The organism is Acinetobacter sp. Ag2 (assembly GCF_001005515.1).
Taxonomy (GTDB): domain Bacteria; phylum Pseudomonadota; class Gammaproteobacteria; order Pseudomonadales; family Moraxellaceae; genus Acinetobacter; species Acinetobacter bereziniae.
The window spans coordinates 57,672-115,342 of sequence record NZ_LBNA01000049.1 but is presented as its reverse complement, the minus strand read 5'-3'; the positions used below and the strand labels follow the sequence as shown (position 1 = coordinate 115,342).

Below are 57,671 nucleotides of genomic sequence, written 5' to 3'. Positions count from 1 at the left end.
AAACCAGCAAGACCGAGATCTTTAAGTAGTTGTGAAGCGGCTAAGGGCATGTTGCCATGCACTTGATTTCGGCTACGAAGCCAACCGAAGAGTAGACCTGAAAGCAGAGCACCACCACCTGCGCCAAGCGTTAAAGGTACATCCCCAATTCGGATAACAAATAAACCAATGACCAAACCAACGACTAAGCCAGCGCCGTGAAAAATCCAATCTGTTTTTAAACTCTCAGGTAAGGCTTTTCCTGCTTCTTTGACTAAACGATCAAGATCACTTTTTGTTCCATAGACAGTCACGACATCACCTTGGTGAAGTACAGTATCATCACTCAACCTTTGAGCTTCACTGTTACGTTTAATCGCAAGGATATAAATGCCATGTTTTAAATAATCTGGCGTATTGGTCTTAATATCACCAAGTGTGCGGTTGGCATATTTTGAATTTCTCAAAATAACATCGGTCGTATCCATGATCATTTCCATACCTTGTGAGGACTGTAATTCAGATCCGATAGACGCAGCGATGGAAACAATACTTGCTCGTCGACCCACTACGAGCACAACATCATCTTTTTGTAAGCTGATGTCAGGGCTAACATCTATAAACTGATCTTTACGTTTCAATCGTTCAATGGTCACACTTGGGGCAATGGTTTCAAGTTCTGCAATAGTTTGTCCCGCGGCTTGTTTGACTTTGTAGATTCGTCCAACAATTTCAGGCATTGCCAGTTCTTGACCTGGTGCAAGTTCAAAAGCACCTTTTAACTGTTCTGCTTGTGCCTTCAAGGCATCATCATGTATTTCTCGACCCATGAATTTTGGTAGAAGATTTACACAGACAATAATGGCACCCAATGAGCCAAAAATATAAGTTACAGCATATCCAATCGCAACATTGGCTTGGAGCTTTTGGATTTCTGCAAGTGGTAAATCTAAACGAGAAATTGCATCTCCTGCTGTACCGATGATTGCGGATTGAGTCATTCCACCTGCTGCAAGCCCAGCGGCTAAACCTTTATCCAGATTAAAGATTTTTGCCATTGCTAAAACAGTGATCAGACCACATACTGCCATAAAGATCGCCAACAGAATTTCTTTAATAGATTGTGGACCGAGTGATTTAAAAAACTGTGGACCACTTTCAAAGCCAACTGCATAAATAAATAGAGCAAAAAGAATGGCTTTTACGCCATTGTCTATGGGAACACCAATCAAGCTCAGAATTACTGCGACAAGCAATGATCCTGCAACCCCCCCAAATTGAAACTTACCGAATTGAAATTGACCGATCCAAAAACCTATTGCTAAAGATAAGAATAATAGGATTTCTGGACTATGTTTTAACTCGCCTTGTAGCCATTCAATCATTTTACGGCCCACCTTTATTATTTAATCTATATTTGATAATGAAATAAGATATTTAAATTTTTGCCTTCAATGAAAATACTATTTAGTTAAAGCGCTGTAAATTTTTAGGTTTATATTTAAATTATTTCATCATCATTTTTTGTTGAATTTAAATATACAGCGAATATAAAATTATTCTTAAGGGATTGCATTCTTATGATTGATTAAAGTTTTAATTGTCTAACAATTTATTATTTAGAGGTTATTTTTAATAAGTAAATTTAAATAATTAAATTAGATTAAAGAAGTTATTATAATAATTTAATAGTTTTTTGTTGCTTTTAAAGCAGTTTTATTATCTTTTTATTCTTATTAAGTATATGAAAATTTAAGTAATATATTTATCTTTTGTTTTTTGTCTTAATGCTGTTGCTAATGTGTATCCGTAGGTAAATTATAGCCAATATATGAATATTTCAATTTTTTTATTGAGTGGTAATGCGTGTGAATTATTTTAATCGTGGAATTATAAATTGTAGTCATTATATGAATAATTTGTGAGTTTAATAAGGTAAAAATAATAATCTGTGATTTTATTTTTGTTTTTGTGGAATCGTATATTTTAAAAAGTGAGTGGTAAGTGGTTTAAATTATGATAAGCATACTGATCTGAATAAAATGATGGATATATCGTTTTAATTAATAATCTTGGGGTGAAGTGAATTAACAATAGTCTGATTTATTTAATAAAAATTAATTAATTGTGAATTATAGAGATAAGCAACTTAAACAATGACAGAGTGGTAGTAGAGGTCTAAATACCACCCTATATTGAATAAAAATGACAGCCATATACTATGAGGAAAAACTAGCTTTTAGGATGTGCTTTTGGATTGCCATTGTGGGTAAATCGAGAGAATATAGCGCTGAAACTGTTGTGTTACTTTAGGATTATTTGAGCGTTTTAAATAGTCAAAAACGGCATTTAAATAAACTTCACTCGGTTGTAATTCAAAGCCTAAATTTTGACTGAGTTGAGTGTAATGTTGTTTGACCAGATCTGGATTTTCAGGAATTGATTTAATATTGATCTGCATGCCTTCAAAAATATAACGCAAACCGTCAAGGTTACCTTTCAATGGTACAGTACCGTGATCCTCGCCTTCATATTGGATATATTTATAGTTCAAATGTGCAAAGGGTTGTTGAGTTAAATATTGATTGAATTTTTGAATACCATTGTAATGGCTGTCCAAACTGGTGGTATTTTCACTACTGCCGACTTGTGTTAAGAATAGTTTTTTATGCTGAAAATCTTTGTGCTTTACTTCCTTAAAACGCTTGAGCATGATTTCATCATCCCACCAAATACTGGGATCATGCACAATATAAGCTTGAATATTTTTGTGACCATTGAGCATATGATTCAGTGCAGTGATTCCTCCAAAAGAATGACCAATCAATACATTTAAGCCATTAGTACGATATTTTTTTTCTACGTCAGGCATAAGCTCTGTTTCTAAAAAATTAAAGAAAGCAAGATTTCCACCAGTTTTACCTTCGATCAGCCGTCCTTCTTTAATTTGAGGCTTTTGCGGTGTAGGTGTTAAGTCACGTGCTCGATCTGTATTGACTATGCCGATAACCACCATTTCAGGTATTGAGGGATAAGGAGACTTAGATAATTTTTCAATAATCCCTGTCACATAATGGAAGTTACTTTCACTGTCTAAAAGGTATACAACAGGGTATTTTTGATTGGGATATTGATTATAGCTGGCTGGTAGATAGACCTGAATTGCTCTTTTTTCATTTAATACAGTGGACACGAAGTTGTGTGTTTCTCCAATTTTGATGCTGCTATCCGCAAAACTGGGTATTGAGATTTGCATAGACAATACGCCCAAAGCCAAGTAGAGAAAAGTTTTCTTGATCATAGAAAGATCCATTCTATATTTGTGATGTCATCACACCAATTTAAAAAGTAAACACTTGCTCAATCAGCAGCAGGTATTATATGTAAATCAATAGTTAGAGTATTGATCATGATGGGACTGGACCCATGCATGGTGCTTTAATGACGTTTTAAATCAAATTCATTTTTAAAATTTATATTGAATTGATGCGGTATAACGTCGTGGATCGCCATAAGTATTTGCCCACGTATTTAGACGGTATTTTTCATCAGTTAAATTACTGACATTTAGTCCAAGATTAAGATCTTTGTTGATTGCATAACGAGCCATTACATCAACTAAGCCAAAGGATTTTTGACGAAAAGCTTCATAATTTAGACCTGTTTTACTTTTATCATAAAATTCATTTTGCCAATTTACACCTGCACCAACGGTTAATTTATTTTCCATCATGGGTAAGTTGTAGGTGGTGAATAATTTAAATTGTTGTGTAGGGCGATCGGTATTGATACGTTGACCATTTTTATCTTTCGTTTCAGCTTGGGTATAGCCTGCTTGAATATTCCATTCAGGTAAAATTTGCCCTGAAATTTCAAGTTCAAAACCTTGAGTTTTTGCACCTTTGACGCCGTGATAATAAGTTGATCCCGCTGTTGTCCATCCATTGATGACAGCTTGATCTGTATCACTATATTTTCCAGCAGATTCAGCAACATTATCCATTTTTGCTTGAAAATAAGCGGCACTCATATTTAATCGGTCATCATAAAAACTTGCTTTAAACCCGCCTTCATAATTGTCACCTTGCTGTGGGGCTAACATATTGTATGCATAATCACGGTTGGTTTGCGGTAAGAAAATATTGGTATAACTCGCATAAGCAGTAAGATATGAGGAGATATCAAAAGTAATCCCTGCATAAGGTGTAAATTGATTGGATTCTTTTATTTTAGAATCTGAAACTGTATTTCTAACTGTATTTGTAGAATGGGTTTTTAAATCATAATTGGACAAACGCCCACCCACAATAATATGTAAGGAATCAATCGGATTAAGTCGAGTTGCAAGATAGTAGCCACTTTGCTGATAGTCTTTATTACTTACACCAGTCGCAATGCGAGCTTCTGGCGGGAGAGCAATTTGTCCATTCCATGTGTTTAAGTTAATCGTATCTTTACTACTATATCCTGCATAAGCATTGTTATTACTCTTTAGATTTTGATAACTTGCACCAAGCATCAATTCATGTTCACGTCCTAAAAGAGAGTAGTCGCCAGTGACTGAAATATCTAAGCTATGTTCTTCTGGGCTGAAATCATTTTGCGATGCTGCAAGTGATGCAGTCATTTTGGTGTAGTCGACTTGGGCAACACCAATGACACCATATAAAGCATTAATGTCTTGTTTGGTATAATTATAATTGGCTTGAATTTTCCAACGATTGTTGAATTCATGTTTTAACTCAGTAAATAAATTGAGTGTATCCACATTGCTATAAGCCCAACGTGCATTGGGGTTAAATTCACGATTGAACGGCATCAATGTGCCATCATCACCAAATACAGTAATCCCGTGTACACCTTGTCCATTGAGACGAGAGCGACTGAGTAGAGAACCAACACTGAACTGCGTTTTTTCGCTGAGATCTGCATCAACTACTGTATAAAGTGTGACATCACGTTGATCTCCCCAATCACGCCATGAATTGCTTTGACCATAAGCAGCGACGACTCGTCCACGGACCTCTCCTGACGATGTTAAGGCACTTTGCGCATCAAACGTTGAGCGAATCGCTTGATCTGATCCTACATTGAGTTGAATCTGACCTGTTGGTGTAGTACTGGTTGCATGTTTACGATTGAGATTAATACTGGCACTTGGATAACCTGCACCATTGGTGAGTCCAGCAGCACCTTTGAGTACGGTAATATTTTCATAAATAATGGGATTTAAATTGCTGAGAGATGAACCATTTTTGCCACTGGTTGCAGGAGAGGTCATTACACCATCTACCTGATAGTTCAAGATTTGATTTCCCCGTGCATAATAGAATGTGTATTCTCCACCATTCCCAACTGCACCTTGTGCACCATAGCGTTGTACATAAATGCCAGGTGTTTGTGATAAAACTTCTTCAACGGTATTTAAATTTTGATCTTCGATATGTTGGCTGGTCATCACCGTTACGGATTGTGGAGTTTCCTTCAAGGTCAGATCAAGCTTCGTTGCTGCTCGAGATTTTCTTTCAGTATATCCCGTGGTTTTTTCTGTATCGGCTTTTACTTCGATTGTTGGCAATTGTGTTGAGAAGTCTTCTGCGATTGCGGTACAACTGATCAAGGTGAGAGAGCTGAAAAGAACATGACGTACAGATAAGCTTAGTGTTGAAAGTTTCATTGGAATAAATTTTTTATAAAGATGCTAGTGATAATTATTATCATTTAAAATAAGGGTAAAAATCAATAAAGATTTATGCTCTTTTTAAATTTTTAATTTATTTACTTGAGGTAAGTCATTGAGCATCAATATTTTTCAAATAAGATCGAACAGTTAATAGTGCTTATTATTAATATATTCTTCCATTAAGTAGAGAATTGCTTAATCGGGCGAAGCTTGGTGAATATGAAGCAATCTCATTCAATTGAGCTGGGATAATGATACAGGTTAGGCTAAAATATAAGTATGATTTTAAATCATACATCTTAATTCATAAGCTGTATTTCTCAGTAAAGGCAAAATTTGCTGAAGCAGTTGTTCATCAGTCATCCGATGAGTTTGTGCAATACAGTTTAGCGCTGCGACGGCATCACCTTGACCATTTAAAACAGGAACGGCAATCGCAATAACACCGAATTCATGCTCTTCTTTTGATAAACAATAATCTTGTTTTTGTACTTGATTTAATACTTGATAAAACTGAGTTTCATCTTGGATGGTATAAGCAGTAAGTCTTTTTAAACCATATTTGTTCAGCCATTTTTTTTGCTCTTCTGGACGCAGTGCTGCCAGTAAAACCTTACCTGTTGAAGTTGCATGAGCAGGTAAGCGATTACCCAAATGCATGCCGTACGGACTTACGCGTAGATTATCTTGTTGGGGTAAATAACTTCGTGCAATTGGTACAACTTCATGTTCATCTAAAACCACCAATGAAAAAGTCAAACCTGTTTGTGCACTCAATAAATTTAAAATTGGTTGTACAACTTTAGGGAGATGAGCAGAACTCAGATAAGAGCTCGATAAGCGTAATACTTTGTGTGTTAACCAGAAATAATGATCATCACTTTCTAAATAACCTAAATATTTTAAAGTTCTTAAATATCTTCGAGCTGCTGTGCGGCTTAATCCAGTACGTTCAGCAACTTGAGTCGAATTGAGTTTTTGACGATCAATACCAAAAGCTTCAAGTAAACTCAGTCCTTTGGCAAGTCCAGCGATGTAGTCGTCCTGCTTAATGGTTTCACCTGAAATTTCATTTTTGACTAAATCGTATCTCATCGTTCATTCATTCTCGATTGTATTTGACCGATATACGGTCATTGTTACCACTATACGGTGATTATCCAGTTTTCACCATATCAAAAGTACAGCAAAGAAATTAATTTAAGTGTCAGGATATGGAGAAAATATTATGGAAAATTTAACCACACAAGTTGCGATTATTGGTTCAGGACCAGCAGGGTTATTGCTTGGACAACTGTTGTTTAAAGCGGGCATCTCCCATGTGATTATTGAACAACGTAGTGCTGAATATGTAGCTGCACGCATTCGAGCAGGCATTCTTGAACAGGTCTCTGTAGATTTATTAGCCCAAGCGGGTGTGGACAAGAACTTAAAAAAGCTTGGACTGCCACATGATGGTATTGAAATTTTAACCAATGGCTTAAAGTATCGTGTCGATTTAGCTGAATTAACTCAGGGGAAGCAAGTTACGGTTTACGGACAAACGGAAGTCACAAAAGATTTAATGCATGCTCGTGAAGCGGCAGGTTTACCTACTTACTATGAAGCTGAGCATGTACAAATTCATGATTTTGAGCAAAACCCGTATGTTAGCTTTCAGCATAATGGTCAATCGTACCAGCTCAGATGTGATTTTATTGCAGGCTGTGATGGCTATCATGGGGTTTGTCGTGCAAGTGTGCCTCAAGATAGAATCAAAACTTTTGAAAAGATTTACCCATTCGGTTGGTTAGGTGTACTTGCAGATGTACCCCCTGTATCAAATGAGTTGATCTATGTGCAGTCAGAACGGGGCTTTGCTTTATGTAGTATGCGTTCTCAAACACGGAGTCGATATTATTTGCAAGTCCCTGTGACAGATCATGTTGATGAATGGTCGGATGAAAGATTTTGGAATGAATTAAAAAATCGTTTGGATGAAGAAAGCCGTGAAAAAATAGTAACAGGGGCTTCCCTTGAAAAAAGTATTGCACCTTTACGTAGTTTTGTGACAGAGCCAATGCGATTTGGAAAATTATTTTTGGCAGGTGATGCCGCGCATATAGTACCTCCTACAGGTGCAAAAGGTTTAAATTTAGCCGCCTCTGATATTGCTTATTTATCACATGCTTTGATTGATTTTTATCACAATGACTCGGAGAAAGGCATTGAAGAATATTCTGAAAAATGCTTGAAGCGAGTATGGAAAGCGGAACGTTTTTCATGGTGGATGACGCATTTACTGCATCGTTTTGAAACAGAAAGCGAGTTTGATCATAAAATTAAACAGGCTGAATTGAATTATATTTTAGAATCAAATGCTGGATTAACCACATTGGCAGAAAACTATGTCGGTTTACCTTATGAAATTAAAAGTTTTAATGCTGAGAAATCTATGGATTAATGCAAATTGATTTGCACTATAATATTGAATGTGATGATCCATTAAGTAGTAAAATTTCTGTGGAATTCAAAAGTATTTGCGCTATTCAGCCAACAAATAATTTTAGATTTTGCAAATGGTTCCATGTATGACATCAAATTAAACGTGAGATATTAAAGAATGTAAACGTTAAGCGTGTCATCTCGCCACATCTAACCCGAAGGAAAAACGTGGCTGTTAAAGTTAATTTATAATTTTGAATCAACGATCCTCATGGTAGGATCGTTAAGATCATTCTGCAAGCAACTTAATTGCTATTCTGCTCTATCCAATGCACCAAGTCATAAATTTTTTCAGCGACCTCAACACCTTTAGTTTCAGATAAAGAGTATTCAACATGCGGTGGAATGACAGGAAATTCTTTACGCACAACAAAACCATCATTTTCTAAATCACGTAAAGTTTGGGTCAGCATTTTTTCGCTGATACCATCAATTCTACGTCTCAATTCACTGAAACGATGCGTGCCTCTTCTCAAACAAAACATCACCAGTACGCCCCAACGATTAGTTAAATGCATTAGTTGCATTCGAGACGGGCAATTTTTTGATAAAACATTTGCTGCTAAACAGGACGTGTCAGTTTTCATAGATTTTCCAAGATCAAGTCACTTACTTTTTTGTAAGTACTTACAAAAAGTAATTGTCTTCTTTACTATAACAAATATCAGCTGAAATGTGTTTTGCATATTTCGAAAGTCTATCTATTTCTAAGAGGAAGTTTATGGCGTCTCCGATTCTGCACTGGATTATTGATCCGATTTGTGGCTGGAGTTATGGTGCATTGCTTTTGATAAATGCAATTGAGGAAGGTTTTCCAAATCTTCAACGCTTACATCTTGGTGGTTTATATAGTGAAGATCATCAACCACAAATGACGGCTGCAATGCGTGCACAAATTATTCATTATGATGAGCAAATCCATCAACTCACTGGCGTAAACTTTGGTGACGATTATAAAAATGGCTTGCTCAAAGACAGCACCTTGAAGATGAACTCAATTCCTGCAACACATGCATTGTTAAGTATCAAGCAGGCGCTGGGTCATGATTCGATGATGGTGTTATTAAATTTAATACAACAAGCTTACTATCTGAAAGGCTTAAATGTCACACAATATAGTGTGCTTGCTCAGCTCGTTGCTGAACTGGGTATTAGCCCTGAACAGTGGTCAAAATACTTAGAAGCTGTGGATCAAAATCAGCTAGATCAACACATAGATCAAACACGTCAACTGTTATCACGTGTACGAGGACAAGGTTTTCCTACAGTGGTTTTTGAAAACCAACATGCGGAGATTGGTCAGCTTCCTATTCATGGTTTTTATAATAAACCACAGGATTTGGTACGTTTTGTAGAGCAACAATTACTTAAAACTTCATTTAATTCTAAAGAGAGATAAGGCAATGAAATTATTTTTAAAATCTATTCTAGTCAGTTCAGTTGCTTTGAGCGCCTCAGCATTTGCGACAGAACTTACCTATAAAGTGTATAACCCTCAAACTCAGGGTATTTTTCCTGTGACTTCGACTCTAATCTCGGGGGAGAAGGATGCAATATTAGTTGATGCACAATTTAGCACGCATGATGCTAAAAACTTGGTCAAGTTGATTCAAGACAGTGGTAAAAATCTTCAATATATTGTGATTACCGCAGGTGATCCAGATTATTACTTTGGTTTAGAACCTTTGGTTCAAGCTTTTCCAAATGCTAAAGTGATCGCTACGCCAGAAGTGGTTAAGCATATTGAAGCCACAAAAGTTGGTAAATTCGCCTATTGGGGACCGATTTTAAAAGATGCTGCACCCACTCAAGTGATTGTTCCGAATGCCACTGAAGCAAAATCAATTGAATTAGAAGGTGAAAAAATTGAAATTAAATCACCTGGCAAATATGCATCTTATCTTTGGGTACCACATAACCGTACCATTCTTGGTGGGGTAGGGGTATCTTCTGGAATTCATTTGTGGACAGCAGATACACAAAGTGAAAAACAACGAGATGCTTGGAAGAAAACACTGAAACAAATGAAGCGTTTAAGCCCAAGTGCTGTTATTCCTGGGCATTATATCGGTGATATTCCAAAGGCAACACAAGCCATTGATTTCACTTACCAATATCTTGTGGATGTCGATAAAGTTTTAAAGGATCATAAAGATTCTGCATCAGTTATCGCTGCATTAAAGGAAAAATATCCAAATTTAGCTGAAGAAAGTTCTTTGGAGTTGAGTTCTAAAGTGCTCACAGGCGAAATGGAATGGAAATAATTTAATCCTTGTTTTGATCATGTAAAAATGATCTATGATTGATACGATATGCGCTTGAAACTTAATCTATTTATTTAGATTAAGTTTCTGGTTTTGTAGCTACTTATTATGATCAAAAAGAATAAAAGAAAAAAATGCTGCGAGTCTAAATTATTCAATTAAATATTAAAAATCAAATATAACAACAGAATTACATTTTTAATTGAATCATGTTTGTCATATTTCATCAGATGAATCAGATACCTATTTTCACTGAATGATATCTGATTTAAATGTACTGCATATTTGTGTTTTAAATTTGTATGTCTAGGGGTTTTCCCTCATTCAAAACGTGTTTTACTCAAGAATATACTCTAGTTCCTAAGCCTAACCACAAAAAGATTTTTTGGAGCGTAACATGACTGAATTAAGTAAACTGCCAACCCCAGATTTAGCTGAAGATAATGCTTTTTTCCCATCCCCATACTCTTTAAGTCAATATACATCTTCAAAAACTGATTACGATGGGACAACTTATCCGACACCGTATACAGGCAATAAAAAAATACTGATGATTGCAACGGATGAGCGTTATATCTTGATGCAAAATGGAAAGTTTTTTTCAACAGGGAATCATCCTGTAGAAATGCTTCTTCCTGTATTTCATTTAGATGCTGCTGGTTTTGAAGTGGAGGTGGCTACACTTTCGGGTAATCCTGTCAAACTTGAAATGTGGGCAATGCCCAATGAAGATCAAGCTGTTTTAGATACTTATCACAAGTATGCTGAAAAACTTAAAAATCCATTGCAGCTTGACGATATTCTTACTGAGGCGATCAGTGAAAATTCGCCTTATGCTGGTATATTTATCCCGGGTGGGCATGGTGTGTTAGCAAAAATTCCAGAAAGTAAAGCGGTAAAACAATTACTAGCGTGGGCGGTAAAACATGATAAGTATGTGATTACCTTATGTCATGGTCCGGCATCATTACTTGCTGCCGCTGTAGATGAAAAGCCTGAAAACTATATTTTTAAAGATTATGAGATTTGTGTTTTTCCAGATTCTTTAGATCAAGGTGCAAATATTGAAATTGGTTATATGCCGGGTGCTTTGCCATGGTTGGTGGGTGAAAACCTAGAAAAATTGGGGGTAAAAATTCTCAATAAAGGTATCACTGGGCAAGTACATAAAGACCGTAAACTCCTGACTGGAGATAGTCCTTTAGCTTCAAATAATCTGGGTAAATTAGCGGCTGAAACTTTACTGGCTGATCCTGAATTGGTTTAAACTTTGAGGAAAGTAGTCTCAGTGGAGACTACTTTTGATGCTAAAAATTTAATTGAAAAGTTTATAATAAATACAAATTTAATGCTGATTTTTAACCAAGAGATTAAAATTGACAAATAATGCGCTACGATTTGCACCACATCAATTGGCTGATCTATTGTTTCAGACAGTGCATCAATTGAAACAGGCGCATCAACTGCAACAGGTTTTTCAGATTCTGGTGAGTTTTGCAGCAACATTAAATTTTGATCGTATTATTGTTTGCAGTGTTTTCCCTCACAATCAAAGTGAATGGGTAGATGAAATTTTCTTTGTTTCAGGACCTTGGTCGAATGTTGAAAATATTGATGAGCGTGAAATCTATTTACGTCGTTGCCCCATCACTCGTCATATTTTTGAATATGATGAACCCTTTTTTTGGACAAAGGCTTTAAATAAAAAAACCGGAAAAGAAAGCTATCGGGTTATTAAAAATACGTCGAATCAAGATGAGCTCAGCGGAATACAAGTCCCTATTTTTTGGTCGAACTGGTTTAGAAGGTGCTTTTTCCTTTGCAGGAAACCTGTCTGATGTCAGTGATGATTTTAAATTAATGCTTCAAATGATATGTCAGCTTGCATTCCGAAAAATTTTATCCTATCGACCTGATACTTCGGTACAGCAGCGTAAATTGACCCAACGAGAAAAAGAAGTACTGAAATGGGCTGCAATCGGACATAAACAGATTGAAATCGCGGAAATCTTAAAAATTTCAGAGCGAACAGTCGAAAATCATTTAAGAAATGTTCGTAAGCGTTTGGGGGTAAAGTCCACAGCACAAGCGATAGCTTCAGCAATGGTCAGCAAAGAAATTGAAATATAGAGACGTTGCTGAGGGGGATTGATTAAATCAAGCGTGGATCATTCAATGTGATAAAACTGCATTCTAATCGATACTATTACTGAAAAATTAGCGTTTGTCTTTTAGATTTCTCACTAGATCGTGATCGTGCTGTGATGAGTTGGGAGGCGACAAAAGTCGCCATCCCAAGCCATTTGTAAAGTCACAACAGTGAACGCTTATTTAACACCAGTTTTTTGCATACCTGAATTATTCCCTATTCAATTATTCACTAGTAAATCATGAATGATTTTAAGGTATCTATTTGACTGATTAAATCATACGAATTGAATCGTTTTTTAATTCATTCCTGAATCAAACTCCATTATTCCGCAGTTTCAAATTGTTTAAGTGCTTTAAAACGACCAGACTCAGCATCTTGGTTATGCCGACGTGCGAGCAGGCTGTATATGGTTGGCAAAACAAATAGGGTGAAGAATGTTCCAATCAGCATGCCACATACAATCACCAGCCCTAAGCCAAAACGGCTATGTGCGCCAGCACCAGTGGCGAACAGTAGAGGGATCAGACCAAACACCATTGCCGCAGTGGTCATGAGAATCGGACGTAAACGAATTTGAGCTGCTTTTAGAATGGCTTCTCGCCGATTTAAACCTTCGTGAACTTGCAGTTCATTGGCAAATTCAACCATCAAAATACCATGTTTACTGATCAAACCAATTAGTGTGACTAAACCAATTTGGGTATAGATATTGACAGTTGCAAGCCCAAACGCCAAAGGAATCAGCGCACCACAAATCGAAAGAGGTACAGTGATCAGAATAATAAAAGGATCCATCAGGCTTTCATATTGAGCAGCCAGCACTAGATAAATGACGATCAATGCCGCTAAAAATGCAAACATTAAACTGTTGCCTTCTTGCATATACTGACGTGCATCTGCTTGCCAGTCATAACTAAAACCTGTTGGTAATTCCACAGCGACCTGTTCAAGAAAAGTCAAAGCTTGACCTAAAGATACACCCTGAGCAGGAATCGCCTGAAAAGTTGCTGAGTTTTGCTGATTAAACTGAGTGAGTTTATTCGGTTCGACCTGTTCACTCAAATGTACCACAGTCGAAAGTGGGATCAGTGAGCCTTGATCTGTACGGACAAATTGTTGGGTTAATGCTTGTGATGTCAAGCGCTGCTGACCAATACTTTGTGGTATTACATCATAAGCACGTCCTTGCATACTGAAACGATTGACGTAATTTTCACCGACTAATGTTGCCAGTGCTTCGCCAATATCTTGCATACGTATCCCTAAGCTATTGGCTTTGGATTGATCAACCTCTATCCGTGTCATGGGATTATTAAAATCTAGATCACTATCGACCACCACGAAAAGCCCACTGTCACGCGCTTTCTGTTTGATGTTCTCCATGGTTTGGTAAAGCGTAGAATAGTCTTGCGAAGTCCTTAATACCATCTGTACCGGTAAGCCTCCAGTAGAGCCGGGCAGCGATGGGTTTTGAAACACGAATATACTGGTACCTTCTACACTGCCGACCTGACTTTGTAGACCTTGTTGAATTTCATCCGCAGAGCGATGACGTTCTTTCCATGAGGAAAGCGTGGTTCCACCGAAACTGGAAGCGGGTCCATCAGTTCCATTAATAATCCATGTTGTACTGGTTTCAGGAAAACGCCAAAAGATTTTATCCAGTTCAAGATTAAAATGTTCAGCATACTTTAGGTTGGCATGTTGTGGCGCTTTAATGGCTGTCAGTACACTAGCTTGATCTTCGAGAGGCGCCAATTCTTTTTGTGGCAATTGATAGAGTAAGGGGAGACTGGCAAAAACACCGATGGCAAAAAGTACAGTGATCCAACGGTGATGCAATGAAAAATCCAATATTTTTCGATAGGTTTGCGTTAACTGTTCAAAAAACCATTCAGCTGCCTTTGCCATTTTTCCTTCTTGCTGTTTAGATTGAAGCAGAAATGAACTCATGACTGGGGATAAGGTGAGGGCGATGATGCCTGAAACTAAAACAGCGCCAGCCAGTGTAAATGCAAACTCTTTAAATAAAGAACCTGTGAGCCCTCCCATTAAACCAATAGGCGCATAGACTGCTGCAAGGGTCATGGTCATTGCAATCACTGGACCTGCAACTTCTCGAGCACCAATCATCGCAGCCGCTATTGGAGATAAGCCTTCTTCGATATGACGATGGACATTTTCCACCACCACAATTGCATCATCCACCACCAGCCCAATCGCAAGGACCATCGCCAAAAGAGTCAACAAGTTAATGCTAAAGCCACAAAGCAACATCAGTCCCAATGCACCAAACATGGACAAAGGTATAGTAATCACTGGAATCAATACACTACGCAAAGAGCCTAAACATAAATAGATCACTGCAATGACAATCAACAGTGCCTCGATAAAAGTGTGTAAAACTTCATCAATCGATGCATCGATAAAGCGTGCTGTTTCGTAGGCCAAATTGACTTTGACACCCGGAGGCAAGGTCTTTTGAATTTCAGGTAGTTTGTCTTTAATGCCTTGAACAATGACCAATGGATTTCCTGTTGGCGTGGCTTGTAATCCGATAAATATCGCAGGCTTTCCATCCATAGATGCACTGGTTTCTGTCGATGCTGCACCTAACTCAACTGTAGCGACATCTTGAAGTCGAATTAAATTCTGTCCGTTATTTTGAATCACCAGATTTTTAAAATCTTGAATACTGATGAGGTTGGTGGAGACATTGACATTGGAAATCACCAACTCACCTTTAACCTGTCCCGGCGCAGCTTGATAATTATTTTGGCGAATGGCGTTAGCAACATCAGCAGCCGTAACCCCTCGACTTGCTAGACGATCTGCATCCAACCAAATTCGCATGGCTAAACGTTGACTGCCATAAGATTGTACTTTGGCAACACCCTCAATGGTGGAGAGCATTGGCTCGACAACTCTGGACAAATAATCACTTAACTCTGGCAATGACAATTGTTCTGTGGAAAATCCAATATAAGCAACATCCGTTGATTCACCTGAGGAACGTTCAATCACAGGATCAAAAGCCTGTTGTGGCAGTTTATAGCGAACCTGATTCACTTTAGCCATAACCTCGGTTAATGCCTGAGTCGAGTCTCGATTTAATTGCATTCTAAGCGTAATGACACTACGTCCTTGGACCGTAGAAGAACTCAAATAATCAATCCCTTCAACTGAAGAGACGGCTTGTGCAATCGGTTGAGTAACAAAACCTTGTAGTAGTTCAGCGGATGCACCGGGGTATTCGGTACTGATACTAATGGTTGAGCTTTCAAGTTGTGGGTATTGACGGATCGGCAGTTTATTTAAGGCAAATAAGCCTGCCAATAAAATTAAGGTACTTACCACCAGCGCAAGTACAGGGCGTTTGACAAAAAGATCGGTAAACTTCATGACATGACCCTCTTAAACTTCAGGTTTTACTGAAGATGTGAGGTGTTCGAGCGTATTCAGCGTAGGCTCAATTTGCATACCATCACTTAATTTTAACTGCCCAGAAACCACAACTTGATCACCTGCTTTTAACCCAGATTTGATTTCAATACGTCCTTGTTGGCGTTCACCCACCTCGACAGTAACGCGTTGTACAGTAATTTTTTGAGCGTCATGTTTGGCAACAAAAACAGTATTGCCATAAGCGGTATAGGTGATTGCGGTTTCAGGGATAACCAAACTTGAGCGTTGAGCTTCTTGAATGCTTAATTTAGCGTACATTCCGGGTCTGAGTTGGCGATCCTGATTATTCACAATCGCTTGTCCTGAAATGGTTCGAGACTTACTTACGATGGGTTCGATGGCATTGACAATCGCGGTGTAGGTTTTTTCAGGATATGCATCAATTTGTAGCTGTACAGATTGTCCCAATTTGAGTTTTGATGCCAGTTGTTCATCCAACGTGAAATTTGCCAGCATTTGTTGTGAATCGACCAGATTGGCAATGCCTGTTCCAGCTTCTAAAAATTGACCTTGATGTACTTGGCGGATGCCCATCACACCTGAAAATGGTGCTCGAATGGATTTTTGTGTAATTGTGGCTTGAAGTTGTTGTATTTCAGCACGTGTCATATCTCGATCAGCCAAGGCACTATCCAATTCCGCACGTGAAATCGCATGGCTATCGATGAGTAGTTGGCTACGTTTATAGGTCATTTCTGCCTGTTTCAGTTTGGCTTGTAAACGACCTAATTCGCTTTGTTCAACATTATTTTTGAGTTGTACCAATAACTGTCCTTGCTGTACATACTGTCCTGATTGGAAATAAATTTTCTCAATCATTCCTCTACTTTCAGAAGAGACTTGAACTTGTCGAATTGCTTCCAATTCACCAATACTGGAAAGTGTTTGTGGCACCGTTTGTTCAGTGACTGTACTTAGGGCAACTTTAACAAGTGGATATTGGGAGGAGGGTGATTCAGTTGCTTTACTAGAGCTGATATAAAAATAACTGCCGCAGCCGATTAACAGTACAATCATGCTCATTGTGAAAATCAGTGTTTTACTTTTCATGCAATGACTCCATGACTACGGAGTTGCTGGCGAAAATGGCTGGCAATGGTAATACTCCAAAGCCCACCGATCACAGCAATATGTTCAATCGCAAAGTAAAACGCAATTGTGGCTTGTAGCCCTGACATTGTCCAAAAAGTATGTACGATAAAAATGGTCAGGAGCAAAAATATAGAAAGCAACAACGAACCTAGCCACATGTGCCGTTCAAATAAAATGCAGTAAGCACCAACCAGTAAAATCAGTGCTGAAGCATAATTGAAAAACCATACAGGTGTTAAACCTGCTGCCTGCATTTCCATATATCCAGCTTCAACATCTATCACTTTACCCAGCCCCGAACTTAAAAATAAAAAGGCGAGGCTACATTTGACAATGACCCACAGCCACTGGCTTTCTAAACTTAATTTAACCAAATAAGGCATAAGAATATTTCCAGAAGAAATTAGACTGAATGATTAAAATTCTTAAAAAAGAATAGCTTGTTGGTGTTGTTTACCACCGTGTCAAGCAGTCTAAAACCTCAAGTTATATTGAGGTCAACGGTTTTTTCAGTATAAAATTGAGCTGTTCTAGGTTGCTTAAGAATAGTTCGATCTCGATGTTTTGAGCTAAATTTGTAGACTAAAGCTGTGGTCTTAAACACCAAAATAATTCTTGAAAGCTTGAGGATGATTGTGAGTAGATCAATTGACAAATCAAGCGGCTTAACCTATAAAACCTCAAGTAATGTTGAGGAATATTGCAATGGAAAAAGACATAAAAATTGATTTTGATCGAATGATGACGGTGGGTGAAGTTGCCAAACGCAGTGGTGTGGCTGTGTCAACCTTACATTTTTATGAATCTAAGGGTTTAATCAAAAGCATTCGAACCAATGGTAATCAACGTCGTTTTCCAGCAATTGTTTTACGTTATATCGGAATTATTAAAGTTGCACAGAAAGTGGGAATTTCTTTGGAGGAGATAAAAACGGCATTGAGTGTTTATCCAATTGGCAGCAAATTAAGTGCGGAGCAATGGTCTGAACTGTCGTCACGTTGGCGCAAAGATTTAGATGAACGAATTCAAAAACTGACACGTTTAAGAGATGAGATGGATTGGTGTATTGGTTGTGGTTGTTTGTCGTTAAAACAATGTCCTTTGCGAAATCCAGAAGATGTACTGGGGCAAGAGGGGTCTGGTCCACGTATTTTAGAGCGTGTTGAACCATAATATTCTATTTGAATTTAAAGAAAGATTTTTCACGTATTATTAAAGGGGGAAATTTGCCTTTTCTATGATTTTGTAAATGATAATCATTATTTATTATGCTATTGTTTTAGACATCGGTTAAAAAAGCTGGTACTTCAACACAGCTAATTTAGATAACGAATTGATAAAATAGAGCCAAAGGTAATAGATTATGAAAACTCAAAACGTTGAATTACTAGAAAAAGAAGATCATATGAGTGGGATGCAACATCACGAAATGACGATTACCTCACTCACTCAACCCTTTGATTCAATCATACGACTACGTGGGAAAATTGAAACGGATCAAATTGAATTGTGGAGTACTGCCAATTTAGCGGTACGGATTGATGTAGAGCAAAGTGTAAATTCGCGACCAATTTCACGTATTTATACCATACGCTCTTTTGACAAGCTCAGCCAAGAAATTGAAATTGATTTAGTGCGTCATTCATCTCCAAGTCCGGCAATGCGATGGCTAAATACACTAAAAATAGGCGCAAAGGTGGCATTGACTGGACCTCGTGTACATACCAACCCAAATTTTGAAACAAGCAAAAAATGTTATATTTTTGCTGATGACACGGGTATTCCTGCTGTATATGCAATGTTGCATCAATGGCCAGAACATGTTCAAGCTGAGATATTTTTGGACACTCACGAAGCTGAACTCTTAAGTGAATTACCTGATATTAAGGGCGTCAATTATCATCTCATTAATCAAACTGGGCTTAAGCAGAATGTTCAAAATCAAGGTTTATTTGAACAGGTGCAACAACTTGAATGTATTGATGAGATGACAATTTGGGCAGCCTGTGAACGTCAGCAAGCTCGCCAAATCCGAGAGTTCTGTCTAAAACAACTCAAAATGGCAAAAGAAGATGTACGTGTATTTGGTTATTGGAAAGCAGGTGTGAGCAGTAGCGTTATCGATGAAGCTCGATTGGAACATTATTCAAAGCTGGTTCAACAAGGGCAGGGTTTAACTGAGTTTGACGATCTTGATGTAAAGATATGATGTAAATGAAATCATGATAGGTTGATGTAGACATGCTATTGCTGCTACCTTCAATCCATCGTGATTTCTTCACAGTTTTGATGCTAAGAAAATTTAACAATTCGTGTGATATGAAATATACATGGAGAAATTATAGATAGCGTTATTTTATATTCAGCATGTGTAATGCGCCGATAATTAATGCTTGCATACTTTGGATGAATTCTGCTTCCATTTCCGCTTCTTCCATTTCTCGATGATCAGCCTTAATCGGGTCTTTGCCTGCCACAGAGTAAATGGTGTCAGCGACAGCAATGCAATGAAAAGCAATCGTTGCATTTAACCATCGTGCCTGTTCTTGAGTAAGTTGATAGGTTTCAGCAACAGCCTGATGATGGTGCTGTATTTTAGTCACCATGGATGGTGTTGATGCCATTCTACGAATTAAATAAGGGGTAAAACCTGGATTTGATTTGACCAATTCACGCAGTGAATGCATAAAAATAATGAGATATTCTTTTAATTCTATTTGATCAGGAGATTTTGGTAGGGGAATCTGCCATCTCAGAAAAATTTCTTCTGCAATTAGATATTTAAGCTCTTCCAGACTGGCAATATGTTTATATAAAGCCATATGGCTAATACCCAACGCAGCGGCAACACCTACAAAAGTAATATTCAATAAACCTATCTCTATACCAGCATTCATGATGCGCTCATGGGTGATTGTACGTGGTCGTCCGCGAGATGATGATTTGGCTAAAGGAGGCATAATTATTCCATACAATTGATTTTTTCATGTTGCCATGTGACGAGAAGTGGGTCAAATCCGTTTACTTTATTTAATTAGTTTACTACAATGCAACTAAATCTATTGATATTAATTCTCATTTGTATTTATGGATAGGTTTGCTGTCATTTTCTTAAAAACATCAGAAATTGGCGGAACGTGAATAATCAAAACAGGTTTTTTATGTTATGTGTGCAAGTGATGTAAATGAAATTCAGCCTAGACCTATTAACCCACTCAGCTTTGTTCTGAAACCCATACGGCTCCATTTATTTTTAGCTTCGTTGATTGCTACTTTGGGTTCAATGCTGACTTTAGTGCCACTCATCGGCATTGCCTATTTCGTCAAAGTTTTGTTTCTTGGTCACAGTGCCATAGAGATGTCTAACGTCGATTTATCTGATGCCTTATGGATATTGTTAGGCTGTTTGGGAAGTTTATTGTTGGGGATGTTATTGATCACCCTCAGTGAATTCATTGCACATTTAGCAGACCATAAAATCACTGGGATATTACAAAAAGATATTACTCAGCATCTTACTCAACTGCCTTTAGGATGGTTTACACAACGAAGTTCTGGGGAAGTAAAACAAGTTATTCAAGATGATATGGGGCAGCTTCATAGTTTGACTGCGCATTTTTATCCAGCTGTTGGACGAGCGCTAGGTATTATTATTATTGCTGTTATCTTTCTATTTTATATCGATTGGCGAATGGCAGTTCTGTCACTGCTCCCATTCGTAGGTTTTGTGTTTTTTTTGCGCAAAGCCATGCATGCAAGTGAGCAGAATATCCAAGATTTTGCTGTTCAAATGGGGCAGATTAATAGTGCTGCTGTTGAATTTACCCGTGCAATTCCGATCGTAAAAACTTTCGCCCAAAGTGGACAAGCTTCGGTGGGTTATCAGCAGGCTGTTCGTACTTTTGCACACGCATTTAAAGTGTTTACTCGCCCGTTGGTTAAATCTATGGCGCATGCACATGCCATGATTTCACCGATCACGATATTGGGTGTGGTCATGCTGAGTGGCGCAATTTTCATATATCTAGGGTGGTTAAATCCCATCGATTTATTGGCTTTTGTCTTGATTGCTCCGGCAATCTGTGCCCCCGTTTTATTATTGCATACCCTATTGCATGATTTGCAAGCTAGCGATGCTGCAGCACAACGAATATTGGCATTGTTAGAAAAACCGATATTAAAGGTCTCTCCAACAACACAATCACTTGTACTCGAAGATCAGACAGTCTGTTTTCATCAGGTGAGCTATGCCTATGATCAAACGCATGAGGTGTTATCTCAACTAGATTTTTCGCTGCAACCTGGAACCTTTACAGCCATCGTGGGTCCATCAGGAGCAGGAAAATCAACCATAGCGCAATTGATCTTACGTTTTTTTGACCCAAGCCAAGGTCATATTACATTGGGCGGAGTCGATTTGCGCAATATTCAGCCAAATATGTTGTATCAGCAAATAGGGTTTGTGTTGCAAGACACACAACTGATTCATGCCAGTCTCTATGACAATATTGCTTTAGGACGATCTAATGCAACCCAGCAGGAGGTTGAACAAGCAGCAAAAGCAGCCAATATTCATGATCGTATTATGCGTTTACCCAAACAATACCAAACCATGATCGGTGATGAGATTCAACTTTCTGGTGGTGAACGCCAACGGATCAGTATAGCTAGAGCAATTCTACTCGATCCACCCATTCTTATTCTCGATGAAGCGACAGCAGCAGCGGATATCGAAAATGAAATGGCTATCCAAAATGCACTGTCCAATTTTGTTCAACATCGAACTCTTTTAGTGATCGCACATCGCTTGGAGACCATTATGCATGCAGACCGTATCTTGGTGCTCGATCAAGGGAAAATCATTGAGCAGGGTACGCACAAGCAACTTTTAAACCATCAAGGCTTATATGCCCAATTGTGGTCACATCTCGACAAACATACCCAACAATCAACTGGAGAAACCCTATGCTGAAAACATTTTCTCAACTGTTGGGTGACGATGTTTCTATTTTTCATCGTTATCTTGGGATTGCTCTGGTATATGGTCTAATTTGTGGTTTGAGCATTTTGCTACTGGGATTGATTTTGTCACAGTTAATCCTTGGTAATATTCAACAAATTGGACTTTGGTTGAGTCTATTGTTTGCTGGAATTGTGTTGTGTTGGTGCTTACGCCGTGTTGTTGAAGAAATGGGAATCAAGGTTGGAATTGCACTTTTAGAACATGCTCGTTTAAGTCTAGGTCAGCATGTTGCGAGCCTACCTGTCGGTTGGTTTAATCCTCAAAATACAGCAAAATTTAATCATCTGGTGACACAAGGCATGATGTCTGTTGCACAGCTTCCAGCACATGTTTTTACCCCTTTAATTTCTGGGGTGATTACACCATTGGTGATTATTGTCGGTTTACTGTTTATATATGGCATTTTAGGATTAATTGCGTTGTTGGCAATTCCATTAATTGTCGTCGTGTTCTGGTTCAGTTCAAGAATTGCAAAATATGCAGATGAAACTTATCAGCAGCGTTTTGCTGAAACCAGTCAGCGTGTTGTGGAGTTTGCACAGGCACAATCTGTTTTTCGTGCTTTTAATGCTGAAGGAAATAGCCAGCGATTTCTTGATCAAGCAATTGATCAACAACGTCAAGCCAGCTTTAAACTGATTTTACTGTCATCGTTATCCTCAGTAATGAATACATGGGCAATTCAAGCTGTTTTTGTCCTGCTAATTTTTGCTATGTTTATGCTCGTGAATCAGCAAATGACAGGGCATTTTCTCAGTCAGGATATGCTAAGTATCGCCATATCGTTGTTATTTATCAGCCGCTTTATTGATGCATTATTAGAAGTCGCAAGTTATAGCGAAGTGTTGCGCAGTGCAGACAGTCAGTTACAGGAAATGCGAGATATTTTAAATATCCAAGTATTCACAGAAGGCAAAAAAACACAACAGCTTGTAGATGCTTCAATTGAGTTTAAAGATGTCGATTTTCAATATACACAAGATGGGCAAAAAATATTACAAGACCTGAGCTTATTCATTCCTTCAGGAACGATGACGGCATTGATCGGGGCATCGGGTTCAGGAAAAACCACGTTGGTCAAATTGATCGCCCGTTTTTTTGATGCCAATCAAGGTCAAGTTTTGATTGGTGGGGTTGATGTTAAACAACTGCCTGATCAACAGCTTAGCCAACAGATCAGTCAAATTTTTCAAGATAATTATTTATTTGCTGGCACGATTGCAGAAAACATTCGAATTGGTCAGCCCAATGCAACAGATGCAGATATTCTAAAAGTTGCTGAAAAAGTGGGGATTTCAGAAATGATTGCTCGTCTACCAGAAGGTCTTGAGACCAAGACAGGTGAGGGGGGCGCTCGACTTTCAGGCGGAGAGCGACAACGCATTGCGATTGCTAGGGCGCTGATTAAAGATGCACCAATTTTATTGGTGGACGAAGCAACTGCTGCCTTGGATGCAGAAAATCAAGCAATTATTGCTGAGGTGTTAAACGATTTACGTGGGAAAAAAACCATATTGGTGATTGCCCATCAGCTTTCAACCATTGCAACAGCCGATCATATTGTCGTATTAGATAATGGACAGATAATTGAACAAGGAACACCTTCACAACTGTGCTTAAGTGGTGGTTATTATGCCAAATATTTAAAACAGAGTCAGAACGTTAAGGGATGGAAAATTAGCAAAAAAATACAGGCTGAGGCAACTTCAAAATGCCTTTAGCTTTATTTTTTGTTTTCTGTGTGCTTTGTATTAGTTCACTTTTGCTTGGTGCACAACAACTTGATTTTAATGGCTTGTTATCCATGTCGAGTGAAGCATGGTTGACTCTGACTGCAAGCCGTATTCCTCGTTTGATTGCCATTATTTTGACTGGTATTGGCTTATCTGTATGTGGTGTGATTTTACAACATATTGTCCGTAACCGTTTCGTCGAACCTGGAACCACGGGTGGTTTAGATGCAGCAAAACTTGGGATATTGGTGTCACTCACGCTCATTCCAGCAGCAAGTACATTGAGTAAAATGCTATTTGCAATGCTTTTCTGTCTGATTGCCAGTTTGCTTTACATTGTGATTATTCGCCAAATTCGCTTTAAGAACACCGTATTAGTCCCTGTGATTGGATTAATGTATGGCGGTATATTGACTGCCCTGGCGGAATTTTATGCCTATCAAAATAATATCATGCAGAGTATGCAAACTTGGCTGATGGGAGATTTTTCTCGTGTAATCCAAGGGCACTATGAAATTATTTATTTTATTTTACCCATCATCCTACTGACCTATATTTTTGCACATCGTTTCACTGTACTGGGTATGGGCGAAGACATGGCATCAAGCTTGGGGCTAAATTATGCCACGATGACTGCAATCGGCTTATTGCTTGTAGCAGTTACAGTTTCAGCAACAGTGATTACAGTTGGAGCAATTCCATTTGTAGGGTTGGTGATCCCCAATCTGGTGGCTTTGAAGTATGGTGAGAATTTAGCAAAAACTTTACCCATCGTTGCTTTGGCTGGTGCTTCATTACTTCTACTCTGCGATATTGTTGGGCGTTCTATCCTTTATCCATTTGAAGTTCCTATCGGTCTCACCGCAGGTGGAGCAGGAGGAGTGATCTTCTTGCTCTTGATACTGAGAGGGCTGCGCTAATGAATATAAACAAGCTCGGCACAATGCTATGTGCAACCGTTGCTCTTGCAATTGTTTTTATATTCTTCGGTTCCCACTTTGATATGGATTATGTCATTCCTCAGCGCCTATTTAGACTTGCTGCGATTGTATTGGGCGGAATTTGTGTGGCATGTACCTCTATCATTTTTCAGACTCTTGTGGGCAATCGTGTCTTAACACCCGCCATCATGGGCTATGAAGCGGTTTATTTACTCTGGCAAGCCCTATTGTTATTTATTTTTGGTACTCAAGGGGTGTTATGGCTTGGCATAACTGCTCAGTTTTTTATGGGTATTTTTCTGATGTTGTTCTATTCATGGGCACTTCATCTATTTTTATTATCGCGCATACACAAAGATATTTTTCAGCTTTTGCTATTTGGTTTGGTCTTTACCATGGTGCTTGGCACTGTCACTCAATTTATTCAATTAAAAATTAGTCCGGGTGAATTTTCAGTTTTTCAAGGATTAAGTTATGCATCATTTAACCGTGTTCAGTCAGAAACCCTGATCTTTGCTGTGATTATGATTGTCTATGTTTTATGGCGAGTGCTGAATACTTTACCAATTTTGGACGTATTAAGTTTAGGGCGTGAACAAGCAATATCACTAGGCGTTGATCATCATCACTATGTCAAATTTTATTTGGCTTTGATTGCCGTTTTGGTGGCAGTTTCAACCAGTTTAATTGGTCCTACAGCATTTATGGGCGTGTTTATTGCCAATATCGCTTATGCCATTGCAAAAAGTTATCAGCATAAATTTACTCTAGCGATAGGGTGTCTGGTTGCAGTCGCAATTTTTCTGATCGCTCAAATCCTTGTTGAACATGTATTTAATTATAAAACGACAGTCAGTATTTTGATCAATTTGGTGTGCGGTATTTATTTTCTCATATTAGTGGTCCGTACTCGAGGTGTGACATGATCAGTGTTCGTAATATCTATAAATCCTATGGTGTCAAAAATATACTCTCTGAAGTGACCATTGATTTTCCTGAAAAAAAGTTAACTTCCTTGATTAGTCCCAATGGTGCAGGTAAATCGACGCTATTGATGATGATGGCAAATTTGTCTCAACCAGATCAGGGGGAGATTTTATTCAATACTCAAAATATTCGGGAGATACACCTCGCGGAATATGCCAAGAATGTGGCAACCCTCAGACAGACACCAGGGATGAATTTGCGGATGACCGTGAAAGAGCTGATAGCTTTTGGGCGCTTTCCTTATAGTCGTGGTTCATTGACTTCATATGATCATCATGTGATTGATGAAGCAATCGAATTTCTAGATTTAGATGCTTTGAGTGACAGTTATCTCGATGAACTCAGTGGTGGTCAGCGTCAAATGGCATTTTTGGCAATGACCATTGCACAGCAAACTGAGGTGCTGTTATTGGATGAACCTCTCAACAATCTCGATATGAAACATGCTGTTCATATTATGCAGGCCTTACGTCGATTGTGTGATGAACAGGGGCGAACCGTGATTTTAGTGATTCACGATATCAACTTCGCTGCAAATTATTCAGATCATATTGTCGCCTTGAAAAACAATACGGTTTATTTGAGTGGACCAACTCAAAGGGTGATTACTGCGGCACAGTTAAGTGACCTGTACGAGCTAAATTTTGACATTAGCTATAGTGAGCATGGCTATATGTGTAACTACTTCAACTCATCAGGAGCTTGAATCTATGAATTGGAACAACAAATCTCAACGTCTTGTGGTTGCCATTTTGGTCATGTTGAATTTCACGGCTTGCCAAGAATCCAACGATCAAATCAAACCCAAAGACCAAACACAACAGACTATTCAACTTGATACGCCTATTGTGTTTAAACATGAACTGGGTAAAACACAACTGGATTATAGACCGCAACGTGTTGCTGTATTGGATATGAATGAGGCAGATTTTCTCGACCAATTGGATGTTCCTATAGCGGGAATGCCAAAGGACTATGTACCACACTTTTTAAGCAAGTATAAACAAGATAAAAATGTTCAAGATCTCGGTGCTATTGTTCAGCCGAATATGGAAAAGATCTATGCATTAAAGCCTGATCTTATTTTGATGACGCCATTACAAGCAAATCAGTATCAAGCGTTATCTAAAATTGCACCGACTTTACACTATGACATCAACTTTAATAACAGTCAGCATCATCATATAGACATGATCAAAACCCATTTGATGAGTTTGGGAAAAATTTTTGATCGAACAGCTTTGGCTCAACAAAAAGTGGCTGAATTAGATAAAAAAATTAGACAAGTTCAACAGATAACTGCTACTCGTCCAGAAAAAGCATTGGTGGTTCTACATAACAATGGTGCATTTAGTAATTTTGGTATTCAGTCACGTTATGGCTTTATTTTTAATGACTTGGGTGTAAAACCTGCCAGTACGATGGTAGATACCAGTTTGCATGGACAACCTATTTCGAGTGAATTCATTCAACAGGCGAATCCCGATATTTTGTATATCGTAGACCGTACTGCGGTTATGGAACATCGCCCAACAATTGATGCACAAAATGTTAGCAATCCATTGTTGCGTCAGACCAAAGCATGGAAAACAGGCAAAGTTGTTTTTGTTGATGCAGATGCGTGGTACACCACGGCAGCAAGTCCGAGTTCTATGCAAATTTTAATGAATGATGTTCTCAAGGGGTATCGACTATGAATTAAGTCTTTCTACGATAAATTTATAGCCAGATAAACATCTAGCCAAAAACATACCGTTCAGATATTCAGATCGCATACTTTTATTGAAAAAAGTGTGCTCAGGAAAGCTGTGTCTAAAAAATCAATGGATATACAGATATGAAATTTTTCAATAGCGTTGTATCGACTGGTCAAACGCAATTATTCAGATGTTTACAGTCTAAATTTAAGCTTAAAAACTTGATTTCTGCACAAATGATGTTGGGTTGGGGGCTTACATTAAGCTTCCCGATTTCTTTAGTCCATGCAGAAGACACCCAAAAGTTAAACTTGTCTCAATCCGCATCACCACAATTACCGACCATCAATGTACAAGCGTTACAAGATAAATCTTCAACTTTTGCAGGACAGATTTCATCGCAAAATAACCTAGGTTTTCTGGGTGATAAAGACTTCATGGAAACGCCATTTAATAGTATTGGCTATACAGATCAATATATTGAAAACCAACAAGCTAAAGATATCACTGAGGTGATTGCAAAAACTGATCCTTCTGTTTTTACCAATGGGGCGAGTGGTGGGTGGAGTGAAAATTACTACATTCGTGGATTTTCATCGAGTACCAGTGATATGTCGATGAATGGAATGTTTGGAATTACACCTTTTTATCGCACCTCTCCAGAGATGTTTGAAAGAGTTGAAGTTTTGAAAGGACCTTCGGCTTTGTTAAATGGAATGCCACCAGCAGGTTCGGTAGGAGGTGTGGTTAACTTGGTGACCAAAAGGGCGGATGATGAAGCATTAAACCGTTTCACGGCAACGTATATGTCAGACTCCCAATGGGGGGGACATCTGGATTTGGGGAGACGTTTTGGAGAAAATAAAGCATTTGGTGTGCGTTTCAATAGTGTCTATCGTGATGGAAATGGAGCAATCAAAGATCAAGATAAGCAGACCCAACAATTTTCTTTAGGACTCGACTGGCGTGGAGAAAATGCCCGTTTCTCTGCAGATTTATATCGTGCAGAGGATCGTGTAGACGGTGTGAATCGAGGAATTAACCTTGCGCCCGGGGTGGATATTCCAAAACCGCCTAAGCCAGATACTTTACTCAATCCAGACTGGTCATTTGTTGAAACCAAAGATAAGGGAGCAATGATACGTGGTGAATATGATATCAATGACCAGTTGATGGCTTATGCAAGTTATGGACAGAGCAAAACTGATTATAAATATAATGGTGCAATGTCCGCCACAGTGCTTGATCAACAAGGAACTTTAGAAACTAAAATGGGTCAATTGGCATTTGATCTTGAAAAAAAATCGGCAGATATTGGCTTCAAAGGACATTTGAATACAGGTGTAGTTGCCCACCAATGGGTTGCCAATGCGACCTATTATGAACATGATCAAAATGATTATGGAGTCAGAAATGTTGCTGGTGCTGAATGGATCACAAATTTATATGATCCAGTATGGGGAAAACCAGTACCATTTAATACACCACATATCTCAAAAACTTCTTCGCGCCTCAGTAGTTATGGTATTGCCGATACTTTATCTTTTGCCCAAGACAAGGTGCAACTGACCGTGGGTGTACGACAACAGGAGGTGGTGAGCGAATCGTTTAATATTGTCACAGGCAACCGAATTTCTCGCTATGACAAAAGTGCGACTACACCAGGCGCAGCAATTTTATTTAAAGCCACGAATTATCTGTCACTCTATGCAAACTATATTGAAGGATTAAGCCAAGGAACAACCGCTCCATATACTGCTGTAAATGCTGGGGAGGTATTTGCACCCTTTAAAACCAAGCAAAAAGAGGTGGGATTAAAAGTTGATATCGGTCAATTCAGTAACACTTTAAGCGTGTTTGAAATTGAAAAACCAAGTAGCTATACAGACCCAGTGACCAATATTTTCACTGCGGATGGCGAACAGCGTAACCGAGGTGTTGAATGGAGCTTTTTAACGACACCTGTTGAGCATGTTCGTCTACTGGGGGGGATTGCTTATATTGATCCTGAATTAACCAAAACAGCAGGCGGAAAAAATCAGGGCAATACCGCAACAGGTGTTGCAAAACAACAAGCTAAGCTGGGCTTAGAGTGGGATACGTCGATCTTAGATGGCTTGACTTTGACAGCAAATGCAACTGCGGTTTCTAAGCAATATATCAATCAGGAAAATACATTATCTGCTTCAGGTCGAACATTATTTGACTTGGGCGCAAGGTATAAATCAGCGCTAATACAGTTTCCAATGACCATACGTGCCAGTGTGAATAATGTCACCAATAAAGCTTATTGGGGAATGCCGCAGTTATCCAGTTTAGCACTGGGCGCTCCACGAACATATATGTTGTCAGTTTCTTTGGACTTTTAATATGCCTTGTCTAAGTTTTTCCAAACAGTGAGAACCAGTCAGCGAGCAGATTGAAAAGAGTTTAGCTGCTCTTTTCAATCTATTGAACAATGGCATCGATCAAGCACTGCCTTAAAATATTCCAATCACTTAGTCTAAGCTTTCAACAATACTGATCATGACATCAGCACAATTTTCACGTGCCAATCTGGCTTTACGGTATTCTTCGGAGTGATAACAAGCCTGAGCTGTGGCCAAATCTACAAATTCAATAATGACATGTCGTGCATATTCAGAACCTTCCATCACCAATGACTTCCCACCACGTGCAAGAAATTTTGCTCCGTATTTTTCAAAAGCCAATGGAGCTAAAGCCATATATTGTTGGTACTGTTCTAAATCATGTACGGTGACGTGGGCAATCCAATATGCAGACATCTTTTCATTCCTTTGTTGAGGTTTAAATCATTTCACGGTCTATGCTTTCAGGCATTCAAAATATTTTTTGCCACTGATGCTGCTTCTGCAATATGTTCTGCAACTGCTTGTTTGGCTTTTTCAGCATCCTGATGTAAATAGATTGCTTCACACATATTTTTAATGCGTTGATAACCAGAAATTTGTCGTTTGGTGGATTTCATGGTCATGACACGCAGACGGCTGATACGTCCATTTAAACGTTGCACAACTTCCCAAGCGATAAAATGTTTGGCTGTGGTAAAAATGGTTTCGTAAAGTTTGGCTGAGGTTGAAATAATCAGATCAATATCATCAGTAGCGAATGCTTGCTCGAGTTCATTGAGTAAACGTTTGAGTAGAGTTGTCGTTTCATCGGTGAGGTTCTTGGTGCAATCAGCAACTGCACTTTGTTCCAATAACAGACGAATTTCATAAATTTGTGATGCAAGTTCCCAATCCAACAAGGACACAATAGGTCCTTTGTTCGGCAGGATTTCAACCAAACCTTCTGCTTCCAAATAACGAATGACTTCTCGAACCACTGAACGGCTTACACCAAGTTCTTCGCACAAGGTTCTTTCGACTAATCTTTTTCCAGAGGGGAAGTATCCCGTAATAATGGCATTACGAAGTTTGTTCAAACACAACTCACGTAAAGTCACAGGTGGATTTTCAATTTTAAGATTCATGGTGATTGAACTTTCCCAATTTTAATCATGCACAATTTTGTTACATGTTTCTTTGTCAAAATTAGCATAGCAAACTCTTGCTTTTTTTTCATTATGTATTATGGTATACCATAATACGAATGGCAAGTTGAATTCACAAGGAAGAACAATGAATCTAATCCGTAAAACTGTACTGCATGTTGAAACGACCTATGTCGATGGTGGTAAAGAAGCAGCAATACCTTTAAAAATGGTTGCAGCAGCAGCTGTAATCCAAAATCCATGGGCAGGACAGGGCTATGTTGAAAACTTGGCACCAGAAATTCGCCGTATTGCACCAATTTTAAGTGAGCATTTAACTCGTCTGATTTTGGATGAGGTCGGTTCAGGTGAAGCTGTACAAGCATTTGGTAAGAGTGCGGTTGTGGGTTTAAACGGTGAGCTTGAGCATGCTTCTGCACTGATTCACACCTTGCATTTTGGTAATACTTACCGTAGTGCGGTCGGTGCAAAATCTTACTTAGCATTTAACAATACCCGTGGTCCTGCCAATGCGCCGATCTTGATCCCGATGATGGATAAAAATGATGAAGGTCGTCGTTCTCATTATCTGACTTTACAATTTGCTATTCCTGATGCACCTGCAGCAGATGAATTGGTTGTGGTGATTGGTGCCGCAACAGGTGGTCGTCCACATCATCGTATTGGTGATCGTTATCAAGATTTGGAAGAGTTAGGTCATGATCTCAAAAACCCTGCAGCTGTCAAATAATCGGATTGCTCATTATTTTGAGCAGGGTGAAGGCGAGCCATTGGTGCTTATTCACGGTGTGGGTATGCAAGCTGAAGCATGGTATCCACAAATAGAATTTTTTTCGAAACACTATCGTGTGATTTCGGTGGATATGCCAGGTCATGGACAGAGTACCCAATTGGTCAATGATGCCCCTTTACAGGCATTTGTTGACTGGACGATTGAGTTTATATGTCAACTGAATGTGGGTGCTGTGAATTTAGCAGGGCACTCAATGGGTTCTTTGATTACCACAGGCGTGAGTGCAACACGTCCTGATTTAGTTAAACGAATGGCTGTTTTAAATGGTGTTTATAAACGCACAGAAAAAGCCAAAGATGCCGTGCTTCAGCGTGCTGAAGCACTGAAAACAGGAAAGATCGACATTGATACACCATTGCAACGTTGGTTTGGTGACAGCGAAGTCGAACGCCAAGCAGCATTAAAGGTAAAAACATGGCTGCAAAATGTGAACATGGCTGGCTACGCTACAGCTTATTCAGCATTTGCCCAAGGAGATTCAACCTACGCAGATGATTGGTCAAAAATCACATGTCCTGCTTTGATTTTAACAGGAACAGGTGATCCCAACTCAACCGCTGAAATGGCAGTACAAATGGCTCAGCAAGCACAAAATGCAAAAGCAATTGTGATTGAAAATGAAAGACATATGGTGAATTTAACGGCACCAGACAAAGTGAATAATGCAATGCAAGCATGGTTGGAAACCAGCGTCTAAATTGCTTGATGAAGGGATATAGCAATGAGTGAAATGGATACGATAAATAAAATACGTGAACTACGTGATGCTTTTGGATCATTTATGACCGGCGTTACCGTAGTCACAACCTGTACAGATGATGGAACTGCGCTCGGTTTTACTGCAAACTCTTTTGCTTCGGTGTCTTTGGACCCAGCATTACTACTGGTCAGCATTGCCAAGACATCGAGCAATTATCATCATTTTGCCAAGGCTCAGCATTTTGCGATTAACATTTTGGCTGAAGAGCAGAAAGATATTTCCAATACTTTTGCACGACCAAGTGATGATCGTTTTGCAAATCTGTCTTGGAAGACGAGTCAGTATGAAAATCCAATTATTGACCACGTGAGTGCATGGTTTGATTGCACCACTTATCAAATTGTAGATGCAGGTGACCATGCGATTTTGATTGGTCAAGTAGAAAACTTTGCTTCAGCAGGCTTTGCAGGTCTTGGTTATTATCGTGGTGCTTATTTCACACCAGCTAAATCATCGACCGATGTGATTTCAAGTATGAAAGTCATGATGATGGCGTTAATCGGTCATGAAAACCAGATTTTGCTTGAACAAACTGCTGATGGCAAATGGACTTTGCCGCATTTGCTCGTCAACAAAGATGGTGCTGAAAAAGCCCTCGAAAAAATCTTCAGTGTCTATCAACCTGAGGCATCGCCAAGCTTTATATATTCTGTATATGACGATATCACCACACAGCAACAGTATATTGCCTTCTTATGTAATACCCCAGTACTTCAAGCACATAAGGGTCAGTTTATAGACTTGAATGATCTTGAGCAGCTTACTTTTGTTGATAGTGCCTTGGAAAGTATGTTGATGCGTTATCGTAAAGAAAATTATCTCAAAACTTATGGGGTGTATTACGGTAATCAAACAACAGGTACAGTTCGTCAAATTGTTAAAGAGGAAGTTTAACTATGCGTTTTTCATTATTTGTACACATGGAACGTGTTTCTGATCAGCAAACACAAAAACAGCTTTATGATGAAATGGTTGAACTTTGTCAGATTGCAGATCGAGGCGGAATGCATGCGATTTGGACAGGTGAACATCATGCGATGAATTTTACCATTGCGCCTAATCCATTTATCAATTTGGCTGATTTGGCCAACAAAACTCAACATGTGCGCTTAGGTACAGGTACAGTCGTTGCGCCGTTTTGGCATCCAATCAAATTGGCTGGTGAAGCAGCAATGACAGATATTATCAGCAATGGTCGTTTGGATATCGGTATTGCCCGTGGAGCTTATTCTTTCGAATATGAGCGCATGGTACCGGGTATGGATGCATGGAGTGCAGGGCAACGTTTGCGTGAAATGATTCCTGCCATTAAAAACTTGTGGAAAGGCGATTACGAGCATCAAGGTGAGTTTTGGCAATTTCCGAAAACTACCTCAGCTCCTCAACCTTTACAAGAGCCACATCCGCCGATTTGGGTTGCAGCACGTGATCCAAATAGTCATGAATTTGCAGTTCAGCATGGCTGTAATGTGCAAGTGACACCATTACATTTGGGTGATGAAGAAGTTGAGAAATTGATGGGCAACTTTAATGCAGCATGTGAGAAATTTGCAGACATTCCACGTCCTGAAATTATGTTACTTCGTCATACCTATGTCGCTGACAGTGAGCAAGATGCTCAACTCGCCGCAGATGAAATCAATACATTCTATAATTATTTTGGTGCATGGTTTAAAAATGAGCGTGAAATTAGCCAAGGGCTGATCGCGCCGATGACCAAGGAAGAAATGGCGCAACATCCTTTCTATAGTCCTGAAGCTATGCGTAAAAATAATGTGATTGGTCAAGCGCAAGAAGTGATTGATCGTTTAAAAGCTTATGAGGCAATGGGCTATAACGAATACTCATTCTGGATCGATACAGGAATGAGCTTTGAACGTAAAAAAGCCTCATTGGAACGTATGATCAACGAAGTGATGCCAGCTTTTGCATAGGAGAGAAGACCATGACTTCTCCATTTCAGTTATATATCAATGGTCAGTTTGAGGATGGTGCTGCACAATTTGACAGTATCAATCCTGCAACAGGACAAGTTTGGGCAAAAATGCCTGAAGCACGTACAGATGAAGTGAATCGTGCGGTTGAAGCTGCTTCACAAGCATTAAAAGATTCAGCTTGGGCTGATTTAACTGCATCTCAGCGGGGTAAGTTGCTGTATAAACTTGCGGATTTAATTGAACGATCAGCACCAGAGTTGGCGCTGTTTGAGACACAAGATACCGGTAAAATTATTCGTGAAACGTCGAGCCAGATTGCATATGTGGCCGAGTATTACCGCTATTATGCTGGTGTTGCTGACAAACTTGAAGGTCGATATTTACCGATTGATAAGCCTGATATGCAAGCTTGGACTATTCGAGAGCCTGTAGGTGTTGTTGCAGCAATCGTACCTTGGAACAGTCAGTTATTTTTATCCGCAGTTAAAGTTGGTCCTGCTTTGGCAGCAGGCTGTAGCGTGGTTTTAAAAGCGTCGGAAGAAGGTCCAGCGCCTTTGCTGGCTTTTGCACGCTTAGTACATGAAGCTGGTTTCCCTGCGGGTGTGGTAAATGTGATTACAGGTTTTGCGGCTGAATGTGGTGCTGTTTTAACCCGTCATCCTGACGTTGCGCATGTGGCATTCACAGGCGGACCTGAAACAGCGCAGCATATTGTCAGAAATTCTGCTGAAAATCTTGCCAAAGTATCTCTTGAGTTAGGGGGGAAATCTCCATTTATTGTGTTCGCAGATGCTGATTTACAAAGTGCTGTAAATGCTCAAGTCGCAGCGATCTTTGCTGCAACTGGACAAAGTTGTGTGGCAGGTTCTCGCTTATTGGTCGAAGAAAGCATCAAAGATGAATTTGTACAGCGCTTGGTACAACGTGTGCAAAGCATCAAAATTGGTCTGCCTGAGGATATGGCAACTGAGTTCGGTCCATTGTGTACTTTACGCCAACGGCAAAAAATTGAACAGATTGTCGCAAGTTCAATTCAGCAGGGGGCAAAGCTATTGACAGGTGGGGAGAATATTGACCGTGCAGGCTATTACTATCCACCCACTATTTTGGATTGTAGTGATGCGACTCAGGCCGATTGTGTAATGAATGAGTTGTTTGGTCCAGTGCTGTCCGTGGTCAGTTTTAAAACAGAGCTTGAGGCAATACACACGGCAAACAATACCGCTTATGGTCTTGCCGCAGGCGTGTTTACTTCAAATCTAAGTCGCGCACACCGCATGACAAAAGCGATTCAATCCGGAATTGTTTGGCTCAATACTTATCGTGCAGTGTCACCACTTGCACCTTTTGGTGGTCATGGTTTATCTGGACATGGTCGAGAAGGTGGTTTTGAGGCGGTATTTGACTACACCACCACCAAAACGGTTTGGTTACGTACCTCTGATCAACCGATTGATGATCCCTTTATCATGAGATAAGGGATGGTCATAAGATAAATAATGGTCATGTGGTAAATGATCAAACTTTAATTCAAGGAATTTAACTTCAAGGATGAAAATATATGCAGAACACTAAAGTTCTATAAATTTTTACTGTAATTGAAAAGGATAAATATTGTTGAGCTTTGAAAAAAGTCTCACATGGGGTGTCTTTTATCTTTTTTAGGCTGAATTCACGCAAATGACAGCGTATTAGTCAGCCATATCGTCAATATCGTGGTCAGGTCATTTGAATAGGATGCTGACAAAGTAGGTTGTGAAATCTACATTTACGCTCACAAATAAATTCAGATTGAGGAAAATGAATTCCTCGAAGAGAGATTAAGGATATGAGTCAAAATGAAAAAAATGCTTTTGCGATAGAAAGCCATTCGATTGATTATGTAGATCCATCAGAACGCAATGGAAAAGTTCGGGATCTTTTTACTTTATGGTTTTGTACCAATATTGCGCCTTTGGCTGTGATTACAGGTGCAATGTCGATGCTCACTTTTAAGCTAAGCTTAATCAGTGCTTTGGTGGCAATTTGTGCAGGACATTTCTTTGGTGCAGCGATTTTAGCACTAACCTCGGCACAAGGACCGCAAGTGGGTATTCCACAAATGATTCAAAGCCGTGCGCAGTTTGGGCGCTATGGGGCTTTGTTGGTGGTGTTATTTACGACCCTGATTTACCTTGGATTCTTTATTTCCAATATTATTTTATCGGGTAAAACTTTGCACACGGTTGTTCCCGCAATTCCTGTACCTACAGCAACCGTGATCGGAGCAATTGCTGCAACGACCATTGGAATCGTCGGTTATCACCTGATTCATAAGTTCAATAAGATTGGAACTTGGTTTATGGGTGGTTCGTTGTTGATTGGTCTAATCATTATGCTGCCGCATATCAATGCTGAGGTTTTGGCAAAAGGAACTTTCAACCTGAAAGGCTGGTTTGCCATGTTTGGTTTATGTGCGGTTTGGCAAATTAGTTTTTCTCCATATACCTCAGATTATTCAAGATATTTACCTAAAAGTATTGGCATTTATAAACCCTTTATTTACACCTATTTGGGTGCATCTCTCGGTACAATTTTTGCTATGGCTTTTGGAACTGTAGCGGTCAGTATCGGTTCCACAACAGATGCGATGGAAGCAGTTAAATCAGGCACAGGTATATTTGGCTACGTTCTGATGATTTTATTTCTTTGTAATATTATCGGTCACAATGCCATGAATCTATATGGTGCAGTGTTGTCATGCATTACTTCGATTCAAACCTTTGCAGGACAATGGATACCGAGTAAGAATATTCGAATTGTGCTGTCAGTTGTGGTACTGATTTTGGCAACTTTCACTGCATTATGGGCTTCGAGCAACTTTATTAGTTTCTTCCTGAATGTGATTTTTGCCTTGTTGTTTATCTTAGTACCTTGGGTGTCGATCAATCTTTTGGATTTCTATGTGGTCAACAAGAAATCTTATGATATTCAGTCTATTTTTGCCCAAGATGGTGGTATTTACGGCAAGTTTAATGCCAAAGCGCTGATCGCCTATTTTATCGGGATTATGATTCAGATTCCTTTCTTGACCAATGCCTTTTTTACAGGACCATTTGCCAATGTGATCCCTGATGTTGATGTTTCTTGGGTGATTGGATTGGTGGTGAGTTTTATCGTGTATTACCTGTTTAATTTCAGCAAGATTAAATACGCAGACTCGGCTTTGGATATCAAAGTTTAACATTAAAATGTGATGTGAAAGGAATCTTCACGATGAAAAATAATAATTTACAATGGGTTATCGCTTCAATTTTAGTTGCATATATTTCACCAAGTTATGCTGGAATCAGTTTTGGTGAATCCAATAGTGAAACAGGTCAGCTCACTGTATCTGGTTATGTACGGGGCAATTACCAAGTCAAAGATTATGGTGAGAATGCTGATGATCAGAAAATCCGTTTCGATGCAGCGCAACTTAAATTGGATTATGAACGTGGAAATCTGTTTGGACACGCAGAATATCGTTGTTATCAATATGAGCGGTTTTGTGATTTTTCCAGCATGATTGATGCTTATGCAGGTTATCGTTTGAATAAAACAGATCAACTTGTGGTGGGTATGCAAGCCATTCCATTTGGACCCGGACGTTTCTGGGGTAATAGCTTGTATGGTAGTATCAATACTACTGCGGGTTTGGAAGATGTGCATAATGTTGGTGTGAACTATCATGCTGAATTATCGTCAGCGACCAAATTTGATTTTGGTTATTTTGCGATTGATGGTGGTCATTATTCAGGGACCTATACGCCAGATTCAGGTCGTTACACAGCCAATTATGTACGTTCCGATGATGTGACACAAACTAACTTACAAGAGAAAAACATGTGGGTGGGGCGGGTGAGTCAAGATATTCCTTTGGGTATCGATGGTTTAGATACGCAGCTTGGTGCGTCTTACTGGATCTCGCAAATAGACAATAAGAAAACCAACCAGACTGGACGACGTAATGCTTGGTCAGTATTTACCAAAGTAAATTATGGGCTGCTTGGGTTGACTTTGACTGGAGGCAAAAATGATGTCAACAATAAAGATTTAATTCAACCTGACACTTCGCTTATGGGATCTTATGACACTGAATATGCCGTCGCCAACAAAGCCAGTTATTACACGGCTGATCTGGGGTATGCATTTAAAGATGTCGGAAAAATTGGCAATATTACCCCTTATCTCATGCATAGCCGATATAACAAAGATCAGGCTGAAGCAAAGGATTCCATTCGAAATATCTTGGGTGTCTCCATTGATCATAAACAGCTTTCTTTGCTTGCTGAATATATCATGAGTAAAAATGATCCTTTTATCGGTGGCAATGCAGCATCATTGGCATTGGGGGATGATAATAAGTGGAATAAGTTATTGAATTTGACTTTATTCTATTATTTTTAACGTTGAATCATAACATTCGGGCAACCGAAAATTTTTTTTCATCATTTTCTTGGTATGCCATAATACAAGACTAAGTATGTGCTGATACAAATCATAGCGGTAAAAGCACATACGGATGTTTGCATCTAAACAGGATGATCCATATGCAACTCAAAGACATGTCTCTCTTTCACCAACAAGCCTTCATCGCTGGGCAATGGTGTGATGCTGACAACCTTCAAAGAACAGATATTTATAATCCTGCAACTCAAGCACTTATTGGGACAGTACCCAATATGGGGAAAACCGAAGCAGAACGAGCAATTCAAGCTGCTGCAAATGCTTGGTCAGCTTGGAAAAATAAAACAGCAAAAGATCGTTCAATCATTTTAAAACGTTGGTTTGAATTGATGGTTGAGCAGGCAGATGAACTTGCTTTTATTCTCACCAGTGAACAGGGCAAACCATTGGCAGAGGCGAGAGGAGAGATTTTGTATGCTGCCAGTTTTGTAGAGTGGTTTGCTGAAGAAGCAAAGCGTGTATATGGGGATATCGTCCCAAGCCCATATCCAGATGCACGTATTGTGGTACAAAAACAAGCGATCGGAGTCGTTGCAGCGATTACACCGTGGAATTTCCCAGCAGCGATGATTACACGAAAAGTAGCGCCTGCATTGGCGGCAGGTTGCCCTTGTATTGTTAAACCTGCACCTGAAACACCATTTACAGCTTTAGCGTTGGTTGATTTAGCTGTGCAAGCTGGGATTCCTGCCGAAATTTTCAGTGTGATTACAGGGGATGCAGTCACGATTGGAGATGCTATTTTTGAAAGTGATGTGGTGCGAAAGTTTACATTTACAGGATCTACACCTGTGGGAAAAATGCTTTATCAACGTTCTGCACAAACCTTAAAAAAAGTCTCTTTGGAATTGGGTGGTAATGCACCATTCATTGTTTTTGATGACGCAGATTTGGATGACGCCATTGAAGGCGCATTGATTGCGAAATATCGAAATGCTGGGCAGACCTGTGTTTGTGTAAATCGCTTTTTGGTTCAAGCAGGCATCTACGATAAATTCATCAACGCATTAAGTGAAAAAGTCAGTGCTTTTAAAATTGGCAATGGCTTGGATGCTGGTAGTGAAATTGGTCCACTGATTAATCTGAATGCTGTGAAGAAAGTCGAAGCCCATGTACAAGATGCCTTATCCAAAGCAGCTCGTTTGGTGACAGGGGGGCAACGTCACAGCGCAGGAGAGTTATTTTATCAGCCAACCATTATTGCAGATGTGACCGCAGACATGGATGTGGCAACTCAGGAAACTTTTGGTCCGCTTGCCGCTGTATTTAAGTTTGAAACCGAGCAACAGGCGCTAGAGATGGCCAATGCAACTGAGTTTGGTTTAGCTGCCTACTGTTATACCAAAGACCTTGGACGTGCTTGGCGTATGAGTGAACAATTGGAATACGGCATGGTAGGTATCAATAAAGGATTGATTTCTAATGAGGTTGCACCATTTGGTGGAATCAAACAATCAGGTTTAGGGCGTGAAGGTTCAAAGTATGGCATTGAAGATTACCTTGAAATTAAATACACCTTATTTGGAGGATTAAACGGATGAGTAATGAAAAATTTGAAAAAGGTCTTGTGATTCGTAAACAAGTACTGGGTGAAGATTATGTTAATCAATCGATCAACAATGCGGATGACTTTAATTTACCCTTACAGGAGTTGGTCACTGAGTATTGTTGGGGTGCAGTGTGGGGACGTGAAGAACTGAGCAAACCTGAGCGTAGTCTGATTAATCTTGCCATGATTTCTGCATTAAATCGTCCACATGAGCTAAAATTACATGTTAAAGGCGCATTACGAAATGGTGTACCAAAAGACAAAATTCGTGAGGTGCTGTTACAGGTTGCAATTTACTGTGGTGTACCTGCTGCGGTAGACAGTTTTCGTATAGCCAAAGAAGCTATTCAGGAATATCAAGAAGAACAGCACTAAACTGTAAAGAATTGACTCTGTGCAGTTGGGTTTAGATCTAAACTGGTCTGTATAGATCGATATGCGCAGATTCATATTGATCAACAGAAACTCGATTTTGCGATACATGTTTTTAAATGATTGACTAGATGGATGCTGATTTAACATCAGCATGTTGAATGAGATCAGCTAAAATTATGACCGCACTTTCCATTTGCTTAAGATTAAAATCACCTAAGCCAAGAATTAAACCTGAACGTTTTCGTTGTGCTGAAAAAGTTGGAGAAATGGCTTTCACAGCAATTTTCATGTCTACGGCTGCTTGGGCAATGGCAAGGTCATTGATATGTTCTGCGAGCCAAAGCACCATATGCATGCCTTGATCTCCTGACTCTAAATAACCGAGATGTTCAGGGATATGTTTTGCAATTATCGTCATCAAATGTTGACGATTTTCGGCATAAACTTGGCGAATTTTACGGATATGTCGTTCTAAATACCCTTGCTCAATAAACTTGGCGAGCACATGTTGATCTGCTGAAGCAGGGTGACGGTCGATCAACACTCTTAAACCACAGAAAGGTGCAACTAAGGCTTGCGGTAAAATCGCATAACCCAGTCGAAGTGAAGGGAAAAGCACTTTACTAAAAGTACCCAAATAGATGACACGTTCAGGTGCTAAACCTTGTAAGGCTGGAAAAGGTTGCCCGTGATAACGTAGTTCGCTGTCATAATCATCTTCAATAATCCATGCTTGTTGTTGTGATGCCCATGCCAATAAGGCATGACGACGAGATAAACTCATTGGCATACCCATCGGGTATTGATGAGAAGGGGTAACGAAAGCTGCTCGTGCATGAGGAGCAAGGTTGATGGCTGTATTGACTTGCAATCCTTCCTCATCAACAGGAACACGAACAATTTGGATGTTTTGTATAGCATTTTCTAAAATGGCTGATGTTCCACGATAAGCAGGATCTTCGAGCCATACCTGATCCTTTGGTTCAAATAAAATTTGACTGCAAATATATAAAGCTTGTTGTATGCCATTGGTAATCACAATCTGTTCAGGTTGGCAATGAACTGAACGAGAACGACGAACATACTCTGCAATTGCAACTCGCAATGACCATACGCCCTGAGGATCATCATAGCCTGAGGGTAAGCCTTCTCCTTGAGCACGATAGCGATTGCCAAATTTGCGCCAGACATCATTGGGTTGAGTACGTCCGGTAGGAACAGATATCGCAAAGGGTAAATGGGGCAAAGGTTTAAATTCTTTTAATATCTCGGCATAGGCTTGTGCGGTTGCTGTCAGATTTGATTTAAATGTATTGGTAACAATGTCTTTTTGATGTTGTTGATGTGGCGTGTTGATTAAAGACTGTGCAACAAAGGTTCCCTTACGTGGATGTGCCTCTAAAACACCTTCTGCCAGTAATTGATCATATGCCTCAATTATCGTTCCACGGGAAACACTTAAGCTGAGCGCCAATTCACGTGACGAGGGCAAAGGATCACCTGCCTTTAAATCTCCTTGTTGTACAGCTTCTCTGAGTATCTGTATCAGTTGCGCAGTCACTTTGCCTTGCTGTTTGTTGAGCTTCGAAATTGAAGGAAGCTCAACCACTTTTGCCATTCTCGCCATAATTCTGGACTACTTAAATAAATACAAACTGGTACTTTTGAATAATCCAATTAAATCAGAAAATTTACAACAGGAAGTTCATGTTTAATGACTGTTTTAATGATTGAGAGTGAGAGTGAGAGTGAGAGTGAGAGTGAGAGTGAGAGGAGTCGACCATGTATATCCCAAAAGATTTTGAAATCACTGAAGTGAAAGAGATGCATCAACTGATGTGTGAATATCCGCTGGGAATACTGTTGAGTCATGGCACACAGGGTCTAGATGCTAACCATTTACCTTTTGAACTACAGTTAGAACAGTCAGAGTTGGGCACACTCCATGCCCATGTGTCAAGACAGAATCCTATCTGGCAGCAGCTTCATGATGGTGATGAGGTGTTGGTGGTATTCCGTGCTGGAGATGCCTATATTTCACCTCAATGGTATCCAAGTAAACATGAACACCATCGACAGGTGCCAACATGGAACTACAGGGTTGTACATGCGCATGGCAAAATCCGTATTCATGATGACGAGCGTTATGTACGGGGTGTAGTTGCACGTTTAACTCGGACACATGAAGCAACTCAACCTACGCCGTGGAAAATGTCTGATGCTCCCAAAGATTATCTGGAACCGATGCTTCAGGAAATTGTTGGTATTGAAATAGAAATCACGAGACTGCAAGGCAAAGCAAAACTCGGTCAGAACAAAGATCATCGAGATATTGTTGGCGTTGCCAATGCATTATCTCAGACAGAGCATGGTGTAATTGCTGATGCAATGTATCAGGTTGCAGCAGAGAAAAATAAATAAATACTCATCTCTATGTGGGTAGAAGGAGAATTGAATGACTTGGCTGACATCTCAGGTTTTAGAAAATGATCATGTCATTTTAAAACCGCTTGAAATACAACACATGGAAGCGCTAATAGAAGCTGTATGTGACGGAGAACTATGGAACTTATGGTTTACACATATCCCAACGCCTGAGCAAATGAGGGCTGAGATTCAGCGACGATTAAACTTACAGACTCAAGGCAAGATGTTGCCTTATACCGTCATTGAAAAACAAACAGCTCAAGTTTTAGGCATGACCAGTTTTATGAATATCGAAGCGGTCCATCGCCGTGTCGAAATTGGTTCAACTTGGTATCGACAATCTGTGCAACGAACACATATCAATACAGCATGTAAGCAGTTACTGCTAAGTTATGCTTTTGATCACTTGGATTGTATTGCAGTTGAGTTTCGCACGTCCTCATTTAACTTCAAAAGCCGAGCCGCGATTGAACGTTTAGGTGCAAAACTCGATGGCATATTGCGTAGCCATCAAATTGTGAAAGATGATATTTTGCGTGATACATATGTGTATAGTATTTTAAAAAGTGAATGGGCTGCGGTACGACAACATTTAAATTTTTTGCTTGACAAGTCGAATAATTCCAAAAGTATCTAAGCAGCTTAAATCACCATGAAAATCAACTTGATTGCCAAGGATGCTCTATATTCATGGCAGTCACTTGTTGATTGCGTTTGATTGATAAACATTCGTATCGGTCAAAGCACTGGTTGATTAAATATTTTTTATTCGATAAACATAGTAATGTTATGACTCTTGAACAGACATCAATTCAAGACAATTAGGTAAATTGCTGTCGTTGTAAAATCTATTAATTTAGTTGATATAAAGAATATGCGAAGTAGAGCTTAATATATGATTAAAGTCATGTTAATAAGAATAATATATTTTTACATTAAATCTAGAAGGTAAAAAATACATCCCCTGAGTATATTGTTCAATTAGAGAGTAAAATGAATTTCTTATTTATATTACAGAGGGTTATAATTATTTTTAAGTATTATTATATGAAGTGATGCTTATAATTTGTTGATAATATTATGCGCATCTTATTTTAAGGGGATTGGAAATAAGTTTAATAATAATAAAAATATTGTAGTAATAATGATTAAAAGAGCATAAAATTCAAGCAAATGCTGTTTGCAATTGACTCAATGAAACTAAAAAAATTCATATTTTGTTTAAAATTAAACCTAAGGAAACTTATTCTATTTTTGGCTGTTTTCAGTATTGTTATCCTCTTTATTGCATCTTTATTCGTAAACTACTCTATTCAAAAAAAAGAATTATTAGATACGTCTTTGTCTGTGAATATGGAGTATGCAACGAAGATTGCGCAAAAAACAGATTCACAAATTCAGACGGTATTAAAACAACTTGATTACAGTGCCATGTTATTGGGGCAATCATTTGATGACGAAAAATTTAAACAATCAGAAGTAGACCGCCTCAAATTTCAGTCTAACTTTTTTGATAGTGTGATTATTTCTGATAAACATGGTCGAATCCTCAATTTTTCACCATCGAAAATTGCATTGAATAAAAATGTAATCAATAGAACATTGGGCTTTACTGAATCTTTAGATACCCAAAAGACCGTGATTACAAGTCCGTATTACTCAGTCAAAAAGAATTTGATTGTGTTTATTTCACAACCAATTTTTGATCGGCATAAGAACTATCTAGGTTTTGTAGGTGGTGCGATTTATTTAAAAGAAAGAAATATTATCAATGAGTTATTGACCATTAGTTTTAATTATAAAGACAGCTATATGTATGTGCTCGATAGCCAGCATAAAATCATTTTTCATCCTGATGTTCATCGAATAGGAACATATGCAACAGACAATACAGGTCTGGATTATATGGAGAAACATTCGATAGGAAAAATCAGATTGATCAATAGTAAGGGGGTTGATAATTTAGCGGGTTTTGCAAAAGTGAAACACACTGATTGGATTATTGTTTCGCAACAACCCACGCATAAACTATTAGAAAAAGTACCCAACCTTATCTATAAAATCATTGTATATATGCTTGTTTTTTATATTCTAATTTTTTTAATTATCTGGAAAATTTCCTATTATATTTCTGCGCCATTAAACCGCTTGGCAACGATGGCGAGCCATTTAAACAATCCAGAAACAGCCAATCAAATTAAAGATGTTGATGCGCTATATTATGAAGTCAGGAATTTTAAACGATCCTTGTTGCAAAGTTCTTCAAATTTTAGCAAACGAATTTCTACACTCAACCATTATGTGAATACTGATCCTTTGACAGGGCTGTATAACCGTCGTGGGATGGAGCTGCATATTGAACGCTTGATGAAATCCAATATTCCTTTTGCGATTATTGCTGTAGATATTGATTACTTTAAAAAAATCAATGATCAATATGGGCATGAAAAGGGGGATATGGTGTTAAAGCGTACGGCACAGCATATCAAGGACTGTGTACGAAATATTGATATTTGTTGTCGAATTGGTGGCGAGGAATTTGTCATATTAAGTCCGATAGATAGCCAAAATTTAAGTATCAATATTGCTGAAAGAATTCGCCAACTGTTGGAAAAAAGTCCAATTGATGATATTCCCGCAGTGACTGTATCGATTGGTATTGCACACTGGCCTGAAATATCTACAGATATTCATAAGGTATTTAAAGCTGCTGACGAATATTTGTATTTAGCCAAAGCAGAAGGGCGTAATTGTATTCGCTATAAAAAATAGAATATTGAAGCGTTAAAAAACCTTTGTGAATATTATATGATAAATATATAAAGATTATATATTTATCAATATTTTATTGTCTGTATACACTCGATGAAATATTAGATGATTTGAGTGAATATGAATAAGTTATTAGCGTATGGATTGATTACCATTTTTAGTACAGGGTTACTGCTTTCAGGTTGTTCAAAACAGACACAGGATGATAAAAAATCCATTGATAGCAATCAGATCAGTACACTCAATATAGGCTATCAAAAAGCAGCATTAAAATTGATCGTGGCGAAGCAGAATCAATTGTTTGAAAAACAATTCCCTCATGTAAAAATTGAGTGGAAAGAATTTCCCGCGGGTCCTCAGACTTTAGAGGCTTTATCCGTCAATTCAATTGATTTCGGTTATACCGGTGATGCACCGATTGTATTTGCATTATCCGCGGGGAAACAATTGAATTATTTAGGTTATGAGCAATCCTCACGACAGGCTCATGCGATTTTATTGCCGAATCAGAGTTCGATTAAAAGTCTTGCGGATTTGAAAGGTAAACGAATTGCATTAACCCGAGGCTCAAGTGCGCATAATTTTTTGGCTGAAACTTTAAAGCAAGTTCCTCTATCATGGGCAGATATCCAACCTGTTTGGCTTACTCCATCCGATGCACGTGCTGCTTTGGATAAAAAGGCAATTGATGCTTGGGCTGTTTGGGACCCCTATATTAGCGCTGCTGAAATTGATGGAAATGCAAAGATTTTATTCGAGTCTACAGATTTGCCAACGACCTATAGCTACTATTTGGCGCAGCCTAATTTTGTCAAAAACCATCCAAAGGATGCAGAAAAAGTATTGGCTGTATTAAATCAAAGTGATCAGTGGATTAATGCTCATCCATCAGAAGCAGCTGAGATTTTGGCGAAGAGCACTGGTTTAGATGTCAAAGTGACGCAAAAAGTGATTGCTAAAAAACCAAAACCAAATCCTGTTGCGATTTTAAGTTCAGAGGCTATTCAATCTCAACAAAAGATTGCAGACCTTTTCTATAGTCAAAAGTTGATTCCTAATCAAATTGACGCTGCACAATTTGTTTGGAAACCTGCCCAATAACATGAGCATTGGGTATGTAAAAAATGGCAATAACTTTAATTCTTAGCGCGTGATTTAGTCACGGTGATGAATGGGTTTTATTGAGTAAGCGCAAGCTAATTTGTCGAGCAAGACGATAAAAAGCTTGCGCAATTTTTTAAACCATATTATTGTCATAGGACAAAATTAATTTGTCATGGGTTTTTTTATGGAGCACTTTGTTACGCCGAGCAATTTAATTGGGTTGCAGCAAAACTTTAGTGAGGTTCAGCAACAGATGACAGCGATATGCCAAAAAATAGGACGTAATCCCGCAGAGATTCGCTTATTGCCTGTGACCAAAACTTTAGCGATTGAAAAAATTGAACAGGCATATCAATTAGGCTTTTGTAGTTTTGGTGAAAATAAAGTGTTAGAGGCGAAAGCCAAATATGAAGCGCTACAACATTTACCGATTCATTGGATTTTAATTGGGCATTTACAAAGCAATAAAGTGAAGTATGTTGCCAAATTTATTGATGAGTTTCATGCCTTAGACAGTTTAAAACTTGCAGAAAAACTAAATCATCGCTTATTACTCGAACAACGCAAAATTCCTGTTTTTATTCAAGTAAATACCTCCAATGAACACAGTAAATTTGGTGTTGAACCTGAACAAGCCTTAGCTTTAATTGAGCAGTGTCAGCAGTTTACGCAGTTCAAAATAATTGGATTAATGACGCTGGCTATTCACAGTCAAGATGCTGTTGAGGTGAGGCGATGTTTTCAGACTTTACGTGTACTAAGAGATCAAATTCAAAAAATTTATCCTGATGTCCAGCGTTTATCTATGGGGATGTCTGGAGATTTTGAAATTGCCATCGAAGAAGGTGCAACGGATATTCGCGTTGGGCAGGCTATTTTTGGTGCAAGAGCACTGCCTGATCATTATTACTGGGCGGAGTAAGCCAAGATGAGTCAACATTATCAATTAACCATCTATCAACAGGGCAAATTATTGGGACATTTTCAAAGCCGTTCTATGCACGCTTTAATGAAAATTAATACTTTGTTGAGTTATTTACAGCATACAACCGAATTAAGCTATGAGTTACATCAAGTGATTGAAGATGCGCGTTTTCTTATGCAAAAAGAGGGGGCGATGCAGCTCTTGGGAAGTGAATATATCTATCAGCCATGTTCGATGAATATTTTGTCGCAGGAGATGACATGAGTCATTTAATGCCCGTTTATCAACCTTTAGCCATTGAATTTCAACGGGGTCAAGGGTGCTATCTATGGGATCATCAAGATAAGCGTTATTTGGATGCTATTTCAGGTGTCGGTGTCACCTTACTTGGGCATGCTCATCCTGATATTCATACGGAAATCGTGGCACAATCCCAAACATTCTTACATCTTTCCAATTTATTTAAACATACTTGGAATGAACGTCTTGCTGAAAAACTGGCACAGATTACGGGTTTAACCCAGACTTTTTTTTGTAATTCAGGCACAGAAGCCAATGAAACGGCAATTAAATTAGCTCGTTTATATGGTCATCAGCGAGGCATTCAATGTCCCAAAATAATTGTCATGCAACAGGCATTTCACGGACGTACATTAGGGGCGTTGTCTGCAACGGCAAAAGCTGATTATCGACAGGCTTTTGGTCCCTTACTAACAGGTTTTGAGTTTGTTGCATTTCATGATTTGGCTGCAATTGAAGCTTATCAAATTGATCCCGATGTTGTGGCAGTGTTGCTTGAGCCAATTCAGGGTGAAGCTGGGGTGAATATTGCTTCAGCATTTTATCTCAAGCAACTCAGAGCACTATGTGATCAACAGGATTGGTTGTTGATGTTGGATGAAATCCAATGTGGACTCGGGCGTACAGGAACATGGTTCTATTATCAACAAGCTGAAATTTGTCCTGATGTACTCACCATTGCCAAAGGCTTGGGCAATGGTTTGCCGATTGGTGCCTGTTTAACCCACCCTAAGTTGGGGCAGCTATTACAGTCAGGCTTACATGGTTCTACCTTTGGTGGAAATCCTCTAGCCTGTCGTGTGGCGTATCGAGTGTTGCATCTACTGGAAACACAGTATTTATCCTCAATTCATGCAAAAGGTTATCACTTACTCGATTTACTACAGTCCAAATTAACAGGTTTAAACAATGTGCAATCGGTTCGTGGTGTGGGATTGATGATTGCAATTGAACTGATCCATCCGATTGAAAACCTGACAAAAATTGCCAGTGAAGAATTTGATATCTTAGTGAATGTCACCCAAGGAAAAATTATTCGCTTATTGCCACCTTATATTATCAATAGCACACAAATTGAATATTTAGCTCAACAAATATATGGCTTGCTTAAAGTCATTCATCCCATTGAAAAAGTAGCGTGACCAAGATGAAAATGATCTATGCGATTAAACTTTGGCATTTGAAGATTTAGGCAGTTTTGCACAGACGCTGAATGACTTAAATTATCAAATTCAGTATTTACAGTTAGGTGTCGATGCCTTGGATGAGGCTCTTGCTTCAAAACATCCTGTTATTTTGTTGGGTGGACCGATCGGCGCATATGAAACGGCTAATTATCCTTATTTATCGGATTTAATTAATGCACTACGTACCCGTCTAGCTCATCACTATCCAACATTGGGTATTTGTTTAGGTGCTCAGTTAATAGCAACGGCTTTAGGTGCAAAGGTGTATAAAGGGCATATCAAAGAAATAGGTTGGAGTCGATTAACCATTACCAGTCAAGGCTTTGCCTCAGCTTTAAAGCATTTGGAAAATGTTCAGGTATTACACTGGCATGGTGACACCTTTGATTTACCTGAATCCGCTAAACGCTTAGCAGGTTCAATTTACTATCCCAACCAAGCCTTTGCTGTGGGTCTCAATATTCTGGCATTGCAATTTCATGTTGAAATTGATCCAAAAACATTAGAGCGTTGGTTGATTGGACATGCGACTGAACTCAATCAGGCGAAGATTGATATTTTAAAGTTACGTCAAGAAAATGTACTATATGGGCAATACTTACAGAACAAAGCCAAACTGTTATTACGTGATTGGCTTAATCACCTCATTCCTGTATAAAACTCGATATAGATTTTTTATGAAAATTAAAGGCAACAGCGCTCAGGATATTCAAGATAATATTCGTACACTGATCAATGAAGGGCAGTTAAATGAAGGCGACTTCTTGCCCAGTGTCCGTGAGTTAGCAGAACAACTTGGGCTGAACCGAAATACGGTGGCTGCTGCCTATAAAAGTTTAGTGTCGATGGGCATTGTGGTGTCTAAAGGACGTTTAGGCACACAAGTCAAATCAAAACAATCTTGTCGCATATCAGAAGGCTTTCAAGCATTAAATGAGGGCACAGTCGATTTGGCTCATGGTAATCCCCACCGAGAATGGTTACCAACTCTAAGTCAAATCAATTTTGGTCATCTGAACAGCAGTTTATATGGTGAAAACATCTATCATGCTGAATTATTAAACATTGCCCAACAACAGGTTTTTGCAGATATTCCTCAACCATTTTCAATTGAATTTACCTACGGTGCAGTCGATGCGATTGAGCGAATACTCGCTGCCTACCTCGTTCCTTCCGATTTAGTGGCTGTTGAGCAACCAGGATTTATCACCAGTATCTCTGCAATTGAACATCAGCAATTTAAAATGCAACCTTTTACAGTCAGGAGCGATGGTTTTGTTCTTGATACAATTGAACAAGCCTTATATGCAGGCGCACAAGCATTGATTATTACGCCACGTGCGCAAAATCCAACAGGCTATAGTTTAGATCGCACTCAGGCTGAGAAAATTTCAAAACTATTGGAAAACTATCCACATGTATTGGTGATTGTTGATGACCATTTTTCAGTACTTTCTCAAACCTGTTACCAACATATCATTCCCACCACAACAAAGCACTGGGCTGTAGTACGTTCAGTATCCAAATACTTATCGCCAGATTTTCGTTTTGCATTTGTTGGTTGTGATGCTGAAACTTCAGATAGATTGCGACGAAAATTGAATGCAGGTTCAACATGGGTCAGTCATATCATCCAAGAAATGGTGTTCCAGTTGTTCAGTGCTGAAAAATTTCCGGTCAACTTAAATCAGGCAAAATCTTATTACCAACAACAAAATCAAAAAATTGTGCAGTATTTACAACAGTTTAATATCCCTTGTGCGATGCATTATGATGGTTTAAATATCTGGCTTGAATTGCCACATGCAGACAAAATCAGCAAGATTTTATCGCAACGAGGTTGGTTGGTACGTTCAGGACGAGATTTTAGCGTCAATCAAGAAATTGAAGGCATAAGAATCAGTACGGCTGATATGACAGAACAACAGATGAAAGACTTTTGCCAACAATTTGAACAGATTTATCAAGTTATTATTAATTTATAAATCAATTATTTATTTAAAAACAATGGGTTTAACTTATACTTATTTTAAGAGTTTTGCAGGTAATTTTGACGGTACTCAATTTAAATTTTAGGATTTAGGATATGGCGGGTACTTGTTTCGCGATTGAGCAGTTCTGCTTGAGATCATTTCAATATTAAAGCGAACGGAAGATTTTCAAGATATTGGATGATTTCTACTAAACTGTCTCATAAAATAGCAAATTGTTAAAAAAAATTAAAATAATAATTCATTTTTTAGACAATATATCTTGAAATTATAAAGGTAAACTTATAAAACAGTATAGTCGTATTAAAAAAGGCTGCTGTGATGACTTCTCGATATAAACCTAAACTTCACCCCATTAAAGTCATTAAAGATTGGCAAGGTGAGGATTGGGATGTCTATGAAGAGTATAAGACAGAGATCGGTCAAATCATTTACAAAGGTCGGGCGTATAGTACGACCCGTGGCAGTTATGCCTGCATCCTAACACCAGAACTGGCAGATTTTATACGGCAAAACTCCCGTCAAGCTGTGATGAAGCAATTGAATTTTTCAGGCATCAAAGTTTCTCGACTTCGAAAAGAATTGAATATTCAACGGGAAAAAGTGGTATTAAATCATCAATGGGCAATCGAACATAAAGATGAGTTATTGGGGGATGGTTTTGAAGATTTGTATCAACAATATGGTTTAAACAAAGATCAAGTCAGTAGTTATGCTCGCTATTTAAGATGTTATGCAAAAGTCAAAAAACCTCATCCACAACGTATCGAAAATAAGCGTTGGCTTTTGGCAAATCAAGCAATCATTACCAGCTCAACAATGACCATGCAACAGATTGCCGAACAATTGCAAACCACCAAAGAAAAAATTGTGATCGCAAGAAAGCAGTTAAAAAGGCTTGCAGCACTTGAGCGTTAGTTTGTGATCATTCGTGCTCGATTACGACTGGGTAAAATATCTCGAAATAGGCAAATAGATGGTGATATCTATGGTTATTCACTCAAGTTGAATATGTATTTGAACAAAATCATGCAAAATATTTTGTAAAAATAGAACAGTTTCAATTCACCCAAAGGATGATTAATCGTGCTGGCTAATTATTCCAATGTATATCTTGATGACTTTAGTTGCTTGGCATCGTGATTTATTTAAAGTTTTATCTTCTGATCTTTCATCTTAGTCAAATATAACGTATCTCCAAAAAATGAAGAGATCTGCCTAAATATTATAGGCACATCTCTGTAACTTTATAGGCAACAGTGAGTTTGCCTTTTTTTATTTTATAAGTAGTAATTTCGATACTGCCAATTTCTGATAAAGATTGAACATGTGTCCCACCACAAGGAAATTTAGGCAGATCGCCAAAACCAACCTCACGATAACCTTGGTCATTTTGTTGCATCATACGGGGCAAATCACGGCGAATGTAATGCTGACATATCTCTTGAAGATGGATTTGATCGATATCTTGAGCGTTTTCTGACTGCGTAAATTGCACTTTTGCATCTTCAGGCCAATGCTGTGCCTTTACAGGATGCCACCCAAAGCTTTGCATGATATGCCCGATCAAATGACCTGCGGAGTGGAGACGACTATAAAAATGTCTTTGTTTCTGGGCAACTTGGGCAAAAGCCAGACCTAGAGCAATTTCACCCTGACAATAATGAATAATATCACCATCCTGTTGTACAACATGAACGACATTCACATCGTTTATTGTACCTAAGTCACTCGGTTGTCCACCGCCTTGAGGATGAAACGGTGTTTGTTCTAGCCGAACTGCAAATAAACCATCTTGATTTAATTCGCAAGATAAAACCTGAACGTCTGCACTGGTCTGGTCAGATAAATATAAAGCCTGAGTCATATTAACTTCTACGCAAATTTCTAAGAAAGAATTATATGAAGCAATCCTATTGATGATAATCTAGTAAAAAATGAATTTACTTTTTCCTCATGGGCACAAATCAAAGCATTGCATTACTTCAGGAAATGGCTATTTTCGTCAAGGTTGTGGAGACAGGAAGTTTTTCAGAAACAGCACGACAACTGGGCAATACACCTTCTGCGATCAGTAAGGCCATTACTCGACTTGAACAGGCTCTAGAAACCAGACTGTTGCAAAGAACTACACGAAAATTACGTTTGAGCGAAAGTGGTCAGCAAATTTATGGACATTGTCTTGAAATGCTCAATGCTGCTCAGGCAGTGATCGACAACACAGGAAAATTAAACAGTGAACCCAGTGGTACAGTAAGGATCAGCGTACCCAAAGCAGTGGGACACTATATGATTCATCCACATCTTGCTGAATTTTTAGAACGATACCCCAAAGTCGATATTCAACTGTTATTGGAAGATCGCATTGTTGATTTTATTGATGATGAGATTGATTTGGCGATACGGATTACCAATGAGCCAGCATTGGGATTAAAGGGAAGAAAATTAATTCAGATTGATCATGTACTGGTCGCAACTCCAGAGTATCTCAAACGTTATGGCATTCCACGAAAGCCTCAGGATTTAGTGGATCATCAATGTATCTATTTGGGTGAGCAAGCCAGCGACTCAAAGTGGAAGTTTCAAAAAGGCAATAAAACCACCAGTGTTGTTGTTAAAGGACGATATTCTGCAAATCATACTGGTATACGCTTAGATGCAGCATTAAATCATATGGGGATTGCAAGTTTACCTTACTTTGTTGCCCGTCAGGCTTTGGCAAACCATACTTTGCTGCAAGTTCTGCCAGAATGGTATTTTAAAACCTATTACAGTGGTGCTGCGTGGTTACTCTATCCACCGACACGCTATTTAGCGCCAAAAATAGAAGTATTTATTCAATTTCTCGCTCAGAAATTAAGATCAGAACCGACACTGAAACATGATGAGTCCCATATTTAAGGGATGCTATGATTCTAAGATGTTGGTGGTATTTTAAGAAAATACTGATGCTAAAATAATTTAACATCAGTCTGTTGGGTGTATATGTGCTGATTTAGCCCAAACGCATTTTATAAATATTTTAAAATGGGGATGTGTTTGTTTTGATGTTTAAACTTGGAAAATTTGAGCATCAATGGATAGAGCAAAATACTCAATAGTATGGAGATCAACCATAAGGTAGAGACCTGATCTACACCATAATATTGACCTTGTGTCGTACCAAAAAATTGCACTGCAACCAGATACAACGCTTTTAAAAGATATAAATGAACGATGTAGAAAAACATAGGAACTGAACCAAAAATAATTAACGGTTTAACCCATTTTTGTGTTTCAACTTTTTGTAAAAGTACCAAAAGAATAAGCCCCATACCTGCATTCCAAAGAATAAACAGTAACGAAGGTGGGTACTTGGTGAGGTTCATAAAGCTCATCCATGTTTCTGAGAATGCTGGCATAACTTGCCATGCTTGATCACCATAGAGATTGATGATTCTCAGTATGAAAAATAGTGCAATGCTGGATAAACCAAAGCGGAGCAAGATCTGATCTCTTTTTGCCGTATCATTGGACGGGGCAAAAACCTGATGACCAATACAATATCCCAGTGTAATCACACCAATCCAAGGCAAAACAGGATAAGAGGTTTTTAAACGAACGATGTCTCCAATTTCGATCCATCCACGGTCATGTAAGATGAGCCAAAGTTGGTGTAAAACTGGGATATTTTCAAAGGCGATTTGATCAAGTAGGTTATGACCAAAAATAATCATCAAGCTGATACACCAAAGCAGTTTTTGCGGTAATCCAATCAGTGCTGCCAAAGCAAGCATACTTATGCCAATTGCCCAAATCACCTGTAGATAAATGACATCGGGTGGAAATTTCCCTGTCCATGCAAAGTTGATTATTAGCAGTTCCAGAAAAACTAAAAAAAGCCCACGTTTGATTAAAAATTCACGGGTCATCTGAAGGCTATTATTTTTTGCTTGATAAAGATATGCCGATAAACCCGTCAAAATGACAAAGACAGGCGCACATAAATGAGCCAAAATTCTGCTGAAGAATAAGGGTTCTTCTGTCGCTGAAATAATCATCGGATCTGGAACTTGATGATGCAGATAAAAGGTTTCTCTGACATGATCAACCATCATGATTAAGATAACTAAACCTCTTAATGCATCAATGGCTTGTAAGCGCTGGGAAGGGGACGTAGACATAAAGAAAAGATAAATATAGTGTTATGATATACTGTAACATTAATTTTTCTGCTTTTAAAATTAAAAAAAGATCAGTAAAGTTGATGTTTTTAAAATTCAAAATATTGCTGGTTCTAAGCGAAATAATTTTTTTATATAAATGATCAATACTATTAGCTTTTATGGATATTCATAGAGATGTGTTTAGTCTATTCACCAAGTCTTTAATTTTCTCAAGCCTTATTAATAAAATAAGGCTTGAGCCATACAGAATTTTTTATGGCGAAAGTATCATTCTAGGTATTTAACTTTCGTACTTTACTTGAGCCAACATTTTTTATTTTTGATCTAATCCTCCCCCCAAAGCTTTATATAATTCAATTTGATTGTTCAATTTGCTTTGCTCTAATGTGAGTAGACCTTGTTGAGCAGTATAAGCAGAACGTTGAGCATCCAAAACTGAAAGATAATTGTCGATCCCTGCTTTAAAGCGAGCCGAAGAAAGTCGATAAGTGGTTTGTGTTGCCGAGACAAGTCGACGTTGCGCATCTAAACGTTCGTCTATATGAGCATGTGCTGCTAAAGCATCGTTAACTTCACGGAATGCTGATTGAATGGCTTTTTCATAATCTGCAAGTGCAATCATTTGATCTGTTTCAGAAATTTTTATATTGGCTTTTCGAGTCCTCCAATCAAAAATGGGTAGATCCAGACTAGGTCCAATTGACCAAACAAAGCCGCCTGATTTAAATAAATTTTGAAGATCTGTTGAAGCATAGCCAGCAGAACCCGTTAAGCTAATCGTGGGGAACAGTCTTGCTTTTGCCACCCCCACATTAGCACCTGCGGCAAGAAGTTGGTATTCGGCAGCTTTGATATCAGGTCGATTATTGAGTAAATCACTGCTCAAACCCGTAGTAAAAGTAGCTTGTGTACTGATACGTTCAACTGCTTGATTGGGGAGTAGGCTTTGAGGGACGCTTTGTCCTGCCAATAAGTTCAGCAGATTTTGGGCTTGTGCGACTTGCGTTTTATAGGTGGCAACATCATTTCGAGCTGTTTCCACAGAAATCTGGGCTTGACGTAAAGGAACTTCACTCTCAATCCCTACATCAAATCGCTTTTTATTCAGATGGTAGGAATCCTGTTGGGCAGTTAGTGTTTGCTTGGCTAAGTTTAAATTAGATTGTGCAAAAGCATAATCTAACCAAGCTTGAGTCACTTGACTGACTAAGCTAATTTGGGTGGATTGTTGCGCACTTTGAGTGGCAAGATACTGATTTAAAGCCACATCTTTTAAGCTTTTTACACGTCCCCACAAATCAACTTCATAGGCTGTGATGCCCAGTCCGACTTGGAATGATGAATAAGGATTATTGGGATTAACCGTCGGGTTGAGTTGTCTAAGCGCACTGCCATTGGCACCGATTGTCGGAAGTTGATCATTTTTAGTGATTTGATATTGTTGCTGCGCTCGTTGAATATTGAGCGTTGCTGTACGCAAATCACGGTTATGCGCTAAGCTCATTTCAATGACTTGCAATAAACGGGCATCCGAAAAGAAATCTGAATAGCCTTGATGGGCAATTGAGATTTCTGAGCGATTTAGAGCAGAATTTTGAGTAAAATTTTCAGGAATATTAGATTGAATGACAGGCTTTGGTGCTTGTAAATTCATACAAGCGGTCAAAGCAATGGATAGTGTGGAGGCAATCAATCCACGCAATAGGAGTGTTGATTTAGGCATGATTTTTACCCATTTATAAAAGGTGAAAACATCAGCAAGATCAGAGGAAAACATCAGTTTTCTTCTGATCTATTGTGCTGTATTAAAGTTGCGGGTCTTGTTTTGATGGTGATTTTGCAGAGAATATTTTTTCTACTGCACCTAAGACAAAAATAAA

The 57,671-nt window shown here is 38.7% G+C and carries 50 protein-coding genes and 1 pseudogene (2 of these 51 cut by a window edge); 35 read left to right on the top strand and 16 right to left on the bottom strand.

The window, feature by feature from the left end; all coding sequences use genetic code 11:
• The 4 genes from aspT to AAV97_RS10870 form a co-directional block, all read right to left on the bottom strand.
• A protein-coding gene (gene aspT, locus AAV97_RS10885; RefSeq protein WP_046760578.1) for an aspartate-alanine antiporter crosses the window boundary here: on the bottom strand, positions 1-1,364 show its 5' portion. Its footprint begins 322 nt before the window's first position; only the first 1,364 of its 1,686 coding nucleotides appear in the window; the start codon lies at positions 1,362-1,364; the stop codon falls past the left edge of the window.
• Between the two features lie 854 nt (positions 1,365-2,218).
• Positions 2,219-3,280, bottom strand: a complete 1,062-nt coding sequence (locus AAV97_RS10880) for an alpha/beta hydrolase (RefSeq protein WP_046760577.1) — start codon at positions 3,278-3,280, stop codon at positions 2,219-2,221.
• A gap of 165 nt (positions 3,281-3,445) precedes the next feature.
• Positions 3,446-5,656 (bottom strand): TonB-dependent siderophore receptor, encoded by a 2,211-nt coding sequence (locus tag AAV97_RS10875; RefSeq protein WP_046760576.1) that lies wholly within the window; start codon positions 5,654-5,656, stop codon positions 3,446-3,448.
• Between the two features lie 291 nt (positions 5,657-5,947).
• Positions 5,948-6,757, bottom strand: a complete 810-nt coding sequence (locus tag AAV97_RS10870; protein ID WP_046760575.1) for an IclR family transcriptional regulator domain-containing protein — start codon at positions 6,755-6,757, stop codon at positions 5,948-5,950.
• Between the two features lie 133 nt (positions 6,758-6,890).
• Between AAV97_RS10870 and pobA the strand changes: the two genes are divergently transcribed.
• Positions 6,891-8,105, top strand: a complete 1,215-nt coding sequence (gene pobA, locus AAV97_RS10865) for a 4-hydroxybenzoate 3-monooxygenase (protein ID WP_046760574.1) — start codon at positions 6,891-6,893, stop codon at positions 8,103-8,105.
• 286 nt (positions 8,106-8,391) lie between these two features.
• On the opposite strand, the gene AAV97_RS10860 is transcribed toward pobA, so the two are convergent.
• Entirely contained in the window at positions 8,392-8,733 is a 342-nt protein-coding gene (locus tag AAV97_RS10860) for a winged helix-turn-helix transcriptional regulator (RefSeq protein WP_046760573.1), read from the bottom strand.
• A gap of 134 nt (positions 8,734-8,867) precedes the next feature.
• On the opposite strand from AAV97_RS10860, the gene AAV97_RS10855 reads away from it, so the two are divergent.
• The 5 genes from AAV97_RS10855 to AAV97_RS21405 all read left to right on the top strand — a co-directional run bounded on the left by AAV97_RS10855 (position 8,868) and on the right by AAV97_RS21405 (position 12,540).
• Entirely contained in the window at positions 8,868-9,545 is a 678-nt protein-coding gene (locus AAV97_RS10855; RefSeq protein ID WP_046760572.1) for a DsbA family protein, read from the top strand.
• A gap of 4 nt (positions 9,546-9,549) precedes the next feature.
• Entirely contained in the window at positions 9,550-10,410 is an 861-nt protein-coding gene (locus tag AAV97_RS10850; RefSeq protein ID WP_046760571.1) for a Vmh family MBL fold metallo-hydrolase, read from the top strand.
• Between the two features lie 397 nt (positions 10,411-10,807).
• A complete protein-coding gene (hchA, locus tag AAV97_RS10845) occupies positions 10,808-11,677 on the top strand; it encodes a glyoxalase III HchA (RefSeq protein ID WP_046760570.1) in 870 nt (289 codons plus the stop codon).
• A 109-nt stretch (positions 11,678-11,786) separates the two neighbouring features.
• The gene (locus AAV97_RS21410; protein ID WP_228136539.1) at positions 11,787-12,248 is read left to right on the top strand and encodes an autoinducer binding domain-containing protein; all 462 of its coding nucleotides are present in this window, start codon (positions 11,787-11,789) and stop codon (positions 12,246-12,248) included.
• Positions 12,166-12,540, top strand: a complete 375-nt coding sequence (locus AAV97_RS21405) for a helix-turn-helix transcriptional regulator (protein WP_228136538.1) — start codon at positions 12,166-12,168, stop codon at positions 12,538-12,540. Before AAV97_RS21410 ends, AAV97_RS21405 begins: the two co-directional genes overlap by 83 nt.
• Before the next feature lie 343 nt (positions 12,541-12,883).
• Here AAV97_RS21405 and AAV97_RS10835 read toward each other — a convergent pair whose 3' ends face one another.
• From AAV97_RS10835 to AAV97_RS10825, 3 genes are read right to left on the bottom strand one after another with little or no spacing between them, the layout of a single operon-like run.
• Positions 12,884-15,964 carry a MexW/MexI family multidrug efflux RND transporter permease subunit gene (locus tag AAV97_RS10835; RefSeq protein WP_046760569.1) on the bottom strand — a complete coding sequence of 1,027 codons (3,081 nt, stop codon included), beginning with the start codon at positions 15,962-15,964 and terminating at the stop codon, positions 12,884-12,886.
• A gap of 12 nt (positions 15,965-15,976) precedes the next feature.
• A complete protein-coding gene (locus tag AAV97_RS10830) occupies positions 15,977-17,077 on the bottom strand; it encodes an efflux RND transporter periplasmic adaptor subunit (RefSeq protein ID WP_046760568.1) in 1,101 nt (366 codons plus the stop codon).
• Positions 17,074-17,502, bottom strand: coding sequence for a DoxX family protein (locus tag AAV97_RS10825; protein WP_005033315.1), 429 nt, complete (start codon positions 17,500-17,502; stop codon positions 17,074-17,076). The genes AAV97_RS10830 and AAV97_RS10825 overlap by 4 nt, the downstream gene beginning before the upstream one ends.
• Before the next feature lie 322 nt (positions 17,503-17,824).
• Here AAV97_RS10825 and soxR point away from each other — a divergent pair, with 322 nt between their 5' ends.
• Together soxR and AAV97_RS10815 are read left to right on the top strand one after the other, a co-directional pair.
• The gene (gene soxR, locus AAV97_RS10820; RefSeq protein WP_005033313.1) at positions 17,825-18,292 is read left to right on the top strand and encodes a redox-sensitive transcriptional activator SoxR; all 468 of its coding nucleotides are present in this window, start codon (positions 17,825-17,827) and stop codon (positions 18,290-18,292) included.
• Between the two features lie 190 nt (positions 18,293-18,482).
• On the top strand, positions 18,483-19,328 hold the full coding sequence (locus AAV97_RS10815; protein ID WP_010590936.1) for a siderophore-interacting protein: 846 nt from the start codon (positions 18,483-18,485) through the stop codon (positions 19,326-19,328).
• A 142-nt stretch (positions 19,329-19,470) separates the two neighbouring features.
• On the opposite strand, the gene AAV97_RS10810 is transcribed toward AAV97_RS10815, so the two are convergent.
• Positions 19,471-20,079, bottom strand: a complete 609-nt coding sequence (locus AAV97_RS10810) for a TetR/AcrR family transcriptional regulator (RefSeq protein ID WP_005033306.1) — start codon at positions 20,077-20,079, stop codon at positions 19,471-19,473.
• 206 nt (positions 20,080-20,285) lie between these two features.
• Here AAV97_RS10810 and AAV97_RS10805 point away from each other — a divergent pair, with 206 nt between their 5' ends.
• The 7 genes from AAV97_RS10805 to AAV97_RS10775 all read left to right on the top strand — a co-directional run bounded on the left by AAV97_RS10805 (position 20,286) and on the right by AAV97_RS10775 (position 29,869).
• Positions 20,286-22,091 carry an ABC transporter ATP-binding protein gene (locus AAV97_RS10805; RefSeq protein ID WP_046760567.1) on the top strand — a complete coding sequence of 602 codons (1,806 nt, stop codon included), beginning with the start codon at positions 20,286-20,288 and terminating at the stop codon, positions 22,089-22,091.
• Positions 22,085-23,863, top strand: coding sequence for an ABC transporter ATP-binding protein (locus AAV97_RS10800; protein WP_046760566.1), 1,779 nt, complete (start codon positions 22,085-22,087; stop codon positions 23,861-23,863). The genes AAV97_RS10805 and AAV97_RS10800 overlap by 7 nt, the downstream gene beginning before the upstream one ends.
• A complete protein-coding gene (locus AAV97_RS10795; protein ID WP_046760565.1) occupies positions 23,854-24,795 on the top strand; it encodes an ABC transporter permease in 942 nt (313 codons plus the stop codon). Before AAV97_RS10800 ends, AAV97_RS10795 begins: the two co-directional genes overlap by 10 nt.
• Positions 24,795-25,742, top strand: a complete 948-nt coding sequence (locus tag AAV97_RS10790) for an iron chelate uptake ABC transporter family permease subunit (protein WP_046760564.1) — start codon at positions 24,795-24,797, stop codon at positions 25,740-25,742. The genes AAV97_RS10795 and AAV97_RS10790 overlap by 1 nt, the downstream gene beginning before the upstream one ends.
• Positions 25,739-26,509, top strand: a complete 771-nt coding sequence (locus AAV97_RS10785; protein WP_046760563.1) for an ABC transporter ATP-binding protein — start codon at positions 25,739-25,741, stop codon at positions 26,507-26,509. Before AAV97_RS10790 ends, AAV97_RS10785 begins: the two co-directional genes overlap by 4 nt.
• 4 nt (positions 26,510-26,513) lie before the next feature.
• Positions 26,514-27,500, top strand: coding sequence for a siderophore ABC transporter substrate-binding protein (locus AAV97_RS10780; protein WP_046760562.1), 987 nt, complete (start codon positions 26,514-26,516; stop codon positions 27,498-27,500).
• A gap of 140 nt (positions 27,501-27,640) precedes the next feature.
• Positions 27,641-29,869, top strand: a complete 2,229-nt coding sequence (locus AAV97_RS10775) for a TonB-dependent receptor (protein ID WP_046760561.1) — start codon at positions 27,641-27,643, stop codon at positions 29,867-29,869.
• Positions 29,870-29,998: 129 nt separating this feature from the next.
• Here the strand turns inward: AAV97_RS10775 and AAV97_RS10770 are convergent, their stop codons facing one another.
• Positions 29,999-30,286 carry a DUF1330 domain-containing protein gene (locus AAV97_RS10770; protein ID WP_005033291.1) on the bottom strand — a complete coding sequence of 96 codons (288 nt, stop codon included), beginning with the start codon at positions 30,284-30,286 and terminating at the stop codon, positions 29,999-30,001.
• A 47-nt stretch (positions 30,287-30,333) separates the two neighbouring features.
• The gene (locus AAV97_RS10765) at positions 30,334-30,996 is read right to left on the bottom strand and encodes a GntR family transcriptional regulator (protein ID WP_005033289.1); all 663 of its coding nucleotides are present in this window, start codon (positions 30,994-30,996) and stop codon (positions 30,334-30,336) included.
• 148 nt (positions 30,997-31,144) lie between these two features.
• Here AAV97_RS10765 and AAV97_RS10760 point away from each other — a divergent pair, with 148 nt between their 5' ends.
• From AAV97_RS10760 to AAV97_RS10720, 9 genes are all read left to right on the top strand, one after another.
• The gene (locus tag AAV97_RS10760) at positions 31,145-31,747 is read left to right on the top strand and encodes an amino acid synthesis family protein (RefSeq protein ID WP_009586814.1); all 603 of its coding nucleotides are present in this window, start codon (positions 31,145-31,147) and stop codon (positions 31,745-31,747) included.
• Positions 31,716-32,507, top strand: a complete 792-nt coding sequence (locus AAV97_RS10755) for an alpha/beta fold hydrolase (protein ID WP_046760560.1) — start codon at positions 31,716-31,718, stop codon at positions 32,505-32,507. Before AAV97_RS10760 ends, AAV97_RS10755 begins: the two co-directional genes overlap by 32 nt.
• Positions 32,508-32,531: 24 nt before the next feature.
• Complete coding sequence (tgnA, locus tag AAV97_RS10750; RefSeq protein ID WP_046760559.1) at positions 32,532-33,464, top strand: flavin-dependent trigonelline monooxygenase reductase component; 933 nt, start codon at positions 32,532-32,534, stop codon at positions 33,462-33,464.
• Positions 33,465-33,466: 2 nt separating this feature from the next.
• Positions 33,467-34,504, top strand: coding sequence for a flavin-dependent trigonelline monooxygenase oxygenase component (gene tgnB / locus AAV97_RS10745; protein ID WP_009586728.1), 1,038 nt, complete (start codon positions 33,467-33,469; stop codon positions 34,502-34,504).
• A gap of 11 nt (positions 34,505-34,515) precedes the next feature.
• Positions 34,516-35,985 (top strand): (Z)-2-((N-methylformamido)methylene)-5-hydroxybutyrolactone dehydrogenase, encoded by a 1,470-nt coding sequence (gene tgnC, locus AAV97_RS10740; RefSeq protein WP_046760558.1) that lies wholly within the window; start codon positions 34,516-34,518, stop codon positions 35,983-35,985.
• 350 nt (positions 35,986-36,335) lie between these two features.
• Entirely contained in the window at positions 36,336-37,730 is a 1,395-nt protein-coding gene (locus AAV97_RS10735) for a purine-cytosine permease family protein (protein ID WP_046760557.1), read from the top strand.
• A gap of 32 nt (positions 37,731-37,762) precedes the next feature.
• Positions 37,763-38,935 carry a hypothetical protein gene (locus tag AAV97_RS10730; RefSeq protein WP_046760556.1) on the top strand — a complete coding sequence of 391 codons (1,173 nt, stop codon included), beginning with the start codon at positions 37,763-37,765 and terminating at the stop codon, positions 38,933-38,935.
• Positions 38,936-39,078: 143 nt separating this feature from the next.
• Positions 39,079-40,536 (top strand): NAD-dependent succinate-semialdehyde dehydrogenase, encoded by a 1,458-nt coding sequence (locus tag AAV97_RS10725; protein ID WP_046760555.1) that lies wholly within the window; start codon positions 39,079-39,081, stop codon positions 40,534-40,536.
• Positions 40,533-40,919 carry a carboxymuconolactone decarboxylase family protein gene (locus AAV97_RS10720; RefSeq protein ID WP_004829624.1) on the top strand — a complete coding sequence of 129 codons (387 nt, stop codon included), beginning with the start codon at positions 40,533-40,535 and terminating at the stop codon, positions 40,917-40,919. Before AAV97_RS10725 ends, AAV97_RS10720 begins: the two co-directional genes overlap by 4 nt.
• 124 nt (positions 40,920-41,043) lie before the next feature.
• Here the strand turns inward: AAV97_RS10720 and AAV97_RS10715 are convergent, their stop codons facing one another.
• Positions 41,044-42,546 carry a PLP-dependent aminotransferase family protein gene (locus AAV97_RS10715; protein WP_046760554.1) on the bottom strand — a complete coding sequence of 501 codons (1,503 nt, stop codon included), beginning with the start codon at positions 42,544-42,546 and terminating at the stop codon, positions 41,044-41,046.
• Between the two features lie 155 nt (positions 42,547-42,701).
• On the opposite strand from AAV97_RS10715, the gene AAV97_RS10710 reads away from it, so the two are divergent.
• From AAV97_RS10710 to AAV97_RS10665, 10 genes and pseudogenes are all read left to right on the top strand, one after another.
• Positions 42,702-43,340 carry an FMN-binding negative transcriptional regulator gene (locus AAV97_RS10710; protein ID WP_009586775.1) on the top strand — a complete coding sequence of 213 codons (639 nt, stop codon included), beginning with the start codon at positions 42,702-42,704 and terminating at the stop codon, positions 43,338-43,340.
• A 34-nt stretch (positions 43,341-43,374) separates the two neighbouring features.
• Entirely contained in the window at positions 43,375-43,983 is a 609-nt protein-coding gene (locus AAV97_RS10705; RefSeq protein ID WP_009586730.1) for a GNAT family N-acetyltransferase, read from the top strand.
• Between the two features lie 536 nt (positions 43,984-44,519).
• Positions 44,520-46,118 carry a sensor domain-containing diguanylate cyclase gene (locus AAV97_RS10700; protein ID WP_046760553.1) on the top strand — a complete coding sequence of 533 codons (1,599 nt, stop codon included), beginning with the start codon at positions 44,520-44,522 and terminating at the stop codon, positions 46,116-46,118.
• Between the two features lie 120 nt (positions 46,119-46,238).
• A complete protein-coding gene (locus AAV97_RS10695; protein ID WP_046760552.1) occupies positions 46,239-47,219 on the top strand; it encodes an aliphatic sulfonate ABC transporter substrate-binding protein in 981 nt (326 codons plus the stop codon).
• A 187-nt stretch (positions 47,220-47,406) separates the two neighbouring features.
• Positions 47,407-48,144, top strand: a complete 738-nt coding sequence (locus AAV97_RS10690; protein ID WP_046760597.1) for a YggS family pyridoxal phosphate-dependent enzyme — start codon at positions 47,407-47,409, stop codon at positions 48,142-48,144.
• 6 nt (positions 48,145-48,150) lie between these two features.
• Positions 48,151-48,411, top strand: a complete 261-nt coding sequence (locus tag AAV97_RS10685) for a hypothetical protein (RefSeq protein WP_046760551.1) — start codon at positions 48,151-48,153, stop codon at positions 48,409-48,411.
• A complete protein-coding gene (locus tag AAV97_RS10680) occupies positions 48,408-49,589 on the top strand; it encodes an aspartate aminotransferase family protein (protein ID WP_046760550.1) in 1,182 nt (393 codons plus the stop codon). Before AAV97_RS10685 ends, AAV97_RS10680 begins: the two co-directional genes overlap by 4 nt.
• Positions 49,590-49,594: 5 nt before the next feature.
• A pseudogene (locus AAV97_RS10675) lies at positions 49,595-50,292 on the top strand (glutamine amidotransferase).
• 19 nt (positions 50,293-50,311) lie between these two features.
• Positions 50,312-51,619 (top strand): aminotransferase class I/II-fold pyridoxal phosphate-dependent enzyme, encoded by a 1,308-nt coding sequence (locus AAV97_RS10670; protein ID WP_009586759.1) that lies wholly within the window; start codon positions 50,312-50,314, stop codon positions 51,617-51,619.
• Between the two features lie 327 nt (positions 51,620-51,946).
• A complete protein-coding gene (locus tag AAV97_RS10665) occupies positions 51,947-52,543 on the top strand; it encodes a hypothetical protein (protein ID WP_046760548.1) in 597 nt (198 codons plus the stop codon).
• Between the two features lie 307 nt (positions 52,544-52,850).
• Here AAV97_RS10665 and AAV97_RS10660 read toward each other — a convergent pair whose 3' ends face one another.
• A complete protein-coding gene (locus AAV97_RS10660) occupies positions 52,851-53,492 on the bottom strand; it encodes a serine-tRNA(Ala) deacylase AlaX (protein ID WP_046760547.1) in 642 nt (213 codons plus the stop codon).
• Positions 53,493-53,581: 89 nt separating this feature from the next.
• Between AAV97_RS10660 and AAV97_RS10655 the strand changes: the two genes are divergently transcribed.
• Complete coding sequence (locus tag AAV97_RS10655; RefSeq protein ID WP_046760546.1) at positions 53,582-54,526, top strand: LysR family transcriptional regulator; 945 nt, start codon at positions 53,582-53,584, stop codon at positions 54,524-54,526.
• 110 nt (positions 54,527-54,636) lie between these two features.
• Here AAV97_RS10655 and AAV97_RS10650 read toward each other — a convergent pair whose 3' ends face one another.
• From AAV97_RS10650 to AAV97_RS10640, 3 genes are all read right to left on the bottom strand, one after another.
• Entirely contained in the window at positions 54,637-55,788 is a 1,152-nt protein-coding gene (locus tag AAV97_RS10650) for a DUF1624 domain-containing protein (RefSeq protein WP_046760545.1), read from the bottom strand.
• Positions 55,789-56,104: 316 nt separating this feature from the next.
• The gene (gene adeC, locus AAV97_RS10645) at positions 56,105-57,514 is read right to left on the bottom strand and encodes an AdeC/AdeK/OprM family multidrug efflux complex outer membrane factor (protein WP_046760596.1); all 1,410 of its coding nucleotides are present in this window, start codon (positions 57,512-57,514) and stop codon (positions 56,105-56,107) included.
• An 82-nt stretch (positions 57,515-57,596) separates the two neighbouring features.
• Positions 57,597-57,671 carry the end of an efflux RND transporter permease subunit gene (locus AAV97_RS10640; protein WP_046760544.1) on the bottom strand. It continues 3,048 nt past the right edge of the window, so 75 of the gene's 3,123 nt are visible here — the last part of the coding sequence; the start codon falls outside the window, past its right edge; it ends in the stop codon at positions 57,597-57,599.

What these genes read in the sequence shown, in the direction of transcription:
- AAV97_RS10685 (WP_046760551.1), top strand. Translation starts at nt 48,151, where the DNA reads ATGAGTCAACATTATCAATTAACCATCTATCAACAGGGCAAATTATTG.
- AAV97_RS10660 (WP_046760547.1), bottom strand. Translation starts at nt 53,492, where the DNA reads ATGACTCAGGCTTTATATTTATCTGACCAGACCAGTGCAGACGTTCAG.
- AAV97_RS10765 (WP_005033289.1), bottom strand. Translation starts at nt 30,996, where the DNA reads ATGAATCTTAAAATTGAAAATCCACCTGTGACTTTACGTGAGTTGTGT.
- AAV97_RS10655 (WP_046760546.1), top strand. Translation starts at nt 53,582, where the DNA reads ATGGGCACAAATCAAAGCATTGCATTACTTCAGGAAATGGCTATTTTC.
- AAV97_RS10670 (WP_009586759.1), top strand. Translation starts at nt 50,312, where the DNA reads ATGAAAATTAAAGGCAACAGCGCTCAGGATATTCAAGATAATATTCGT.
- AAV97_RS10790 (WP_046760564.1), top strand. Translation starts at nt 24,795, where the DNA reads ATGAATATAAACAAGCTCGGCACAATGCTATGTGCAACCGTTGCTCTT.
- AAV97_RS10880 (WP_046760577.1), bottom strand. Translation starts at nt 3,280, where the DNA reads ATGATCAAGAAAACTTTTCTCTACTTGGCTTTGGGCGTATTGTCTATG.
- AAV97_RS10665 (WP_046760548.1), top strand. Translation starts at nt 51,947, where the DNA reads ATGACTTCTCGATATAAACCTAAACTTCACCCCATTAAAGTCATTAAA.
- AAV97_RS10795 (WP_046760565.1), top strand. Translation starts at nt 23,854, where the DNA reads ATGCCTTTAGCTTTATTTTTTGTTTTCTGTGTGCTTTGTATTAGTTCA.
- soxR (WP_005033313.1), top strand. Translation starts at nt 17,825, where the DNA reads ATGGAAAAAGACATAAAAATTGATTTTGATCGAATGATGACGGTGGGT.
- AAV97_RS10700 (WP_046760553.1), top strand. Translation starts at nt 44,520, where the DNA reads ATGCTGTTTGCAATTGACTCAATGAAACTAAAAAAATTCATATTTTGT.
- AAV97_RS10690 (WP_046760597.1), top strand. Translation starts at nt 47,407, where the DNA reads ATGGAGCACTTTGTTACGCCGAGCAATTTAATTGGGTTGCAGCAAAAC.
- AAV97_RS10870 (WP_046760575.1), bottom strand. Translation starts at nt 6,757, where the DNA reads ATGAGATACGATTTAGTCAAAAATGAAATTTCAGGTGAAACCATTAAG.
- AAV97_RS10875 (WP_046760576.1), bottom strand. Translation starts at nt 5,656, where the DNA reads ATGAAACTTTCAACACTAAGCTTATCTGTACGTCATGTTCTTTTCAGC.
- AAV97_RS10855 (WP_046760572.1), top strand. Translation starts at nt 8,868, where the DNA reads ATGGCGTCTCCGATTCTGCACTGGATTATTGATCCGATTTGTGGCTGG.
- tgnC (WP_046760558.1), top strand. Translation starts at nt 34,516, where the DNA reads ATGACTTCTCCATTTCAGTTATATATCAATGGTCAGTTTGAGGATGGT.
- AAV97_RS10785 (WP_046760563.1), top strand. Translation starts at nt 25,739, where the DNA reads ATGATCAGTGTTCGTAATATCTATAAATCCTATGGTGTCAAAAATATA.
- AAV97_RS10680 (WP_046760550.1), top strand. Translation starts at nt 48,408, where the DNA reads ATGAGTCATTTAATGCCCGTTTATCAACCTTTAGCCATTGAATTTCAA.
- AAV97_RS10835 (WP_046760569.1), bottom strand. Translation starts at nt 15,964, where the DNA reads ATGAAGTTTACCGATCTTTTTGTCAAACGCCCTGTACTTGCGCTGGTG.
- AAV97_RS10715 (WP_046760554.1), bottom strand. Translation starts at nt 42,546, where the DNA reads ATGGCGAGAATGGCAAAAGTGGTTGAGCTTCCTTCAATTTCGAAGCTC.
- hchA (WP_046760570.1), top strand. Translation starts at nt 10,808, where the DNA reads ATGACTGAATTAAGTAAACTGCCAACCCCAGATTTAGCTGAAGATAAT.
- AAV97_RS10650 (WP_046760545.1), bottom strand. Translation starts at nt 55,788, where the DNA reads ATGTCTACGTCCCCTTCCCAGCGCTTACAAGCCATTGATGCATTAAGA.
- AAV97_RS10810 (WP_005033306.1), bottom strand. Translation starts at nt 20,079, where the DNA reads ATGCCTCCTTTAGCCAAATCATCATCTCGCGGACGACCACGTACAATC.
- AAV97_RS10775 (WP_046760561.1), top strand. Translation starts at nt 27,641, where the DNA reads ATGAAATTTTTCAATAGCGTTGTATCGACTGGTCAAACGCAATTATTC.
- AAV97_RS10735 (WP_046760557.1), top strand. Translation starts at nt 36,336, where the DNA reads ATGAGTCAAAATGAAAAAAATGCTTTTGCGATAGAAAGCCATTCGATT.
- AAV97_RS10705 (WP_009586730.1), top strand. Translation starts at nt 43,375, where the DNA reads ATGACTTGGCTGACATCTCAGGTTTTAGAAAATGATCATGTCATTTTA.
- AAV97_RS10860 (WP_046760573.1), bottom strand. Translation starts at nt 8,733, where the DNA reads ATGAAAACTGACACGTCCTGTTTAGCAGCAAATGTTTTATCAAAAAAT.
- AAV97_RS10770 (WP_005033291.1), bottom strand. Translation starts at nt 30,286, where the DNA reads ATGTCTGCATATTGGATTGCCCACGTCACCGTACATGATTTAGAACAG.
- AAV97_RS10755 (WP_046760560.1), top strand. Translation starts at nt 31,716, where the DNA reads ATGATCTCAAAAACCCTGCAGCTGTCAAATAATCGGATTGCTCATTAT.
- AAV97_RS10725 (WP_046760555.1), top strand. Translation starts at nt 39,079, where the DNA reads ATGCAACTCAAAGACATGTCTCTCTTTCACCAACAAGCCTTCATCGCT.
- AAV97_RS10800 (WP_046760566.1), top strand. Translation starts at nt 22,085, where the DNA reads ATGCTGAAAACATTTTCTCAACTGTTGGGTGACGATGTTTCTATTTTT.
- tgnA (WP_046760559.1), top strand. Translation starts at nt 32,532, where the DNA reads ATGAGTGAAATGGATACGATAAATAAAATACGTGAACTACGTGATGCT.
- AAV97_RS10760 (WP_009586814.1), top strand. Translation starts at nt 31,145, where the DNA reads ATGAATCTAATCCGTAAAACTGTACTGCATGTTGAAACGACCTATGTC.
- AAV97_RS10830 (WP_046760568.1), bottom strand. Translation starts at nt 17,077, where the DNA reads ATGAAAAGTAAAACACTGATTTTCACAATGAGCATGATTGTACTGTTA.
- tgnB (WP_009586728.1), top strand. Translation starts at nt 33,467, where the DNA reads ATGCGTTTTTCATTATTTGTACACATGGAACGTGTTTCTGATCAGCAA.
- AAV97_RS10730 (WP_046760556.1), top strand. Translation starts at nt 37,763, where the DNA reads ATGAAAAATAATAATTTACAATGGGTTATCGCTTCAATTTTAGTTGCA.
- AAV97_RS10695 (WP_046760552.1), top strand. Translation starts at nt 46,239, where the DNA reads ATGAATAAGTTATTAGCGTATGGATTGATTACCATTTTTAGTACAGGG.
- AAV97_RS10815 (WP_010590936.1), top strand. Translation starts at nt 18,483, where the DNA reads ATGAAAACTCAAAACGTTGAATTACTAGAAAAAGAAGATCATATGAGT.
- AAV97_RS10780 (WP_046760562.1), top strand. Translation starts at nt 26,514, where the DNA reads ATGAATTGGAACAACAAATCTCAACGTCTTGTGGTTGCCATTTTGGTC.
- AAV97_RS10850 (WP_046760571.1), top strand. Translation starts at nt 9,550, where the DNA reads ATGAAATTATTTTTAAAATCTATTCTAGTCAGTTCAGTTGCTTTGAGC.
- AAV97_RS10720 (WP_004829624.1), top strand. Translation starts at nt 40,533, where the DNA reads ATGAGTAATGAAAAATTTGAAAAAGGTCTTGTGATTCGTAAACAAGTA.
- adeC (WP_046760596.1), bottom strand. Translation starts at nt 57,514, where the DNA reads ATGCCTAAATCAACACTCCTATTGCGTGGATTGATTGCCTCCACACTA.
- AAV97_RS21405 (WP_228136538.1), top strand. Translation starts at nt 12,166, where the DNA reads ATGAGCTCAGCGGAATACAAGTCCCTATTTTTTGGTCGAACTGGTTTA.
- pobA (WP_046760574.1), top strand. Translation starts at nt 6,891, where the DNA reads ATGGAAAATTTAACCACACAAGTTGCGATTATTGGTTCAGGACCAGCA.
- AAV97_RS10710 (WP_009586775.1), top strand. Translation starts at nt 42,702, where the DNA reads ATGTATATCCCAAAAGATTTTGAAATCACTGAAGTGAAAGAGATGCAT.
- AAV97_RS10825 (WP_005033315.1), bottom strand. Translation starts at nt 17,502, where the DNA reads ATGCCTTATTTGGTTAAATTAAGTTTAGAAAGCCAGTGGCTGTGGGTC.
- AAV97_RS10805 (WP_046760567.1), top strand. Translation starts at nt 20,286, where the DNA reads ATGTGTGCAAGTGATGTAAATGAAATTCAGCCTAGACCTATTAACCCA.